Raw genomic sequence first — 57,671 nt, 5'->3', positions numbered from 1 at the left:
GGCGATGCTTGCCTACAGAGGTAGGCAAAATGTCTCGAAAAGCAGGAATGCGAAAAGAGAGCCGTTGCTGCCAGAAATGGCAGTTTTAGGCAACCGGGGCCGGCGGGACGGGTACTCGGGTAGGACTTCCATATCCGGCTAGTACAGCATAAGCTGGTAGCCGGGCTGATAGGGCCGCCAGAAGGCCCGCAATCAGCGCATGAATAACTGTCCTACACCCGTCGTCGCATCATTTCGGTTGAGTTTATTTCCGCCAGCTACCGAGCAGGTTAGGTGCACGGCGGAAAATTTTTGCAAACATAAACCCCGTAGAGGATATTGCAAGCGTTTACTGAAAATAGCCTTGCTTGGTTGTGGAATTAACCAATTCTTAATCAAGCCGTTGTCAGCGTTGCGAAAATCACATGGGGGTGAAAAAGATTGTGCAAGGAACGCGCCAAAGCGCTTGGCGGTATCGGCAGCCGCACGTAATCAAGACGTTAAGGGTACCTGCCGAATAGAACTATTCTAGTTCGGCTATATAACACGTGCCGGCCGTAGCAGTTCATTTTCTAGGACAAAATTTTGTTTGCGCATGCTGGTGTGTGAGAACGTCATTTCGACCAGCGGGAGAAATCGCGCGTGTTGACGTTAGGTAATAACCGTTATGCTGAGCTTGTTGAAGCATCGCTACTGTGAGCAATTCTCCGTTGACCGTAACGAAGCGGTAAAGATGCTTCGACAAGCTCAGCAGGGCAGTACTATCAAGCCAGATTTCGCTCGCTAATGGAAATGACGTTCTTTGCGTACTCCTTCCATTCGCGATGAAAGAACAACTGAAAATAGTCAAGATAGGCGGCGGTGTGCTCGACGATCCGGAGCAGTTGCACCAGTTTGTAGCCGAGTTTCACCGCCTCCCCGGCCACAAGGTACTAGTGCACGGCGGTGGTAAGGGCGCTAGTACCCTGCTGCAAAGCCTCGGTATTGAACCCCAAATGGTGAATGGCCGCCGTGTGACCGACGCCGCCACACTGGACGTGGTGACGATGTTTTACGCCGGCAAAACCAACAAGCTGCTGGTGGCCCTGCTGCAAGCGCACGGCACCGATGCCCTAGGCCTTTCCGGTGCCGACGGCAACGTGCTGCGCGCCACCCGTCGCCCGGTAGGCGCGGTAGACTACGGCTACGTGGGCGACCTAACCGACCAGAGCGTGAATACCGAGCTGCTGCAAACCCTACTCGGCGCGGGCCTCACGCCTGTGTTCTGCGCCATTACCCACGACGGCCAAGGTCAGCTGCTCAACACCAACGCTGATACCATTGCCAGTGTATTGGCCCGCGCCCTGGCGCCGCTCTACGAGGTAGCGCTGCACTTCTGCTTTGAGAAAGACGGCGTGCTGCGTGATGTGAACGATAATAGCTCCGTGATTCCGCAAATCACGCCCGTGCTTTTTCAGGAGTTGAAAGCCAGTGGCGCCATTGCGGCCGGAATGCTGCCCAAGCTGGAAAACGCCTTTGCCGCGCTGGATGCGGGGGTAGAGAAAGTCATCATCGAAAACGCACTGAAAATCAACGAACCTGTGAAAACCGTGCTATGCCGGAGCTAGTAGACCACTTGGCCGAGGAAGCGGTTCAACTGCTCATCCGATTGATTCGTGTGCCGTCCTACTCGCGGGAGGAGGCCGATACGGCCGCGCTGCTGGAGCAGTTTCTACAGGCACACAGCACCGAGGTGCACCGCGACGCCAACAACGTGTGGGCCGTGTCGCGCAACTGGCAGGACGGCCGCCCCACCGTGCTGCTCAACTCTCACCATGATACCGTGAAGCCCGGTGCTTCTTGGACGTATGACCCATTCGGGGCCACCGTGGAGGGTGATAAGCTCACGGGCCTGGGTAGTAATGATGCCGGTGCCTCAGCCGTGAGCCTGCTGGCAGCCTTTCTCTACTTCGAGGAAAACCCGCTGCCGTTCAACCTGATCTGCGCCATCACGGCCGAGGAGGAAGTGTCGGGTGCCAACGGCATCCGCCGCCTGCTGCCCCTGCTGCCCAAGATTGATCTGGGCATCGTAGGTGAGCCGACGCGGATGGACCTGGCCGTGGCTGAAAAGGGCTTGGTCGTGCTCGACTGCGTGGCGCACGGCCGCACCGGTCACGCCGCCCGCGAGGAAGGCGACAACGCGCTATACAAGGCGTTGGACGACGTGCAGCTACTACGCAACTACCAGTTTTCCCGCGTGTCGGAGCTGCTGGGGCCGGTGAAGCTCTCCGTAACGCAGATTCAGGCCGGCACCCAGCACAACGTGGTACCCGACCGCTGCACGTTTGTGGTAGACGTGCGGACCAACGAGCTGTATACCAACCAGGAAGTAGTGGAAATCATCCGCGGGATGGTAGGGGCCGAAGTCACGCCGCGCTCCACCCACCTCAACTCCTCGCGCATTGCGCTGGCGCACCCGCTGGTGCAGCGCGGGTTGGCGCTGGGTAGGCGCACGTTCGGCTCCGTTACGCTTTCTGACCAGTCGATGATGCCATTTACGACCGTTAAAATCGGCCCCGGCGACTCGGCCCGCTCGCACACGCCGGATGAGTTTATTTATTTAAGCGAGATTCGCGGTGGGGTGCAGGGCTACGTAGAACTGCTGCAAGGGCTAGAGCTGTAACGCGAAGCTCTGCTTCGCGACCGTTCGCGCCATAAGGCAAAAGCAGTGTATGTATGTCGTTCACACGGTCGCGAAGCAGAGCTTCGCATTACTTACTCAACGCTACATTTCAAAACATAAACCTATTCTTTCTCTCTTCGGAGAGGAGCTAGGGGTGAGGCTAATCGTATGAAAATCTGGGAAAAAGGCATTCCGGTAGATGCCAAAATCGAACAGTTCACCATCGGCCAAGACCGGGCGCTGGACTTGTATCTAGCCAAGTTCGACGTGCTGGCCTCTAAGGCGCAGGCCAACATGCTGGCCGGGGTAGGGCTGCTTTCGGCAGAGGAAAACCAGCAGCTGCAACAGGGCCTCACGGAGCTGGGCGAGCAGGTGGAAGCCGGTACGTTCACCATTGAAGAGGAGTTTGAGGACGTGCACTCCAAAATCGAATCCTACCTCACGGAGAAGTTCGGCGACGCGGGCAAGAAAATCCACACCGCCCGCTCCCGCAACGACCAAGTACTCACGGCTATTCAGCTGTTTCTGAAGGACTACACCGAACGTGCCGCCGCCAAAATCGTGCAGCTGGCCGAAGTGTTGCTGCAAAAGGCCGAGGCGCACAAAACCGATTTGCTACCCGGCTACACGCATTTTCAGGCGGCCATGCCGAGTAGCTTTGGGCTGTGGTTTTCGGCCTATGCCGAGCACCTGCTGCTGGACTTGGCCTTGTTTGAAGCTGCCCACACGGTGGCCGACCAGAACCCGCTAGGCTCCGGGGCGGGCTTCGGCAGCAGCTTCCCCATCAACCGCCAGCAGACCACGCAGGAGCTGGGGTTTGGCAACCTGGCCGTGAGCAGCGTGGGTGCCCAGATGCTACGCGGCAAGACGGAAAAAACGCTGGCTTTTGCCCTGGCCGGGTGCGCCGCTACCTTGGCCAAGATGAGCTACGACCTGGTGCTCTACAACTCCCAGGACCTAGCATTTGTGGAGCTGCCGGCCGCTTTCACCACGGGCAGCAGCATCATGCCGCACAAGAAAAACCCCGATGTGTTTGAGCTGATTCGGGCACGGTGCAATGCCTTGCAGGCGCTGCCCAACACCATCACGCTCACCATCAGCAACCTGCCCAGCGGCTACCACCGCGACTTCCAGATTCTGAAAGAGCTGCTCTTCGAGCCGATGACGCAGTTTCTGGACATTTTGGACATCGTGCTGTTTGCCCTACCTCAGTTGCGCATCAAGCCCAACCTGCTGGCTCAGGACAAGTACGATGGTGTGTTTTCGGTGGAGAATATCAACCAGCTCATCCAAACCGGCACACCCTTCCGCGAAGCCTACCAACAGGTAGGCCGCGCCGTGAATGACGGTACTTACGTGCCACACAAGGAATTCCAGACCACTCACTTGGGCAGCGTGCACAACCTGGGCTTGGCGGAAATCGAAGCCAAGCTGGCGCGGGTGCGGCAGGGAAGTAGGGTGCTGAAAGGGGAATAACACAAAAGTTTTGTCATCCTGACGCAGGAAGGACCTTACCACGTTAGCACAAATCATTGAACGTCCGTGTGCTGGCGTGATAAGGTCCTTCCTGCGTCAGGATGACAGATAAAATAATACGGCGGGGTAGGCGGCTACTTGCTGGCTTTCACCCGCTTCACCAGCGGCATAGTAAGCATCACGTTCACCGGCTTGCCGTTCTGCCGGCCCGGCCGAAACTGCCCCACGGTGCGGAAAGCCTCGGCTAGCGCCGGCGCCACCGCTTCTTCCGACTCGATGTAGGTGCCCCCCAACGCTGGCCGCCGAAGCTTGCCGGTTTTGTCGATGATGAAGGTGACGTAGGCCCGCGGTCCGCTGGTTGCGCCGCCAGCCACGTGGCTGGTCACGAAGGCTTGCAGGCCATCCTGTCCACCGTCGAGGTAGACGGGCATCTGCTCCACGTAGTTATAGATCTTGTCGCCATCCAGCAGGGACATATCCGGCTTTTGCGGTTTGACTGCGTTCGGCATGGGTGCCGGCGTGGCCGTTTGGGCGTGGGCGGTAGCGGTGAGCAGCAGCAGGAAACCAAGGAGGCGGAGGGAGTGGGGTAGGGAGGTGGGCATAGTGAGGATATTTTATCTTTTAGTTTTTCTTTTTTTGCGCAAGGGGGGCGGCAAATCCTTGGCAAAGCCAATCGGAACAGTAAAAGGAAAGCTGACCGGTTTACCGTTGTTTCTACCAGGATTCCAATTGGGCATCGATTTAATAACCCGTAACGCTTCCTCATCAAACGCTGGTGCTAGTCCTTTAGCAAGTCGTACGTTAGCAACTTGGCCCGTTTCTGTGATGACGAAGCTAACGAATACCCGGCCCGTTATCGTCGTGTCTGCTGGATAGCGGATGTTCTGTCCAATAAATTGAAGCAAAGCGTTGAATCCGCCGGGAAATTCCGGAGGTTCGCCGAAAAAGCATACAAGACGAGGAAACTCTACTGGTTTCGGCAGGTTGATGGGTAAATCATACTCTTTCATTGGTAGTGAACCAACGGAACCCACTACGCTGGCGTTGCCGGCTACAGCCATATTCTGTCTGGTTTCCTCACTCATCTGCGCAAAGCTGCATCTAGCCAACAGGCTCAACGTGCACACCAGCACAAGAAGAAACCACTGTTTCTTTGGGCACACCTGAAGCAGAGCGGTTAGCTGGTAAGACATAGATGAAATAGGCGGTGGAGACGACCCTAATATCAGGAGGTAGTAGTTTTATTTTGAAATAGGCAAAGAAGACGCCGGCAATTCAAACTTCACAGGCACTGTTGCACCTGCCCTAATGGGTTGATTATCCCGCCGGGCAGGAATCCAGCACGGCATTGAGCGAACTACTCGTAGAGCTTCCGCATCAAGCGCTGGCTCCACGCCTTTGATGACTCGAACATCCTCTATCTGACCAGTTCTTGTGACTGAAAAGGTGATGAAAACAATGCCCGGCTTTGTTGCCTTTGCCGGGTAATGGACATTCTGCCTGATAAATTCCAGAGCTGCTGTTACGCCACCTGGAAATTCAGGACTTTCTCCTACATAACTGTAGGGTTTGCCGATGACAATTTGATCTTCCGCTGTTTTCTCTTGGGTAGCATTGACCGGCAATTCAAGAGGTTTCGGCGGCTCGGGTAATGGTTTCAGATCGTCGGATAAGGTCGATTGCTTCGTAGTTTTAGAGAGCGAAACAGCTTTTGATGCCCCCGCCTGCACCTGCGCCCACGCCTCCCTGCCAGACAACCCCAACCCGCACACCAGCACCAGCGCCACCAGAAACCGCCGCAGCTTGGGGCGCAATTGCGGCTGCGGAACCGCGGCCAGCTGATCCTGCCGGAAACGCCCGCACAGGCGGCCACCGGGTGCGGCGGCGCGGGCGGCTTCCAAGTCGGCGGCGGTGCTGTTGGTGAAGTCTATTACCTCGCGGTTGCAGTGGGCGCAGTGGCGACCCTGGCTGGTGGGCGCCATTTGGTGCCAGTCTGCGGGGCAAGCGTGCAGGTGCACGTTGAGGATAGGTAGGAACAGCATAAAGACAATATAGATAGTTGTGTAGAGTACGTTACGTTGGGAGGGTGGAGCTTATTGCAGACGCACATGTTACGCCATAAGGGAACTTCTGTAAGGCTATTTATGGAGTGCGTGGGAGCTGTTCACGTCATCTTCACGCAGCGCAAACCAGCTTTATTGTAGCTTATTCGAAACAATCTCCGTTTTTTATGTTTTATGTCCGCATCTAACGGCTAGGATTGTGTGAGTATCTTTGCCGCCTACCCCGGAAGGGGTGTTGTTTCTACTTTGCCTTATGTCATCTCTTCAGAATTATCCCCGCTTCACTTTAGGTAATACGCTGACCACGGAGCAACTGGAGTTTTTTCGGCAGTATGGATTTCTGCATTTTCGACCTTTTCTAACCCCCGATACGGTGCAGGATTTGCTACGTGCGTCGGAAGACGTGCAGCGCAAGTGGCTGGCCGAGGGCGTAGAGAAAGTGAACGGCGTACCTATTAAATACGGGAAGGATGTAGATGGGCAGTCCATTGTGCAGCGGTTTGCTTTCGCCTCGCACCATAGCCCCGTGCTGCACGAATTCCTGAAAGACCCGCGCTTTGAGGCGCTGTTTCCGCTGCTGGAAGCACCCGGCGGACGCATCGGCGAAAACGAAAAGGACGGCCTCGTTATCAATCATTACGTGAACGTAACGGGCTCGGAGTTCTCGCAAATGGGCTGGCATACCGATTCCCTGCGCGACGTATTCTACGGCAAGCGCATCGGGCCGATGCTGAACGTGGGTGTGCACCTCGATGGCACGCCGGCTACAAACGGCGGCCTACGCCTGCTGGTAGGCACGCATACGCAAAGCCTACGGAAGATGCTGTTTCGCAAGAAATACTACAAAGACGTAGACTCAGACCCCAACGAAATAGCCGTAGAAACCGAGCCCGGCGACCTGACCGTGCACGACGGCCGCATGTGGCACCGCGTGGCCCGTTCGCCATTGGTAGGCGAGGTATCGCGCCGCCGCGTGATGTACATTCCCATCATCTCGGGCAAATACGAACCCAAAAACGAGGAAAGCCCTACACCCTTCTACCTACGCTTCCTACACTTGGTAAAGTAGCCTTAGGGCCAATTCGACCCTCATTTCGACCAGCGGGAGAAATCTTGCGTGCTATTGTAATTGTTACCTGATGTCAGCACGCAAGATTTCTCCCGCTGGTCGAAATGAGGGTCAAACCAAAAATAAACCCATGAAAACGGCACTTATCACCGGCGCTTCGCGGGGCATTGGGCAGGCCATTGCCACGGAGCTGGCGCGGCGCGGCTACCACGTGCTGCTCACAGCGCGCTCCGAAGCGGCTTTGGAAACGGTAGCCGCTACCCTGCGTCAGCAGTTCGGGGTAGAGGCGCACGTGCTGGCCGCTGATTTGGCTGCGGCTGATGGCCCGGCCCGCGTGGCGGAGTGGGCCCTTGCTACCGCGCCCGAGCTGACTGTGCTGGTAAACAATGCCGGGTACGGACTGTGGGGTAGGTTTGAAGAACTAGGCCTGGATGAGCAGCAACAAATGCTGCGCCTAAACATGCAAGTACCCGTGGAGCTGACGCACCGCCTGCTACCCGCGCTGCGCCGTCAGCCCAAAGCCTATATTCTGAACGTAGCCAGCACGGCGGCCTACCAAGCCGTGCCTACCCTGTCGCTCTACGCGGCCAGCAAGGCGTTTCTGCTCAGCTTCAGCCGCGGCTTGCGCTATGAACTGCGCAACTCGCCGGTGTCCGTCACCTGCCTCAGCCCCGGCTCTACTACCACCGACTTCGCCAATCGCGCCGGCATGAACGACGCGCTGCAAGCCACCGCCAACAAGGTCTCGATGACGCCAGAGCAGGTAGCCAAAGCCGCTGTAATAGCCCTACTGGCCGGCGAGGCCGAGCTGATTCCGGGTGCGCTCAACAAGATTTCAGCCACGCTCACCAGCTTCGTACCCAAGTCGCTGACAGAGAAGATTGCGGCTGGTATTTATGAGAAGCATTTGTAGGAAGTGGTGAGGTAGTGAATATTGAGTAATCACTCGCCTGTCATCCTGAGCTTGCGAAGGACCTTATACCCGAAGAACGATAGACGTAATAACGACTCGTTCACGCGTGAGAAGGTCCTTCGCAAGCTCAGGATGACAGGCGTTTTTACATTCACCTCCTCACCATTTTACTACCTCACTATTTCACCACTCTCCCCGCCAGCCAATTGCAGCCGAAAGCAAACGGCACGGCGGCCAGCACATCGTAGGTGTAATGCGCGTGTTGTACCAACACCAGCGTAGCTACTACCGCTGTCAGAACGGCCAGCACTTGACGCAGCCGGCTCCTACCCACTGCCAGGGCCAGGAGGGCCAGCGTGGCAGTGTGCCCCGAAAAGAACAGGTCTTTGGTGATGGGAGTGGCAGATGCATAGAAGAAGCGCTCCACTACTGGATCGTGTAGCACTAACAGATGGGTAGGGGCTTCCAGAGGGAGTAGCCACAGCGTGGCTACGCGCAGCAAATGTAGGAAGGCATAGGCCCACAGCGCCCGCAGCAATAGGGTAGGGCGAGGCAGCAGGTACACCAAAGCCACTGCAATACTCAGGTAGATAACCTCGAAGGTGGGTGCAGATACGTCGCGGGCGGGTAGGACGTCTAGGAGTGGGTCGGGTAGCACCGTACCCGGCCGCGCCTGAATGAAGGCAAAGAAGGCAGGCAGCACGCAGGAAATCCCCAGCAGGAGCAACAGCACAAGAAGCAACTGCCGACGAAAAACAGGAGAATTTCGGGTCGCAGCCCAGGTGAGTGGGCGTGCCGGTGGGGCCGCAGAGGAACTATGAACGAGCATGCGAGAAAGAACGCCGCACTAAAAAGGAGCGCATTCAATACAAAAATAACAGTCTGGCGGCAGGTATGCGAAAGTGGTGCCATCGGTGTACTTTAGGACGTTTTTTCATGCCCTCTATCCACTGCCTATGCCTCGTTCTTCTACTCTGCTCACTACCGCTCTGGCGCTGACTACCCTGCCGGCCCTGGCCCAAAACGCCGCCCTCAACGCCCGCATTGCCAAACTGGCGGCGCAAGAAGAAAGCAAGGTGATTGCCTGGCGGCGCGACATCCACGAGCACCCCGAGCTGGGCAATCAGGAAACCCGCACGGCCGGCATCATTGCCGACCACCTCAAAAAGCTGGGCATTGAGGTGCAAACCGGCGTGGCCCGCACTGGGGTAGTAGGCATTTTGCGCGGCGGCAAACCCGGCCCCGTGGTGGCTCTGCGCGCCGATATGGATGGCCTGCCCGTGACGGAAACCACCGGCCTACCCTTCGCCTCGCAGGTGAAGACCACCTACAACAACCAACCCGTGGGCGTGATGCACGCCTGCGGCCACGACACCCACGTGGCCATGCTACTGGGCGCAGCCGAGGTATTGAGCCAAGTGAAAAAGGACTTGCCCGGCACTGTGAAGTTCATTTTTCAACCAGCCGAAGAAGGCTCCCTGCCCGGCGAAACTGGCGGCGCCAAGCTAATGGTGCAGGAAGGCGTGATGATGAACCCCAAGGTAGATGCCGTGTTTGGTCTGCACATCAACGCCCAAACAGAGGTAGGCAACCTGCGCTACCGCCCCACCGGCGAAATGGCCGCCGCCGATGTGTTTACCATCAAAGTGAAAGGCAAGTCGGCGCACGGGGCCTACCCCTGGCTGAGCGTGGACCCGGTGGTAACGGCCGCGCAGATTATCCTGGGCTTGCAAACCATCATCAGCCGCCAAACAGAATTGACGAAAGACGCGGCCGTGCTGACGGTGGGCATGGTGCACGGCGGCGTGCGCAACAACATCATTCCCGAGCAAGTGGAGCTAACGGGCACCATTCGGACCCTAGACAAAGACATGCAGCAGAAGCTGTGGGCCGATGTGCGCCGCGTGGCTATCGGCATTGCCAGCAGCGCCGGCGCTACCGCCGAGGTGGAAATCGTGAATTATACGCCCGTGACTTACAACGCCCCAAAGTTGACGGCCCAAATGGCGCCTACCCTGCGCGCCGTGGCGGGTGCTGCCAACGTGCAGGAGCAGAAGGCCGTAACCGGCGCCGAGGACTTTGCCTACTTCCAGGAGAAAGTGCCCGGCTTGTTTGTGTTTGTGGGCGGCATGCCCAAGGGGAAAAACCCGGCAGATACGGCCCCGCATCATACCCCCAATTTTTTCGTAGACGAAAGCGGCCTGACGCTGGGCGTAACGACGCTAGCCACCCTCGCCGCCGACTACCTAGGCGCGAAACGGTAGGTACATAATAGAACGTCATTTCGACCAGCGGGAGAAATCTCGCGTGCCGACGTTAGATGATAGTATCTAGCATCAGCACGCGAGATTTCTCCCGCTGGTCGAAATGACGCTTTACGCCACTACCAGCACCTCGCGCCCTACCCGCAACCCTCCGCGAAATCCATTTAATCCGCACAATCTGCGATGAATATTGCCTTAGTTACTTGCGACATCCTGGCTCAGTATGCCGCGCCCAATGTAGAAGACGAAGACAGCTTACTCACGAATTACCTGCGCGCGCAGGGCCACCACGTGGAGCCGCGCGTGTGGACCAACCCAGCCGTGGAGTGGGAAAAATACGACGTGGTGCTCCTGAAATCACCCTGGGACTATTTCGACCGCATTGAGGAGTTCTACCTGTGGCTGGACCAGATGGAGCAGTTGCAAGTGCGCATGCTGAACCCCGCCGCTGTGGTGCGTTGGAACACCAACAAGCGCTATCTGCGCGATATGGAGCAGGCCGGCGTGCGCATTGTGCCTACCCAGTGGCTGCCCCGCGGCAGTCATTTTGATACCGAAGCCGCCCACGCCGCCTTGCAAACTGACCACTTGGTGGTGAAGCCAGCCGTGAGTGGCGGCGCCAAAAATACGTTTGCCCTACTGCGCGGCGAGTCCTCCATCCGCACGCCCGACCTGAACGAATTGCTCCAGCACGAAGACTTTCTGGTGCAGCCCTTCCTACCCCAGATTCAGGAGCAGGGCGAGTGGTCGTTGGTGTATTTGGGGGGTGAGTACAGCCACTGCGTGCTGAAAACCCCCAAGTCTGGCGACTTCCGGGTGCAGCACTACCTGGGTGGCGGCATTCAGGCACGGCCCGCGCCGGAGCACCTGCGCCGCACCGCCGATGCCATTGTGCAGCAGTTTGCCCCCGCCTGCCTCTACGCCCGCGTAGACGGGGTGGAAATCGACGGTGAGCTGGTGCTGATGGAATTGGAGTTGATAGAGCCCTTCCTCTACCTGGCCACCGAGCCCACAGCGCTGGCACAGTACGAAAAAGCGCTGTCGGCTTTAAATAGCTGAGAAGTTTCCCACTATCTGTCATCCTGAGTAGAGCGAAGGACCTTATCACGTGGGAACGACCATCGTGTCAACGACTCGTTCTAACGTGATAAGGTCCTTCGCTCTGCTCAGGATGACAAACGCTTCCAATTACTCCCGTCCACAAAATCCGACTAATCCGTCAAATCCGCTTCAATCCGTGATTATTGGAACCCATTCACCTCAAAGCCGCCATCTACGCTCAAGCACTGGCCGGTGATGTAGCTGGCGGCGGGAAGGCACAGAAAAGCCACCGCAGCACTGACCTCTTCCGGCTCGCCTACCCGGCGCATGGGCGTGCGGTCGAGCACGCTATGGAGGAAATCAGGGTTGCGGAGCACGGTTTCGGCCAGGGGCGTGCGGATGTACCACGGCGCTACCACGTTCACGCGGATGCGGTCGGCGGCCCACTCCACAGCCAGGTTGCGGGTGAGCTGTACCATGGCGGCCTTGGTCATGCCGTAGATGGAGCCCGTGCGTACGTGCCGCAGCCCCGCTACCGACGAGATATTTATAATGCTGCTCCCCTCAGCGGCTTGCAGCAGTGGGTAGGCGCCCTGGCATAGCGCAAACGTCGATTCGAGATTGGTAGCCAGCAGAAATTGAAACTCGCTGGCGCTGTAGTCTACGGTAGGCTTACGGATGTTGGTGCCCACGTTGTTAACCAGGATATGCAGTCGGCCCCATTGCTCGCGCACGGTATCCAGCACCCGCTGCCTACCCGCTTCTTGGCTGACATCGGCGGCCAGTGCGTGCGCATCCAGGCCAGCGGCTTGCCAGTCGGCTACTTGCTGCTCCAGCGCCGGAGCCGTGCGAGCTACGGCTAGCACCGTAGCACCTAGCCGCAGCAACTCCTCGGCAATGGCAGCCCCGATGCCCTTGGAAGCTCCTGTAACAATGGCAATCTGGTCTTGCAACGACCAGCGAGTCGCAGAGAAAGTAGGACTGGAATCTACCATAGTGAAATTATTGTATAATATTTTGGCTTTTTGTAAAAGAAACCAGACAGCAAAAAATTCCCGGATTTGTAAAATTAACAGGCTCATTGCACACTACGTACTAGAGGCCTAAGTAGGATAGTCTATAAATGGGATTTTCAGTTTTATAGAACGAGCTATCTTAGTAAGAAATTAAAAATACGTTTGCTCTAGTGGTATGCGTGGATATTGAAATATTCTTAATTTGGATAACCTGCTGCTAGCAGATCGTTCTATTTCCTTTCTTCCTTTCCAATTACCCTCCTCTGTATGGCAGAAAACTACTCTGCTGCCGCCTTGCTGTTGCTCGGCGGCCTAAGCATCGCTACGGCCCAAGCGCAGCAAAATGCGCCTGTAGTGACTGGAAAACCAATTAAAAATGCTGCACCAACGTTGGTAGAGCTTCGCGGTGCGAAAACCACTTACTCGTTAAGTGAAGCCTCCAAAGCCTTGCGCGAACAGCTGCAACTAGCTACCACCGACCAGCTGCTACGTAACAAAACGTCGGCCGACGCGCTGGGGTATGTCCACGAAAAGTACCAACAGTACTACCGGGGCATCAGGGTAGAGCACGGCGACTACACCGTGCACGCCAAACAGGGGCAGATTGAAAGCTTGAGCGGTCATCTTACCCGCATCGATAAGCTGGATGTGCAGCCTGCGCTGGCCGAAGAAGCTGCATTGCAGCGGGCCATGCGCTTTGTGGGCGCCCGGCAATATATGTGGCAGGATGCCGCTGAAGAAGCTTTCCTGAAAGAGCAGGAGCAAGACCCTGCGGCTACCTACAAGCCCAAAGGCGAGCTGGTGGTGATTGGGGTAGGCGAAGGCGAAGCCAAAACGGTGCTAGCCTGGAAGTTTAACGTGTATGCCAAGGCCCCCGTGAGCCGCGCCTACCTCTATGTAGATGCGCATTCGGGCGAGGTGGTGTATAAGGACGATATCATCAAGCACGCTGCCGCTACGGGCAGCTTTGCCACCGCCTACAGCGGCACCCGCTCGGTGGCTACCGATAGCTACAACGGCAGCTACCGCCTGCGCGAAACCACCCGCGGCAACGGCATCGAAACCTACAATTGCAGGAAAAGCAACAGCTACACCAGCGCCGTCGACTTCACCGACGCCGATAATAACTGGACCGCTGCCGAGTACAACAACGCCAACTTCGACAATGCCGCCGGCGACGCGCACTTCGGTGCCCAAGCCACCTACGACTATTGGAAGAACATCTTCGGCCGCAATAGCTACGATGGTGCCGGTGCCAAAATCAAGAGCTACGTACACTTCGACGACACGCCTGGCGATGGTAAAGGCTTCGAGAATGCCTACTGGAACGGCTCGGTGATGACGTATGGCGACGGCGGCACTCGCTTCCGCCCCCTCACGGCGCTAGACGTATGCGCGCACGAAATCGGCCACGCCGTATGCGAAAAAACCGCTAACCTGACGTATTCCTACGAGTCGGGCGCCATGAACGAGGGCTTCTCCGACATCTGGGGGGCCTGCGTGGAGCAGTACAACGCGGCCCGTTACGGCCTCACCAAAAGCACCTGGCTCATTGGCGAAGACATCGACAAACAACAGGCCGCCCTACGCTCTATGAGTGACCCTAAAGCCATGGGTCAGCCAGCTTACTACAAAGGTCAGTATTGGTATGCCGGCACCGCCGATAATGGGGGCGTGCATACCAACTCGGGCGTGCTCAACCACTGGTTCTACATCCTGACGCAGGGCAAGAGCGGTACCAACGAAGGTGGCAATAGCTACTCCGTGACGGGGGTAGGCATCACCGACGCGGCCAAAATTGCCTTCCGGACGGAGGACGTATACCTCACTTCGTCGAGCAACTATGCGGCGGCCCGTAGCTACTCCATTCAGGCAGCCGCCGACTTATTTGGGGCGGGTTCGGCGCAGGTAATTGCCACTACCAATGCATGGTACGCCGTGGGGGTAGGCGCCGCCTACTCCGGTGGTGGTACCACCACACCACCGCCTACTACGGTTGCTTACTGCACCTCGAAGGGTACTGATACCTCCTACGAGTGGATTGACTATGTGAAGCTGGGCAGCATTGCCCGCACCTCGGGCAAAGACGGCGGCTACTACGATGGCACAGCCCTGAGCACGTCTATTGCAGCTGGCTCGTCGCAGACCATCAGCTTCAGCGCGGGCTTTGCTTCCTCGACTTATACCGAAAACTGGGATGTGTATATCGACTACAACCAAGACGGTGACTTTGCGGACGCCGGCGAGAACGTGGTAGGTGGTAGCAGCGGCAGCAGCGGTACCTTAAGTGCCACCTTTACGGTGCCTGCCTCGGCCAAAACCGGCAAAACCCGCTTGCGCATCGTAATGAGTGATAACTCGGGCACCACCAGCTGCGGCACCTACAGCTACGGCGAAACTGAAGACTACTCTGTGAACATCACCGGTGGTACCCTGGCCGCCGACAACACGGGCATAGCCGGCCTCGCGGGCGCTACTACCCTCGATGCCAAAATGCCTACCCGCCAAGTGGCTGTTTACCCCAACCCCGCCACCGACCACGTAGTCATTGCCCTGCCCGACAACGGCACCGTAGCGGGCGTGGAAGTAATGGATATCCGCGGTGCGAAACTGGCGGTGCCGTATGCTGGCAAAGGCGAGCTGAACGTATCAGCCCTGGCCAAAGGCGTATACATCCTGCGCATCAGCGACGGACAAAAAACTTTCCACCAGCGGCTTGTGAAGGAGTAATAGCTTCTTTTGAAGCATAACGCAAAAAGGCCCGATGCACAGTGCATTGGGCCTTTTTGCTTACTCTAAACGCTTAGTTCGTGTGGTGGGCTAGCCTCGTAGCGGCCAGCCAAATTTTGCCTACCTGCTCCACGGCGAATACTCCAGCTTCAACTCAACCAACCCATACCCATCCTTGAGCGCGGAAGTAGAGCGGCCGAGGCCGGTGCTGATATCGTCGAGCTGGTCGGTGGTGGTGAAGTAGTAGGCGGCTTCGGCGGTGGCGTTGAGCTTGTGGGTAAGGCGCAGGGTCACGCCTGCGCCCACGGGCGCTACTATCGCCAGGGCGGGGTAGTCGCCGCGCTCGGGGCGCAGAAACGAGGTGGTAGCGTCGGGGCGGGTGGTGCCGTTGTAGGCTTTAGGGCTGTAGAGCGCCAGGCCTACCCCCAGCTTCAGGTAGGGTTTCACGAGGGCCGTGGGGGCCGGCCGCGGGGCAGCGTAATAGGCTCCGTCGCGTAGCGGCTCAAACCGCACGAACACCGTGCCCGTGCCATTGCGTCCCCGGAAAGCGAGGTTGCGCTCGGGCAGGTAGTCCGTAGAACCTATCTGGAAATACGTAGCCTCGCTGCCTACCGTCCAGTGCGGGTGCACAGGGTAGAGCACGCCCAGGCTGAAGCTGGGGCCAGGGAGCTGGTTGCTGAGCCCCTTCGTCAGGTCGCCATTATACAAGCCCACGCCGGCGCCGGCCGAAAAGCGCACTGGTCCCCGATAGTACGTGCGAGCTTGCGCGTCGTAATGCCGTTTGCGGCGCTCGGGGTGGTCCTGCGCACAAACGGAGAGAGACAAGGCAACGAGGGCCGCAGACAGAAGGTAGGATTTCACGGGAGAAACGAAAGAAGTGGGTAGGGTAGGTAGGGAAAAGACCGCCATGCGACGCATAACGTTCAAACAGGAATCTGGCTGTTACTTAAACGTACCCTGGGGGTCGGGCTGCTTGGCTATCAGCTCGCTGATAAAATTGAAATCAATACTGGCCACGCTGTATTTCTGGCCTTGGTGCACGGCGTTCCAGGCTTTGGCGTAGTCTTCCTGAATGTAGTATATGCGGGCCAGCTGCTGCCAGGCGGCGGCATTGGTAGAGTCAGCGGCCAGGGCTTTGTTGAGGAACTCGGTGCTGGTCGTCAGGTCTTTTTTCTTCTTGGTTTGCTCATACCGCATCAGGTAGAGGCTACCCAGGTCGCCGAGGGCCTGGTTGTCGTTGGGCGCTAGGGCCAGCGCCTGGTTGAGCAGGTCGATGGAGGCATCGGGGGTGGGCTGCTGGCTGGCAATCACGCCCAGGCCGCGGTAGGGTAGGGGGTTTTTGGGGTTGAGCACCCACGCCAGGTTGAGGCGGTAGGTAGCCGTATCAACTTGACCTTCGTTGAGGTACTCGAATCCTTTGGTGGTAAAAAAGTCGCTGGCCTCGGCGCGCGATGCAAAGCTTTTCTGGATGTTGCCCAGATAGGTAGCACCCAGGGCCTGCTCGGCCTGCGTCGCCGACAGCCCGCCAAACAACGGCTGCACCCGGCTGTCCGCCGTAATAGTAGCAGCAGCCGACTCAGTTTTACTCTTGGACTTGGACTTGGATTTGCGCTGCGCCTGCGCTGGTGTGGCAGCCAAAAAAGTGAGTAGCAGAGCGCACGGAATCAGAAAATTTTTCATCAAGCAAAAGAAGCAGGGAAACGAACGATAAAGTGGTAACGTGCAATGTTAGCTAACAAATATACAACGCCGCACCACGCAACTACAATGCTTCCCTGGTAGCTGGCAATCCGCCCGCCGCCGGGCCGAGTACGTATGGGCTACTTCCTGTATTCTCTCCTGCTTTCTATGCGTTTTCTTCGCTATGTGCTGCCGGCCGCGTTAGCCGGCGTGCTTTTGCTGCTGGGTGCCAACGAATATGCCGTGGCCCGGCCCAGTCGCCGCATTCAAGATGTAGCCTACGTGCCCCCTACCGACTCGGCCTACCTGGCCGGGCGCCAGGTGTTGGATGTGTACACGCCCCGCCGGCGCGGGCCACAGCCTTTGCCGGTAGTGGTCTTTATCCACGGCGGCAGCTGGAATAGCGGCAGCAAAAACCTGTATTCCTTTATTGGGCGGAGGCTGGCCAAGCAAGGCGTGGTGGCCGTCGTCATCAGCTACCGGCTGGCCCCGCAGGTGCGCGTGCCGCAAATGGCCGACGACTGTGCCCGCGCCGTGGTCTGGACCACTCGGCACGCGGCCGAGTACGGCGGCGACCCGCAACGTCTGTTCGTGATGGGCCACTCGGCCGGTGGTGGGCTGGCGGCGCTGCTCGCCACGAAAGACGAGCTATTCACGCGCTGGGGACTGGCCCACAACCCCGTCCGCGGCGCCATCCTCGACGACCCTGCCGGCCTGGACATGCTCGACTACCTCCAAAAGATGCAGTACCCCGGCGATGAGCAGTATTTGGTGCCTTTCGGCAAAGACCCCGCCGTGTGGCGCGCTACCTCCGCCATGTACTTTGTGTCGGCCAGTAGCCCGCCTTTTCTGTTGTTCGTGGGCGGCGAAACCTATCCTTCTATCCAGAGCAGCAGCGCCCGGTTTCGGGAGCGGCTGCAAACACTGGGGCAGCAGCCCGGCTACACGGTGCTACCAGGCAAAAAGCACGTCCCGATGGTGTTGCAGCTGTTTTGGCAGCACAACATCATCTATCAGCAACTACTGAAAATGGTAGGAGCGAAGGTAGGGTAGGGTAAAAGCAGAACGTCATGTTGAGCGCAGCGTAGCGGAGTCGAAGCACCTCTACCGTCAGTAATTAGTTTACTATCAGTAGAGATGTTTTGACTCCGCTACGCTGCGCTCAATATGACGTTCAAAAACAGCGGCAGCCTGCGAACTACACTACCGGCTCAATCTCGAAGCCGGCTTCCTGCACCGCCCGGATTACCTGCTCCGGCTGCACATGGTCGCCCTGCACGGTCAGGATTTTGTCGGGGTTGTCGGTGTCCACCTGCCAGCTGGAAATGGCGGTTTCGTCGTCTAGTGGGCCGGTTACGGCGCGCACGCAGCCGCCGCAGTTGATGGTGGTTTTAAATCTCAAGGTATTCATAGCGAGTAATATGTGAAGCCGCAAGGGAAGCCATTAAAGCTGCGTGGCGGCTGATTAGACAAGAATAGAACAAGAGAAGAGGTAGAAAGTGTCGTGCAAGGGCGTGTAAGCTTTGGGTAGCAGCGTATAGAATTCGGCTTGCTACGGTTTTTCGCCCTTATTCAGCTTTTTACATTCCGCACTCGCTCGGCTGTGCCGAGTGAGCTATACGCCCAGGCAGCTCTGGTGCGCACGTTTGCGTCACGTTAGCGCGGTGTTGCTCAAACGGCGCGGCCGGATTCGGGGCACAGCCCCTCACACGTAGTCCTCACTCGGCACAGCCGAGCGAGTGCGGAAGAGGGCAAATTTCTGACAAGCCAAAGAGTTACGCCGGCCGTTGCGGCCGTTTCTCCAGAATCAGCTGGGTGCGGTAGTCGTGCAGGGTAGCTTCCAGGCCCACGGGGTACACGTGTGGGTTCAGGAAACGACGAATACTCGGGTCGAGGCTTTGCACCTCGCGTAGGGCGCGGGTACGGCTTTCGGTCAGGGTAGGCAGCTGGTGCACCAGCTCGCCCCACCGGAAGATGGGCTCCAGCAGCTCCCGAAAGTTGGTAGAGCGAATAGAGCGCCGGCGTGTGAGGTCGGTGGGGTCTACAATGGTCAGCGACTCGGGTAGAGGCTCGGCGGTGTTGTAGAGCATGTCGGCGCGGGGCTGGCCTTTCTCATTCTCGTAGCGGCGCACTTGCAAAATACCAGGGATGCTGGTTTTGATGATTTGCTCCGATAGCTTCACGGTGTAGTCCCAGCCCGAATCGTCGGGTTTGCGCAGGGCCGCCAGCTTGTACACGCCTCCCAAAGCCGGTTGGTTGTAGGCCGTTACCAGCTGCGTGCCTACCCCCCAGGTGTCGATGCGGGCGCCCTGCTGCTTGAGGCTGGTGATGAGGTTTTCCTCCAAGTCATTGCTGGCCACAATGCGGGTGTTAGTAAAGCCCGCCTCATCCAGCAGGGCGCGAGCCTCACGGCTGAGGTAGGCCAAGTCGCCCGAGTCGAGGCGGATGCCGCCCAGCTCGTGGCCTTGCGCGCGCATCTGCCGTGCCACGTTGATGGCGTGGCGTACGCCCTCCAGCGTGTCGTAGGTGTCTACCAGAAACACCGAATCGTCAGGAAAAGCCTGCGCGTAGGCCGCAAAGGCAGTTTCTTCGTCATCGAATGCCATTACCCAGCTGTGGGCGTGAGTGCCGCGCACGGGAATACCAAACCGTTGACCAGCCAGCACATTGGAGGTGCCATCGCCCCCGCCCAGGTAGGCTGCCCGGCTCGCCGACAAGCCCCCATCAAAGCCCTGCGCCCGTCGCAAGCCAAATTCCAGGATCTGGTCGGAGCCGGCTACTTCCCGAATGCGGGCGGCCTTGGTGGCAATCAGCGTCTGAAAATTGACGAGCGTGAGCAAGGCCGTTTCCACCAGCTGGGCCTGCAACAGCGGCCCCCGCACCCGCACCAGTGGCTCGTTACCGAACACCACCGTGCCCTCGGGCACCGCGTCTACATCGCAGGTGAAACGTAGGTTGCGCAGGTAATCCAGAAATTTGGGGTCAAACAGCGCAGTACCCTTGCTGCCGCGCAGGCTGGCAAGGTAGGCCAGATCATCGGCCGAAAATTGTAGCTGCTCCAGCCAATCTACGGCGTAGGCCAGGCCCGCCGCCACCGCGTAGCCGCCCCCAAACGGCGGTTTGCGGAAATACAAATGGAACACCGCCTCACGGTCCTGCATACCTTGCTGCCAATAGCCATAGGCCATGGTGAGCTGGTAGAGGTCGGTGAGGAGGGAGAGGGAGGGGGCATAGAGCCCGGAGAGCGGAGCAGAGTTCATGCAGTAACGCTTGGAAGCTAACCGATGGATGGTACATCGGCTACCATCGGGCCATCAAGGTACGCGCTACCAGCGAAGAAATAGTGGCTTGGCTATCGAAAACTGCATTTACGACCAGCACGACCTGCTACTAAGCCTCTATTGCTTTCGTGCAAACACCCGTTGCGCGCTATCCTGTTGGCGAAGAAGCAGGCTGCCGAGTGCATAAACAAATGACAGAATACTGTGACGCTACTACCTGCTTATAAACGCCATAAGACACCAAAAACCGAAAGCCTGTGCCTTCGGTTTTTAGGGTCTGGATGTGGAAAGGAACGGAAAGGAAGTATGGAAAGGGTGAAACCGCTAGGCAGCGGTGGAAACGGAAACCGGTAGGATGCCTGGGGAAGACAGCATCATAACGGCAATTAAATGAAGCAGGCCTTGTTGCGAGGTCGGTGGCTGATGAGAGTGTTGCATAGCTCGGAGGTCGAAGAGTATGCCCAAAGGTCTTACTTCAAGAGCTCCCAAAAAAGGTAATTCCTGATCAAAATGCGACTAGGATATTTTTGATATTTAATATGGTAAAAGGCGATATTTTATATTATATGAGGCTCTTTATACTTCAAAAAGCGTTGGTGTAGACTTCAAATTGTGACAGAACCATTTTTTTGAAAATATTTTTAGAATTCAACTTTCCGCCTAAAACACAAAAAAGCGCGCCTAAAGAGCGCGCTTTCGTGGAAAACAGCATAATATTCGTAGTAGCCGCGACGGGAATCGAACCCATATCAAGCGTTTAGGAAACGCCTATTCTATCCGTTGAACTACGCAGCCAGCCTTGTTGGGTAACTCGGTAAAGATACGGGTATTTCAAGTCCTCTTCCAAGTTGTTAACGGGTCGGAGCGCCACCTGCTGCCTATCTTCGTATGAACGTTCTCCTTCCCTCCTTCACCTCTTCGCTCTATGGGCCTATTGGATGATTTGCGCGCCTCCCGCCGGGCGGCGGGTCGTCGACCGGCCGTGGCTACTGCCGAAACGGACCACCGTACGCCAGCCCTGCTGTGCATTCCCGACATCAGCGGTTTCACGCGTTTCATTCAGGAATCGGGTAGCCAACTTGCGCCGTTTCTGGTAGCTGATTTGCTCGAAATTCTGATTGAAGCCAACATCATTGGCATGCAGGTGAGTGAGATTCAGGGCGACGCTATATTGTTCTACCGTCTGGGGCCGCCGCCCTCCATCAGGCAAATGGTGGAGCAGTGCCGCCGTATCTTCCTCGATTTCCAGAACTACCTGCGCTTGGTAGAACGCGATGCCGACTCAGAGTTGGGCACTGCGCTACGGGGCTATGAACTGACGCTCAAGATTATTGTGCACTACGGCCCGGTGAGCGTGGCGCAGATCCGGCAGCACACCAAGCTCATGGGCAAAGAGGTGATTGTGGTGCATCGCCTGCTCAAAAACAACGTGATGGGTAGCGAGTACGCCCTGTTTTCGGACAGCTACCTGCGCACGCAACCAGCCACCGACATTGCGCAAAGCTTCACCTGGACGCGCCTGTTGCGGGGTTCTACGGCCTACGAGCATCTGGGGCGCGTCCGCTACCGCTATGCTCACCTCACACCCCTGCGCCAGTTTCTGACCACGCCCGACGGCAACGGCGGCGCTAGCAGCCAGAGCGGCGTGCTGAAAGTGCGCCGGGCGGTGCGGGTGCCAGCTGGGTACGCCCTGCGTGTGATCCGCAATTTTCGGCTGCGGCCTTCCTGGATGGAGAAAGCTACTGGCGTGCACTACGACGTGACCAAAGCCGGCCGCCTGGGCACCAGCTACAAAGTAGATGTAGGCAATGGGCAAATTGATTTTCAGACAGTGCAACTGTTCGAGGAAGAGGCCGACCGGTTGGAGTACGTCGAGAAGATTTCGCACTTCCGGCTTTTCCCCAACTCGCTGCTGTTCTTCTTTATTGAAGCCGTAGACGACCGCTCCTGTCTGATTACGCTGGAATTTCAGTACGGCCACGTAGCCAGCCAGCAACGGAGTATCCGCACGGGGCAGTTGCGCCGCATGCGCCGTTTTCTGGGATGCTCCATCCTACAGCTAGCCGCCCTCTGCGAGCGGATGTACGAGCGGCGGTAGAGGTGAGATGGTGAGATGGTGAGATGGTGAAGTTGTGAAAGGCGCCTGTCATCCTGAGCCTGCGAAGGACCTTATCATGTCAGAACAACAGGCGTAACAACGACTTGTTCTGCGGGCATAAGGTCCTTCGCACGCTCAGGATGACAGGCGCCTTTCACTACTCACCATTTCACCATCTCACAGCTTATACAGCAGCACAATACCAAACGACAAGGCCGTGAGAATTAAACCCACCATGAAAATGGTATAGCTGATGCGCAACAGGCGGTACTTGCGCGAGAGTACCTCACCAAGGTAGTACACGTCCGTTACCATGTTGGTGTAGAGCGAATCCTTCTGGCGCATTAGCTCGCGCATGCCACCCTGGAAATCGTCGAGGTTGAGCTTGGTGAAGTTGCCGAAGAACAGCAGGTTTACACGGCGGTTGGTGGCAATTTCGGGACTCTTTTTCAGCCACTTAAAGCTCGTGACATCGGGCTGGGCCGACAGGATGGCCGACACCACCGACCCCAACGAGGTGAGCAGCAAAATACCCATGGGGATAGACAGCACCGGGTTGTGCGTAATGGCCGGGCTAAGCACGGCCGTTTTGCCGCCTACCTTGGTACCCAGGTAGGTGATGATAACGGAGATAAGCACGGCATTCAGCGAAATCATCATGTTGGCCTTTTTATCGGCCATATCCGAAAGCTTCATGTGGTTGCCATACATGGTTCGAAACATCGTTTCGATGCCACGCTTAGGCTCAGCAAAAGTTTCGGTGCGGGCTTTATCCTTCTCCTTACGCTTCTTTTCGGTTTTCTTCAGCAGCTTGCGCTGGTCTTTAATGTTCTCCTTCAGCTGTTCTTTGTACCGGCTCTTGGCCACGGTGGTCAAGAACTTGAACGACATTAGAAAATCGAGCTGCGACTCGGCCCAGCCTACGCTGGAAAACGTGCGGCCCTGCGCTACTTCCCACTCGGCGCGCAACAGCTCGGCGCGGGCCGCAAAATCCTCGCGGCCGGTGTTGCTCATGTCGGCATCTACCAGCAAGCGCTGGAGCTGGGTGGTGCGCGGCTCGTCGCGGTGCGTGGCCCGAATCATATCCACTACTAGCGCAGTGCGGTCGGCGGGGTAGTGCTGCTCCTGCAACCACTGCTCGGCCAGGGCCATACTGCGATATTCATGGCCATCGTAGGACTCGGTGTAGCCTGCGTCATGAAACCAGGCGGCCAGCACCAGTGCCTCCTGGTCTTCCTCGCTCAGGCCGGCGTCTTGGCCCAACGCCCGCGCCTCCCGCACCGTATTCACGGTGTGGTCCAGATTATGATAGACAAGTTGCTTCGGCAGCTTTTCTTCGAAAAGCGTAGTAATGTAAGCCTTGGCTTTCTTAACTATCTCGGCCTTGGTAGACTGTAGCGTGGCGGTTGTTTCCATATAAAAGGAGAGGCTGAAGAAGCGCAGCAAGCCCGGCTGGTGCGCCCCATCGGTTTACAACGAGAATGCCGTCCGGAGGTTTTTGTGTAGCTCTATCCAAACTGTGAAGGCAGCATTTGCGTAGGGCTCTGCACCATGCAAATAAGGTGTCAACTCACCCGAACAGTGGAAATCCCTGAATAAGTTTACTGAAATTATCTAACTGAACAGCTGTAGAGCGGTTCACAGAGCATAAAGCGACACGTAGTGGTCAAAGTTCTGTTTATTTCCTTCGTATGAGAAGAAAGATTTTGCATTATTTCCTGTCGCTGGCTCTTGGAGGATCGAGCGTGCTGTCGGTTCAGGGCCAAGCTACCCAAACGCCCCATCCGGAGCGGCCAAACTACCGTGGCGAGGGTAAGAACTGGGAGTCCTTGACGCCGCCCGACAGCAGCCAGCTGCGCTACACCGTTTTTCTGATTGGCGACGTAGGCAAGCCCGCCGATGCTAAGGTAGGCGGGGAGCCGTCGTTGAATTTCCTGCGCCGCCAGATTCTGGCCGCTGGCTCCAAAAGCACCACCGTCTTTCTGGGCGACAACATCTACGAATACGGCCTACCCCCGGAGGATGCGTTTGACCGCAAGGTGTCGGAGGAGCGCATGGTGGCCCAGTTGAAGACGCTGGAAGGCTACCAGGGTGAGAAGTACATGATTCCGGGTAACCACGACTGGAAGCAGGGCCACGATGGCAGCGTAGAGCAGGTGAACCGCCAGCAGGATTTCGTGGAGCGGTATCTACAGAGCGACTCGGCGGCCTTTGCGTATACCGGCGATTTTTTCATCCCGCGCGATGCCTGCCCCGGCCCCTACGAGATTCAGCTCAACGATAACCTGGTAATGATTGCCATCAACTCGCAGTGGTTTTTGCAAACCAACGGCGAGCGTCCCTACGGCAGCAACAACGACTGCGGCGTGGCAAACGAGACGGACTTCTACACGCAGCTCGAAGACATCATTGCCCGCAACAAGAACAAGAACATCATGGTGGTGGCTCACCACCCGTTGTTTTCCGACGGCATCCACGGCGGCTACTTCACCTTCACGGACCACCTGTTTCCGCTATCTATCGTCTACAAATACGCCTACCTGCCGCTGCCCGTCATCGGCTCTATCTACCCACTGGCGCGCAAATACGGCGGTATTAGCCAAGACCTGCCCCACCCGCAGTACCAGGCCTACAAGAAGGGCCTGATGGAGATTTTTGCGAAGTATCCCAATATCATTTACGCCAACGGCCACGAACATAACCTGCAATTCTTCCGGGAGCAGAACATGACGTTTGTGACCAGCGGCTCGGGCTGCAAAACCCAGCATGTGAAGCCAGGTAGGGGTGGCGATGCCATCTTCTCTGATAAAGAGAAAGGCTTTGCCCGCGTGAATTACTACACCAACGGCGAGGTGTGGACCGAGTATTGGATTCCGAATGACCGGGGCGAAAACGGCCGCCTGGTATTCCGGGCGCCCAACTATGCGTTCCAGAAGGATGTGGCAACCAAGCAGGTAGGCGGCGCGCCGGGCCATACGCTGCCCGCAGCGCCCCAGCGCAATTTCCGCGACAGCACCGTGACGGTAGCCATCAACCCAGCGTATAACGACCACAACGGCTTCCACAACTTCATCTTCGGCAAGCACTACCGGAAGGAGTGGGCCACGCCCGTGAAATTTCCGGTGCTGGACCTGGCGCACGAGAAAGGTGGCCTGACACCGTATAAGGTAGGCGGTGGCAAACAAACGGCGTCGCTGAAGCTCCGCAACGACGAGAACCGCAACTACACCCTGCGCAGCCTCGACAAAGACCCCGCTGCCGTGCTGCCCGAAGCCCTGCGCGATGGGGCAGCCCGCGACCTGCTGCAAGACCAGATTTCGGCCCAGCACCCGTACGCGGCCTTTGCCCTACCCCCGCTGGCCTCGGCGGCGGGCATCTTGCACACCAACCCGGTGCCGCGCTTCATTCCGCAAGACCCCCGACTGGCGCAGTACTACAACCGCTTCGCCAACACCACGGCCATGCTGGAAGAAGACGCCAAGGACGACCAGAGCAACGTGGCCTCGCTGGACTATGCCACCAACTTGGTAGGCACCGACCGCGTGATGGAGCGCCTGGAGCAAGACAACGACAACCAGGTAGACAAGAAAGATTTTGCCCGCTCGCGCCTGTTTGATATGTGGATTGGCGACTGGGACCGGCACGAAGACCAATGGCGCTGGGCCGAGAAAAAGGACGAAGACGGCGACCGGAAGTTTACGGCTGTGCCGGAAGACCGCGACGTGGCCTTCTTTAAAGGTGACGGTCTGCTGCCCTACCTGGCCTCGCGGAAGTTTGCGGTGCGCAACTTCCAGAACTTCGGCAACGACTACGCCGACTGGCGCGGCCTGAACCTGACGGCCCTCAGCAACGACCGGCGCTTTCTGGGCGAGCTGACGCAGAAGCAGTGGGTGAAGATTGCCGAGGATATGAAGTCCCGCCTCACCGACGCCGAGATTGAGCAGGCGTTTAAGAAGCAGTGGCCCGCCGACATCTACGCCCTGCACGGCGCCGAGATTGTGGCCAAACTCAAAAACCGCCGCGACCTGCTGCCCCAGTTGGCCGCCGACTACTACGGCATGCTGAACAAGGTGATAGAGGTGAAGGGTAGCCAGAAGCGCGAGCTATTTGAGGTGGAGCGCCTACCCGACAGCAAAGTGCACGTCACGATGACCAAAATCAGCAAGAAGGGCAACACCAACAAGGTGCTGTTCGACAAGGTGATTGATGGCAACGTGACTAAAGATATACGCCTCTACGGCTTTGCCGGCAACGATATTTACAAAGTCACTGGCCAGTCGAACGGCGGGCCTACCCTGCGCATCATTGGGGGTATCGATAAGGACACCATCACCGACAACTCACGGGTGGGCGGCTTCCTGCGGCGCCACAAAACGCTGGTCTACGATAATGAGGTAGACACGGCCAACGTCATTAATGCCGGCCCCGAAACGCGCCTGCACCTGGAGCCCGGCAACGACGTGAGCCGCTACGACAACCCCAACCGCGCCGACCGCAAAGACTACCGCCTCAACTACTTTGGGCCGGCCGCCTACTTTGGCTACAACATTGATGATGGTCTGTTTGTGGGTGGCGGCGTGACGTACCGCACGTACGGCTTCCGGCGCAACCCGTTTGCCACGGAGCAAACGCTGGTGGCCAACTGGGCACCCTCGCGCAATGCCTACAACATTCGCTACACGGGTACTTTTGTAGATGTGCTGGGCAAGTTTGATCTGAAAATCAACAGCCAGCTCTATGGGCCGCAGCTGCTCTACAACTATTTCGGCAAGGGCAACGACTCGCGCAACATCCTAGCCGAACAGACTGACGACCGGGTGCGCAACCGCGAAATCAACGACAACTACCGCGTCCGCTTCTCGCGCCTGTATGTGGCACCTATGCTGGAAAAGGACGTGTTCAGCTTCCTGAAGGTAGGCTTCGGCCCACAATACGACCAGTTCCGGGTGTCGACGTTTGACGTGGGCAACCAGATTCAGCAAGGCATCAACAATGGCTACACAGGCGCGGCTCTGGGCATTCGGCCTTCCGATTTCCAGTTGAACCGTTATCTAGGCGCTAAGGCCTATATGAACATCGACGCCGTGAGCTCACCCAAAAACCCGCGTATTGGCTTGCGTTGGTACAACAGCGCCGAGTTCAACCACCAGTTGGGCGGCGAGATGCTAAACTATGGCCGCATTGCTTCGGAGTTCCGCGCCTACATCAGCCCCAACTTCCCCTTCCAGCTTACCTGGGCCGGCCGCGTGGGCGTGGCGCACAACATCGGCGACTACCGCTTCTACCAGGCCAATACCTTGGGCGGACAGTCTAATGCCACCATTGCGGCGGCCAACTTGCGCGGCTACCGCCGCACGCGCTACGCCGGCCGCAGCTCGCTCTACGGCAACCTGGAAGCCCGCTTGCAGCTCTTCACCTTCAACGCCTACCTGGTGCCCGGCAAGTTTGGCATCCTGGGCCACACCGATGCCGCCCGCGTGTACTCCGGCAACGATGTGCAGACGGGCCTCAAGGCCTTCCACACATCCTATGGCGGCGGCATCTGGATTGACGTGCTGAAGCAGGCAGTGTTGAATGCTACCTATTCGGTGGGCGAGGAGAAGCTGATTTTTGTGGGCTTCGACTTCCTGTTTTAAACAAATTGGCGGTTAAACACTGCTGAGCCTACCCTTTTTCCGGAAAAGACGTTAAGAGCAACACTTAACGTCTTTTCTTTTTTCGGAACACGCTCACTCTCGCGTATATGCCGCTACTCTATTCTTTGAAATGTCCCGTTAAAGCGGCGCTGTTAAGTGTTGGCCTGAGCCTTGGGTGCTACTCCGCTACGGCTCAGGAAGTGCCCCCTCGCACGCCCGTGTACCCGGTTCCGGCACCCGCGCCCTCCGATAGTATCGGGATAGGCGAGGTAGGCCAGGAAGCTGAAGCCCGCGAGTTTGCCGTGCCCTCGGTTATTGGCATGGGGCCCAGCAAAGGCATTGTGGCGCACATTGAGCGGTTGAGCGACTTTCGGATCGATACCAAGACCAAGAGCAACACGGAGGGGGTATCCGATGTGAACACCCGCACCACGGTCACCAAAAACAGTCGGGCGTTCATCAAAGCCTACGCGCCACTGCTAAACCACCCTCACCTGAAAGTGATTTTGGGCGTGAACTACGACCGGGAGGAGTTTCAGTTCAAGAACCCCGATGCCTCGCCCTTCTACCGCAACCTGGAAGATAAGGGCCTGAAAACCCTAGGCGCGCAGCTGGCCGCCATCCGCCCTATTGATGAGGTGCACTGGTACCTGGCCCGCGTGAAGGGCGAGCTGAATGGCGACTACACCTCGGAGAGCAGCAACCTGAGCTTCAACGACTACCTGAAGATGTCGGGTGAGTTTATCTACGGCTGGAAGCGTAGCGCGCGGTTTGCCTGGGGTATTGGGGCGCAGCTGAGCTACACATTTGGGCGGCAAAGCATCTACCCGGTTATTCTCTACAATCGCACCTGGAACGAGCACTGGGGTGTGGAATCGTTGTTTCCGGCCCGCGTCACGTTCCGCTACAACGTGAACGAGAAAACCCTGCTGCTGGGCGGCTACTCCGTGGACGGACTCAACTACAATATCAAACTGCGCGAGCCCCTCCCCAACAACAACCTCACTACCCTCATCATCCGCGAAACCGAATTTAGGCCTCGCTTGCGCTTGGAGCGCGAAATCTATGATTTCCTGTGGTTTGGTATAGAAGGCGGCTACCGCTACAACGCTTCCTTCAACGGCTTCGATTATGACGGCAACCGCGGTTTTAGCCTATTCCGGGCCGGCACCCGCCCCCGCATCATCGACAACACCCTGGGCGGTGCCCCCTACGCCAGCCTGGAAGTCTTCATCGTGCCCCCTCGCAAGCTGCTGAAGAAGACGATGGGGAAGTAAGAGTGGTGAGATGGTGAAGTGGAGAGATAATGAGTTGAAAAACCGCTTGTCATCCTGAACGCAGTGAAGGATCTTTTCACGCGTGAACGAGTCGTTGTTACGTCAGTCGTTCTAGCGTGAGAAGGTCCTTCACTGCGCTCAGGATGACACACTTTCTACCCTCCTACCCCCACACCCTCCTGCTTACTTCCTACCCTTCTTCTGCGCTAGTTTCTTCAGGTATTCATAGGTAGCGAGCTGGGCTCGCATGGGCGCAGCGCCTTCTTCGGCCTGGATGAAGTGGTTATGGTAGTCGCGGGACTTCACGTTGTCTTGGCGCTGGAAATCAAGGAGCAGGCGTACTTCGGCGCGTAGCTTGTCATCGAGGATGGGGAAGGCTACTTCTACGCGGCGGCTGAGGTTGCGGGCCATCCAGTCGGCGGAGGCCACGTACACCAGCTCCTCGCCGCCATTGCCAAACACGTACACGCGGGCGTGCTCCAGGTAGCGGTCCACAATGCCTTGCTGGCTGATATTGTCAGCTACGCCGGCCGCGTCGGGTATCAGGCAGCTAATGCCTCGGATAAGTAGCTCTACCCGCACGCCGGCCTGGCTGGCCTGGTAGAGCCGCTTAATCATGTCTTCGTCCTGTAAGGCATTTAACTTTAGAATAATATACGCTTCCTGACCACTCTGGGCGCGTTCAATTTCTGCGTCTACCAGCGCATCTAGGCGGGTGCGCAGGTCGAAGGGCGCGGCTAGGATGTGCTCCAAGTTGGTGGGCGGTTGCCGGTCGTGGAAGTAGCGGAACAGCGCGGCCACTTCCTGCGTCAGGCGCGGATCGGCCGTAAACAAGCCATGGTCGGCGTAGATGCGGCTGGTGGCCTCGTTGAAGTTGCCGGTGCTGAGGTAAGCATACTGGCGATTCTGCTCGTTTTCGGTGCGCGTAATCAACAGCAGCTTGGTGTGTACCTTCAGCTCGGGCATGCCCATAATCACGTCGGCACCGGCTTTCTGGAGCTTATCGGCCCAGAAGATGTTGGATTCCTCGTCAAAACGGGCTTTCAGCTCTACTACCACGGTCACCTGTTTGCCTTTTTTCAAGGCTTTCAGCAACGACTTTACCACCTCGCTCTTGCTGCCTGCCACCCGGTAGAGCGTGATGCTGATGCTATTGACTAGCGGATCGGTCGCGGCCTCGCGTAGCAGGTTCACCACGTAGCCGAACGACTGGTAGGGTAGGTGCAGCAGATGGTCTTGCCGGGCAATGGCGGCCAGCATCGTGCCCGGCCGCGCCGGCAGGGTCGGGTGGGGTAGGGGTGGCTGCGGCTCGTACTGCAAGTGCGTCAGCTCGAAATCCGGGAAGCCGAAAAAGTCGCGGAAGTTATGGTAGCGGCTACCCTCCACCAACTCGTCTTGCCCGATGCCGGTTTTCTGCATCACGGCGCGCAGCACTTCCTTGGGCATGGCGGGGTCGTAGAGCAGGCGGGCCGGAAAGCCGGTTTCGCGCTTTTGCAGGCTGCTTTTGATCTTGGTGAGCAAGTTGCTCGATACTTCTTCCTGAATATCCAGCTCGGCGTCGCGCGAGAGTTTGATGGCCTGCACCTGCACGCGCTCATAGTCAGGAAACAACTCATGTGCCCCTACCCTGATTACGTCGTCTAGGAACATCACATAGTGCTCCGTGCCCTCGTCGGGTAGGCGCACGAAGCGGCCACCGTGGCGCTTGGTGGGCAGCTCCATCACCAGCACGCGTTCTTCATCTGCCTGTTTTTTGCTGGCAGGGTGCGTCAGAAAAAAGGTGAGGTATACCGACTGGTCGCGCAGGAATAGGTGGTGCAGGTTGTCGTCCAGGAAGATGGGCGAGAGCAGGTCGCGCACGTGCTCGTGGAAGTACGTCAGCACCCACTCGCGCTGCGTAGGGCTCAGGTCGTGCTCCGAAATCAGGTGAATGTGCTCCTGCTGCAAGCCCGGCAAAATCTGCTGCCGAAACGTATCGCCGAACGCCTGCTGCTGCCGTCCTACCTCTTGCAGCACGGTTTGTAGCAGTTCGGCGGGGTCTTCGCCCAGCTTGGCGCGGGTTTTTTTCTTAAGCTTCACTAGGCGGCGCAGCGTGGCCACGCGCACTTTGAAATACTCGTCGAGGTTGCTGGAGAAAATAGCCAGAAACTTCAGGCGCTCCAGCAGCGGCACGCTGGGGTTCTGGGCTTCCTGCAACACGCGGTAGTTGAACGTCAGCCAACTCAGCTCGCGGTTGAGAAGGGGGAGGGCCGGAGGGGTAGGAGAGGACGTTGACATGAGGCGAAGCGGCTATTTCTGGTTCTTGGGCGTGTCGTAGAAGTAAAACTCTGCGTTGGCGCGGTCAATGGCCGCCCAGCTATCCACCCGAAAGTGCAGACACACTACAGCGCCCGTCGACATTTCATTGAGGGGGCTGGGCGAAAGCAAATTGGCAAAATCGGTGATGGTGTTGTTGTGGCCCACCAGCAGCACCGAGCCGGCCGTGTCGGGGCATTCGCGCACCACCCGCAACAGATCTTTCACCTCGGCCCGGTAAATAGACTCGTCCACCACAATCTGGTCGTGCGGATACTTGAGTTCGCGCGCCACCAGCACGGCTGTGCTTTGGGCGCGTACGGCCGAGGAAGTCAGCAGCAGGTCTACCTTGATGTTACGCTCGGCCAAGGCCTGGCCCATTAGCGGAGCATCGTCGCGGCCCCGGTCGTTGAGCGGGCGTTGGTGGTCGTTTAGCTCGTCGTAGCTCCAGCTGGATTTGGCGTGGCGCATCAGGTACAGAATCTTCATGGGTAGGGGCACGGTGGGTAGGCACGTCTCTTTACTACGGCCCAGCCGAAATGGTTATATGGGTCGGGTAAGGCTATGGCTAGGTCGTCTGCAAGAAGAGAGCCGATATAGGCAGCCGGGCACAAGTAAGGGCGAAAAGTAGGGACTACAGATGTGGTTCAATTCGAGAATGAACTCTCAATAGTGGGAATATTTATAAATCATATAAGATATATGTATTGGTTTATATTCAATGCAAAGGGAATTTTGCTGCCGAAAATTCAAGTAGTCAAATCGATGCGTAGATATTATACCTTTTTGAGTAATAAATTGCTTATTCTCGTTTTAGGATTATTGCTGCATACTGTTGTGTATGAGGCCAAGGCTGAAGGCTCTAAGAACCTAACGCCCGGTACGGCAGCTCGCACCGCAGCCAACACAGCCAACGACTACGTGGGTTATTTGCAGCAGAATGATGGCAGCAACACCCGGGAGTTTCTGAACGAGGGTAGCCCCGCCGCCGAGCGTATGTACGTGCACGTAGAACCCAATGAAACCGTGTATTACGGTGTGCACCGCATGAACTACAACACGGTACACGCATCTTTGCGCATTCAACTGCGCTTCACGCCAGCGGGAGCATCGACCATTAATACGGTCATGACTACGCAGATCAACCCGGCGACGGGTACTAACCCTAACAATGCGCTGTTGGCGGCAGGCCCCGGTGTTATCGACAACTACGCGCAGGCTAGTGTAGGGCCCAACTACAACGGCGCTGTTGCGGGTGGCTATAACCCACTGTCCTATACCAATAGTACGGGTAGCGCTCAGGAATTCTGGTTGGAGCTCATGGCTGTAAATACTGATGGTAGCCCCGCTGCCAAAGTGCGTACGGCCTATGATATCTGGGACGTAACGGTGCGGTCTGCAACTGGCGAGAAACCGGGCCGATTGTACTCGCAGAGCTGGGGCTTCACAGCTGGTTCCGACGTAGCCCGGCTGGCCAATTCCTTTTCGCTCTACCCCCTCATTCCGAATCCTAACTACGACGGCACTTACTTCATCAAGCGGGTAGACTACGCAGGAATGCAGCCCTGGGGCGTACTCCTAACGGCCAACTCGTACGGTGTCAGTAAAGCGTCTGGTACCTACAAGGACTGGCGCAAAAGCCGCAGCGGGTCTTTTAATACGGCCGAGTATAAGCTGTTTGTGAATGATCCGGATCCAGCTGTTTACCCCACCACCATTCGCCCTGCGGCCCCTACCATCAGCACGAGTTGCCGCTCTGATAATAAAGGAGCTATTTTTACGCTGCGCGTCGATCAGACTGGTTTCGGCACCATCTTCATCGATGGCAACAACAACAAAACCTACGAAGCCGCTACCGACCGGCTGCTGGAAGGCCTGACGCAGAAAGGCGACAACCAGTTCGACTGGGATGGTACTTCCGACACGGGCGCTTCCATGCCTTCCGGCAGCATCAACATCACCTACTCCAGCGGGGTAGGACCAGTCAACTTTCCCATCTTCGATGCGGAGAACAACACTGGTGGCATCATTATCCGGGAGGTGCGGCCCGGCAACACCGGCAACATCGACTACGCTTTCTGGGATGATGCTAATTTGGCCAATTTCCCTGCACCTCAGCAAAACCCGTATGGCATCAACTCGGCCGAGGGGGCGCACAAGTGGTCGGGCAACATCGGCGACGTAGTAACGGTGAACACCTATGCCGTGGGCCTGATTGCGCGTAATCAGTCCAACAACATCACCTACAACAACGGCAGCTGCCTGGTAATTGCTCCTATAGTATTGCCAGTAGAGCTAACCAGCTTCACGGCTACGGCGCAAAAACAGCAGGTAGCCCTGCGCTGGGCTACAGCTTCGGAGAAGAATAGTGCCCAGTTCGTAGTGGAGCGTAGCCTCGATGGGCGGTTGTTTGAGGCCGTGGGGCAGGTGGCGGCGCAGGGCAATAGCACCAGCGCCCGCAGCTACACCTTCCTCGACCCGACTTCCGATCTGGGTGGCCGCATCTACTACCGCCTGCGCCAGCTCGACCTCGACCAGACAGCCCACCTCAGCCCGGTGGTGGCCGTGCAGCTGGCCACAGCGGCTGGCATGCTCTACCCCAACCCCGCTACCAGCGAGGTGGCGGTGCGGTTTGCTACGTCCCTACCCAATGAAACCGCATACACAGTGCTGAACGCGGCTGGCCAGGTGGTGCAACGCGGAACAGCATTGCCGGGTGCCGAGCTACGTATTTCGGTGGCCAATCTGCCGGCAAATGGACTGTACCTGCTGCGCGTAGGTAACCACGTCTACCGCTTCTCGAAGTAAGTTGCTATAAAAACCGCCTGTCATCCTGAGCGCAGCGAAGGACCTTCTCACGGCAGAACGATAGACGTATCAAACGACTCGTTTTGCTTTGAGAAGGTCCTTCGCTGCGCTCAGGATGACAGGCGGTTTTTAAATTTACTCCGCCTCGTCGTAGTCCTGTTGGTTGGGGTAGCGCTGGCGGTGCAGCTCGCCTACCTTGCGCACCAGCAAAGCCCGCAGCTCGTCGATGTTTTCGCGCTCCTGGGCCGAGATGAAAATCACCGGGTCGTGCATTTTGGCCATGTAGGTGGCTTGCAGCTGCTCCAGGGTAGGGCGGATCAGGGTGCCTTCCTCCTCGTCGGGGTTCATGTCCTCGAAGCCGCCATCAGGGTCGAGGCCCGCCTCGGCGTCGGGGTTGTACTGGTCTATTTTGTTGAACACCAGCAGGATGGGCTTATCGGCAGCGCCGATGTCTTTTAGTGTGTCGTTCACTACCTCAATGTGCTCCTCAAACGACGGGTGCGAGATGTCGACCACGTGCATGAGCAGGTCGGCTTCGCGAATCTCATCCAGGGTGCTCTTGAAGCTCTCAATTAGGCGGGTAGGGAGCTTGCGGATAAATCCTACCGTATCGGAGAGCAGGAACGGTACCGTGTCCAGTACCACCTTGCGCACCGTGGAGTCGACGGTAGCGAAGAGCTTGTTTTCGGCAAACACATCGGAGCGGGACAGCAGGTTCATGATGGTGCTCTTGCCCACGTTGGTGTAGCCCACCAGCGCTACCCGCACCAAGCCGGTGCGCGACTTGCGCTGCGTAACGCTCTGCTTGTCGAAGTCCTTCAGCTTTTCTTTCAGGAAGGAAATCCGGTCGCGCACCACGCGGCGGTCGGTCTCGATTTCTGTTTCACCTGGTCCGCGTTGGCTTACTCCCCCGCCGCGCTGCTTGTCCAAGTGCGTCCAGAGGCCGGTAAGGCGGGGCAGCAGGTACTGGTACTGCGCCAGCTCTACCTGCGTGCGCGCCGTGGCCGACTTTGCCCGGCGGGCAAAGATGTCGATAATCAGCAGCGAGCGGTCCACAATTTTCACCTTCAGCTCGGCCTCCAAGTTGCGTAGCTGTGAGGGCGACAGGTCATCATCAAAAATGACCATGCTGGCGCCCGAGTGATTCACGTAGGCCTTAATTTCGGCCAACTTTCCCTCGCCCACAAACGTGCGGATGTCGGGCTTTTCTAGGCGCTGCACAAAGCGTTTTACCACTTGTGCACCGGCGGTTTCGGTCAAGAAAGCCAGCTCGTCGAGGTATTCTTGCGTGGTAGTATTGGGTTGGCGCTTATCGGGTACGGCTACCAGCACGGCAGTTTCCTGTTCCTGGCTCGTGTCGTAGGTAGCGTCTTTGTTGCCTTTGGCCAGAATGCGGCCCGCCCGGCCCTTCACCGTATCGGTGGCGCCAGGGTGGCGGGTGCTGTTTTGGCGGCGTTTAGATTCAGATTTAGAACTCAAAGTATGGATGGGTTAATAAGTTTATTGTTAAATGGTTGAGTGATTGGATGGTTGTTTTTCTGTCATCCTGAGCATTCCGCGTATCAAGCGGCGACGAAGGATGACAGAAAAACACTCAGTCACTCGTAAGCGTCAGCGAATACGCCACTACCTGCTCAATTTCAGCGTCGCTGAGCTGGTCTTTGAAACCAGGCATTTTGCCCAGGCCGTTTTTCACCATATATATACGGCCGGTGGTATTGAGGTTGCTCTTGGTGAGGTCGTGGGCACCGTTGGCTTGTTTGCGGCCGTCCTCGCCGTGGCATACGGCGCAGCGTTGCGTGTAAATAGCGTGGCCGGCCGCCAGGGCATCCTGGTTCAATGTGCTCACAATGGCCGTGGGCACACCCGCTGAGTCGGTGGCCGTAACAACCGTAGTGCCCGCCGGCGACACCGAAACCGCCGGCGCAGCCCGCGTGGTGTCGGCCGACTGGCAGCCTCCCAATCCGGCCAAACTGCCAAGCAACAGGCCGCCCCATACAGCGCGCGGTAGGAAAACATTCATAGCAGCCATAACAACAAAACAAAGCACAAAGTAACCAAACTGCTACCGGCTACGGCAGAAAAGCGCGCAAGTTGGCGCCGTACTTGCGCAGGGCCGCTACCTTTACGGGCCGAATCCTGAGCTTATGCGCGTTGCCATCGTACTCAATACTTCCTGGAATATCTGGAATTTCCGGCGTAGTCTGGTGAAAGCCCTGCAAGCCGCCGGCCACGAGGTGCTGGCCATTGCGCCCCCCGACGACTACTCCCAACGCCTGGAAACCGAGCTGGGCTGCCGGTTTGTGCCCATTCTGATGGAAAACAAAGGCACCAACCCCGCTAAGGATGCCCAGCTCACACAGCGCTTCTACCGCCTCTACCGCCGCGAGCGGCCCGATGTGGTGCTGCACTACACCATCAAGCCCAACATCTACGGCACGCTGGCCGCCAAGCTGGCGGGCATTCCCAGCGTCAATAACGTGTCGGGGCTGGGTACGGTGTTTATCGTGCGCAATTTGGTGAGCCGGGTGGCGCTGGGGCTCTACCGGTTCGCCTTTCGGTTTCCGAAGCGGGTGTTTTTCCAGAACGGCGACGACCGGCAGCTGTTCCTGCAGTACCGGTTGGTAGCACCCGGCATCACCGATTTGCTACCCGGCTCGGGCGTTGATGTCACGCGGTTTCAGCCCGCCACAACGTTCACGCGCAATACCCCCTTCACGTTTCTGATGATTGCGCGGGTGCTCTACGAGAAAGGTGTCGAGGAGTATTTTGAGGCTGCCCGACTGGTGCGCCAGGCCGTGCCCGGCACGCGCGTGCAACTGCTGGGCGGTATCGATGAAAGCGGGGGGGTAGGCGTGAAGCGTGCCATCTTCGAGCAGTGGCTGCAAGCCGGCAATATCGAGTACCTGGGCACTTCCGACGACGTGGCCGCCCTCATCCGGGAGGCCGATTGCGTGGTGCTGGCCAGCTACCGCGAGGGCACGCCCAAAACCCTGCTCGAAGCCGCCGCCATGGGCAAGCCCATTGTAACTACCGACGTGCCTGGCTGCCGCGAAACCGTAGTGCCTGGCTACAACGGCCTGCTCTGCCAAGTACGCGATGCTGCTGATCTGGCCGAAAAAATGCTGCAAGTACAACAGCTCTCCGATACCGACCTGGCCCAGATGGGTCACGCCAGCCGCCAGCTAGCCGTGGATAAATTTGATGAGCAACTGGTGCTGGATAAGTACCTGCGCATTGTGGACGAGATAACGCGCCCAGGCCGCCAGCCGGTGTAACTTTCACAGTCGAAAAAGCGGCTGTCTTTACTGCTTAATTAGTGATACATGGAATTCAAGTACTTTGATATTGCAGGTGTAGTAGAGGTGTTGCCCCGCGTATTTGGGGACGCCCGCGGTGCCTTTTTCGAGTCGTTCAGCGCTGAGAAAATGGCCGCCGCCGGCATTGTCGGCGACTGGGTGCAAGACAACCAGTCGCGCTCCGACCGGGGTGTGGTGCGAGGCCTGCACTTTCAGGCGCCGCCCTTTGCTCAAGCCAAGCTGGTGCGCGTAGCAGCCGGCCGCGCCCTCGACGTGATTGTGGACATCCGCAAAGATTCGCCTACCTACGGCCAGCACGTAACCGTGGAGCTGGATGCCAAACGGTATAATATGTTTTACGTGCCGGTCGGCTTCGCCCACGGCTTCACGGCGCTGGAAGACAACACGTTGTTTCTCTATAAGTGCACCAACTACTACGCCCCGCAAGCCGAAGGCGGCCTGCGCTGGAACGACCCCGCGCTGGGTATCGACTGGGGCGTGACGGACGCCACCGTGTCGGCAAAAGATCAGGTGCTGCCGTTGCTGAAAGATTTTGTGAGTCCGTTTTAGAAAACGTTGTCATCCTGAGCACAGCCAAGGACCTTCTCACGCTGGAACGATGAGCGTAGCAACGACTTGTTCACGCGTGAGAAGGTCCTTCGCAAGCGGACGCTAGATAAAGGATGACAGACAAAGTTACATCACCCACCCGTCGGCCCAAACCGCTCGGTTCTGATGTCCTCGGCGGGTAGGCCCAGATTCTGCAAGCCGGTAGCGACGCTTTCTACCAATCCCGTAGGCCCACACACGTAGCATTCGGGCGCGGCAGCAAACCGCTTTACTACCTCTGTTAGCAGCGCTGTATCGATGCGGCGGTGGTAGCCCGACCAGCCATCGGGGGCCTGACGGGTGTAGTCCAGCAGCAGAGTAAAGGTAGGATCGGAGGCGGTCATTGCTTCCAGCTCCTGCCGATAAATAACCTCTTCCGGCGTGCGGATGCTGAACAGCAGTACCGTGGGGTTGCGCAGCATCGCGCGCTGACGGTGGCGCAGCATGGCCATCAGCGGCACCACACCCGAGCCACCAGCTACCAGCAGTAACGGCCGGGCTGTTGCTGTTGCGCGCCACACGAAGTAGCCGCCTATCGGGCCACGTACTTCCAGCTCGTCGTCTACCTCCACGCCTTCAAACAGGTAGCCCGAAACCTCGCCTTCCTCCACGGCTTCTACTGTTAGCTCAATCTCGTCGGGTTGCTCGGGTGGGGAGGCTACGGAGTAGCTACGCTCGGCCTGGTAGCCGTCGGGGGCGGTGAGGCGCAGAGTATAGTGCTGGCCGGGTAAGTGGGGCGTCCAGTGGGGTAGGCTGAGTGTGAACGTTTTCACGCGGGGCGTTTCGGCGTGAATGGCCGTAACGGTGGCCCGCTGCCAGTCCAGCTTACTCATCATCGTCGGCGTAGCGCTGGGCCTTCCACGGGTCGCCGTACATGCTGTAGCCGGCGCGTTCCCAGAAGCCTGGCTCATCTTCGGCCATGAAACGCAGGCTGGTAATCCACTTGGCGCTTTTCCAGAAATAGAGGTGCGGCACCACCAGGCGGGCGGGGCCACCGTGCTCGGGCGTCAGAGGCTGGCCATCGTAGGTGAGGCCGATGAAGGCCTTGCCGTCCCGTAGATCAGCCAGAGGCAGATTGGTCGTATAGCCGCCGTACGAAGTGGCCATCACGTAGCGAGCTTCCGGCCGTAGCTGCACGTGTTCCAGCAGCGTGTCCAAACTCACGCCCCGCCACTTAGTGTCAAACTTCGACCACTGCGTCACGCAATGAATATCGGGGTTGAAGTCCTGCTGGGGTAGGGCGTTGAACTCCTGCCAGCTCCATTTTTTGGGTTCTTCCACTAGTCCTTCCAACGTGAACGTCCACTTGTCCAGCGCAATGCGTGGGGTAGGCCCGGCCGAGAGCACCGGAAAATCATGCGTTTCGTACTGGCCAGGCGGCAGCTTGTGGTTGCTGGGTCGCTTGCGCTGAAAGCCTTGGTTGAAGAAGGTAGGAGGCATGACGGTCTAAGAGGCTGTTTAGGTTAGCTAAAAGGTAGTTAGAATGCTGTAGAGACGCATACTTGCGTCTCGTCGTTGAACGATACGGGTAGTCGTTCAACGACGAGACGCAAGTATGCGTCTCTACATTGTGCAGTGGTTACTCTAACCAATTGCTTAGAAACCTAGCAGTTGCCGTCTACATCACAGGCCGCGCCATCCTGACCGGCTACCAGGGTAGGGGCGGGGTGGTTTTCCTCCCACACCTTCTCCAGCACTTCCTGGAACAGCTCAGCGGGCTGGGCGCCCGACACGGCGTACTTGTCATCGAAAACGAAGTAGGGCACGCCGCGCACGTTGATTTGCTGGGCCTGGTACTCGTCGTAGCGTACTTGCTGGGCGTAGGCGTCGGTTTGGAGGGTGGCTTTCACCTCGGCGGCATCCAGGCCGAGGTCGGCGCCGAGCTGAGCCAGCGTGTCGAGGTCGCCTACGTCTTTGCCTTCGGTGAAGTAGGCCGCAAAGACGCGCTCCTCGGCTTCGTTGCCTTTGCCCTGGGCGGCGGCCAGGTGCAGGAAGCGGTGGGCCAGAAACGTGTTGTTGGGAATAACGCGGTCAAAATCGTACTGCAGCCCTACCTCGGCGGCAATGCCGGCCATGTGGTCGTTCATCTGCTTGCCCTGTGCTACGGATACGCCCTTGCGCTCAGCCAGCAGCTCGTGAATAGTTTGGCCGGGCGTGTGCTGCATGTTGGGGTCCAGCTCGAAGCTGTGCCACTGCACTTCTACGGTATCGGCGTGGGCAAACTTGGCCAGGCCGGCTTCAAACTTCCGCTTGCCGATGTAGCAAAACGGACACATGATATCAGACCAGATTTCTACTTTCATCGTTAGAGAGTTTCTTTCGATGAATAAGTAGTTTGCAAGCGAAAAGTTTACTGCACCGGTCCGCCCGCGCCTACCCTACTTGCCTCTACTACCCATGACCTTGCCTGTTACCTTCCGCGCCGTAGTGCAACCCGGTGGCCCCAGCTTCATGCCCATGCAAGTGCTTGTTGTGCCCGTGAAGGTGGTAGAGGCGTTGGGCGGCAAGGCAATCAAGCGGGTGCTAGTGGAACTGCGGGGGCACGCGGTGCGCCTGGGCCTGCACCCGCTGAAATCGGGCGAGCGGTACCTGATGCTGAACCAGAATCTGCTGACGGAACTAGGGTTGCGCTCCGGCGACGAAGTAACCGTCGGCATCAGCCCCGATCCTACCCCCAACCAGGTAGACCTACCCGACGAGCTGGCCGAAGGCCTAAGCAGCTGGCCCGAAGCTGAAGCCGCCTTCGAGCGCCTGACACCCGGCACCAAGCGCGCCCTGGCCTACCATATCGAAAGCGCAAAACGCCCTGAAACCCGTAGTAAACGCGTAGTCAGCGTATTGCACCAACTGGCTACCGGCGGCCATCCGTTCAAGAAGTGGGAGGGGGAGTGAGGGCAGGAGGGTAAGAGGGTAGGAAGGGTGTCATCCTGAGCTTGCGAAGGACCTTCTCACGCGCGAACGAGGCGTTGCTAAGATGGTCGTTCACGCGTGAGAAGGTCCTTCGTCGCCGCTTGATGCGCGGAATGCTCAGATGACACCCTTCCTACCCTTCTATCCCTTTACGTCTCTCATATCTGAATATTGAACACCAACGGCGCAAAAGACGCTTGGCCGGTGCGTGGGTTGTACACAAAACGCGCACCCAACTCGAACGATGTGCGCAGGTGCAGCACGTTGAACAGCACCGCTCCATCGACGCCCACCGTGCGGTAGTTCTGCGGGGTGATGCCGCGGCTTTCGCCGTGGGCCACGTCCATGAAGGCCGTGGCGCGCAGGCGCTGCACATACAGTACCCGCCCCACCGACCAATGCACAAACGCCAGGGGTAGGGCATACTCGGCGGTGCCTACCCACAGGCGGTCGAAGCTTACGTAGCCAATGCCCCGCGGGAAGAAGATGCTCGGGCTAAACTGATATTCGCGCTGCTGCTGCCACTGGTAGCCGCCGCGCAGCCGGATAGCGTGGTGATGCCCAATGCCAGGCAAATACACGCTGGCCTGCGTGCCGAACTGCGCCGCATTCAAACCCGCACCAAATGGCGTGGTGCGCCACGTAGCCAGCAGCGTGCCGCCCCAGCGCGGTGCTACGTCGCGGGCCGAGAGCTTGAGCTGGCGGGCATAGCTGAGGGAGGTTTGCATGGCATTTATGGGCCGATCAGGGGCAGGGTCGGTGCGGTAGCGCAGGGGTAGGTCGTAGCCGTTCACTTGCTCGCGGAGGTAGTAGGCGCTGAGCGTGAGGGCTTGCAGGTATTTGGAGCGTGTGAGCGTGAGGGGTAGGCGCCCGCCCACCGTGAGGCGGGTGTAATTCCACCGGTCGCGCACGAGGCTGTCGAGGGGCGTGCGGCGGTCAACGTACACGCCGGTGTTGCGGCCACCGTGCTCCACGCTCAGGTCGAGCACGGGGTAGCGGCCCTGGTAGCTGAGGCCGCCGAACACGTTGGCCGTGCGCTCGGCCTGGTTGTAGCCTACCCCTACTTGGGCCTGCGTGGTATTCAGCAAGTCTTGGGAGCGCACGCCCACGTTCACGCTGTTGCCGGTAGGGCTTTGCACCACGCCCCAGCCAAACACATTAAACGCGTGCCGGAGCGGCGAATATGACCGCACCGGGTAGGGCGCCGTGGCCGAATCGGGCCGCACCAGCAGCGGCCGAACTAGCGCAGCAGCCGGCTCTTGGACGCTCAGCTGTTCAGCATACGGGTCCGACAACACGGCCGTGGTAGCCGGTGCGGGTAGGGCGCGCCAGGTTGTGGTATCCAGCGGCATTTCCAGCACGCGGCTGCCCGTAGCCCTAAATTCGTGGAAGGCCAACCGCCGGCCATCCAGCGACACGGCGGCGTGGTAGGCACCCACGGGCCGCGAGGTCACCTGCCAGGTCTGGCCCGTGCGTCGGCTCACAGCGTAGATATTATCAATGCCCGACTGCGGCGAATTATACAGCACGAATTCGCCCCAGGGTTGCGGGTTGGTAAGGTTGATATTGGCGACGGGTAGCAAATCCTGCTCCCGGCCGGTGGCGGGGTCAAGCACCGTGAGGGTTTTGCCGGCCCGGCGCAGGGCCACGGCCACCACGCGGCCATTGGGTAGCCAGCGGGGCTGTTGGTAAAAATCGTTGCGCGGATTGGGCAGGGTGCGCAATTCTTCGCCAGTGGTTACGTCTACAATTCGCAAGGAATGCTGGTAGGCCGAGTCGGTGAGCGTGACCACCAGCTGCCGGCCATCGGGCGAGAGGGCGGCGGCCGTGTAGCGGCGCTTGGTGAGATGCGTGAGCTGGCCGGTACGCAGGTCCAGGATGCGCAGCTCGGAATACACGCGCTGCCGCCAGCGCGGGTCGTAGCGGTACTCGGGCCACACCACTTTGCCGCCGCCCACCGACAGCATTTCCGGGATGTTGGTCAGGCCCTGCACAAACAGCTTTTGCTCGGGTGCGTGCGGGTGCAGCAGCACCAACTGGGCAATGGTGCCCAGGCCGGTTTTCATGGCCAGTACGGTGCTGTCGGTTACGTACTGCGGGTATTCGTACTGCGTAAACACACGCTCCTCAGCCTTCACCCGAAACTCCCTACCCGGCGTAATGGCCAGACTCTGCTGGCCAGCTTGCCAGGTGGAGTCCAACTCATGCATGGTGCGCTGGTAGAGGTCTTCCACGCGCAGGCCGGTGGTGCGGCGGATGCTGTTGGAAAACGAAAACGGGTAGAACGGAAACTGGTAGTACTTGTCCAGCACCGCGGCCCACACGTTGGGGCCGTAGTGCGTTTTCAGGTAGGAAGTCATGTAGTAGCCCAGCACATACCAGTTGGGCACGTTGTCGCGGAAGGAGCCATTCACCGCTTTTTGGTAGCCAAAGTGCCGGTCAGCCAGGCGGTTAGCGCGCATCCCTACCCCAAAATACGGCACGCGGCCCCGGCCGCTGCGGCTCAGGGCCGTTTCGTTTCCTACGGCGTCGCCCTCAAAAAACCACTGCGGCACGCCCACCGCGCCCACGCCCAGGCCCTGGTCGCCGAGCAGGGGCACCAGCAGGCGCCCTACCCCCTGGCGGGCCTTATCAAACTGCCCTACGTGGCGGTACTCATGCAGCACCAGGCCATCCAGCCAGTCCACGGTACCCAGGGCCTGACCCTGCTCGGGCGTGGTGAAAAACTCGGCGTGCCGGGGCAAAAACGTGACAAACGCATTGCTGATGGTTGTCTGGTTTTGCAGCACAAGGGGCAGGTGCCGGGGTACCACGCCCAGCGAGGCCGTGCCGGGACGCTGCACTTGCTCCAGCCGGCGGGCCGTGCGTTGGGCCGCCGAGTCGAGGCCGCGGGGGTAAAGCAGCCGGAAATGCGGCGTGCGCACTTCCTGCCAGCGCAAATCGGGCGGGTTTTGATCAAGCACGGGTAGGCTCTGACCTATACCGGGTAGGGCAGGTAGCAGGCAACACACCAGAAAACAGAGAAACAAACGCATGGGCAGCAGGTAGGATTCTGCAAGAAACTGGTTGCCCAAGCGAAAAGCAACGGCCATCGGAGCGGCCAAGGTATTTAAGACAGAAAATTGAAGCCCAACCGCAGCTTCACTAACACACAGATGCAGTGCGACTTTACCTACGTAAGTGCTTAATATATAAAAATATAGATGTTTATAGAGCCCAAATTATGTTCAGCCCCATAACCGGTTGGCGCGTAAGACCCTGAACACGAGATGAAAGTATCTCTATCATCCTTTCCCTAAAAACTGAATCTTATGAAACGCGTCATTCTTTTTGCAGCAGCTCTTCTTGGTGGTATCTCGGTAGCCTCGGCTCAAACAACCACTGGCGGTATGACCACCGGCACCATGACCACCGGCGGCACCACGGCGGGCACTACCACGGCTACCACAGGTACGACTACCTCGGCCACAACGGGCACCACTACCTACGGCACCACCGCTGGTACCACTAGCGGCACCATGGGCACTACGGCCGGCACTACCACGGGCCGTCGCTCAGGCACTACGGCTGGTACAATGAGCACCACCACGGGCACTACCACCACGGGCCGTCGTCGTACGGGCACCACGAGTGGCACGATGCGTACCACCTCGGGCACCACCAGCGGTACGCGTACCACGTCCGGTACTACCTCGGGTACCATGCGTACCACGTCGGGCACTACATCGGGCACTACCACCATGCGCTAATCGCGCTGGCTTACTTGCTTTTTTAATCAGCGCCGGGCTTCTGTCCGGCGCTGATTTTTTGTGAGGTAAGCCATTGATTTTTTGGGCGACGGGTGGAAACCAAGCAGTCCACAATCTAGTGGAGGCAGTGCCCGTCAGCCTTATACATAAAAATAACGATTGACTTCTTGAATATGGAATACCGGGAATTAGGTGACAGCGGCCTGCGCGTGTCGGCCATTACGTTTGGCAGCTGGGCTGCCGGAGGCTGGATGTGGGGTGGTACGGAGCAAAACGATGCCGTGGGCGCCATTCATGCTGCCTACGAGCATGGCGTTACCAGCATCGATACGGCCCCTATCTACGGGCAGGGCCTGAGCGAGCAGATTGTGGGCGAGGCCATCAAGAGCCTGCCCCGCGACAAGGTGCAGATTCTGACCAAGTTTGGTATGCGCTGGGACTTGCAAGAGCCCAAAGGCGACTTTGCCATGAAAACCAAGAACAACGAGGGCCAGGATATCGACGTGTACAAATACGCCGCGCCCGACAGCATCATCAAGGAGTGCGAGGACAGCCTTCGCCGTCTCGGCACCGACTACATCGACCTCTACCAGATTCACTGGCCCGACACTACCACACCCATCCACGACACCATGGAGGCCGTGGCCAAGCTAGTGGAGCAAGGGAAAGTGCGCGCTGTGGGCGTGAGCAACTACTCGGTGGAGCAGATGCGCGAAGCCGAAAAAACGATTAAGCTGGCTTCCAACCAGGTGCCCTACAGCATGTTGCGGCGCGGTATCGAGCAGGAACTGGTGCCCTACTGCCAGGAGCACAACAAGGCTATTCTGGCTTACAGCCCCATGCAACTGGGCCTGCTGACCGGCAAGTTCAAGCCGGGGCAGAAGTTCGAGGACAGCGACCTGCGCTCTACCAACAAACTATTCACCCCCGACAACATTGAGAAGGTAAACGCCTTCCTGCACCAGCTACAGCCCCTGGCCGACGACAAAAACGCCACCTTGGCGCAGCTTGTCATTGCCTGGACTATTGCGCAGCCGGGCATCACCGTAGCGCTGGTAGGCGCCCGCAACCCCAAACAAGCCACCCAAAACGCCCAAGCCGGCGACGTGCAGCTCTCTGCTGAAGATGTTTCCTTTATCAACGATGAGCTGGCGAAGGTGCAGGTAGGGTGAGTGGTGAAATGGTGAGTAGTGAGTTTGTGAAGTGGTTAGTAATAAAGAGAGGCTGTCATCCTGAGTGCAGCGAAGGACCTTATGCCAGTTGAACGAGTCGTTGTTACGCCTGTTGTTCTGGCGTGATAAGGTCCTTCGCTGCACTCAGGATGACAGCCCCTCTTTATTACTCACCACTTCACAAACTCACCACTCACCATTTCACCATTTCACCATTTCACCACTTCACCACTTCACTCTATTTTCCCTTCACTACCAGGGTGCCGTAGCCGGTGCCGGATAGGCCATTATTCGTCAGGCCTTCCAGCGAGAGGCGGTAGTCGCCGCCGATATCGGAGGTGTAGAAGGTGATGGTGGCTTGGCCGTTGGCGTCCGTCACGATTTGGGGTGCCCAGAATAGCGTGGCACTACGGGTATCATCGGGCGGAAGCTGGGCGCCGGGCTGCTGGTAGGGGGGCTGATAGAACTCGCGCGTGGGGTAGTAGCGCGGCAGTGCGTAGGTCGCCATGCCCATGGGTGCGGCCGCGTAGGGGTCGTTCGCAGGGTCGTAGTTGGGGTTGCCGCGCTTGGTGAAGATGGCAATGACTCCGTTGCCGCCCCGAGAGCCATAAATAGCTGCCGACGCCCCTTTCAGGATTTCGACGCTTTCCACATCCTGCACCGAAATGGAGTTGACAATGCTGGCGTCCGTTTGCACGCCATCAATGATAAACAAGGGCGAGTTGCTACCCGAGAAGGAGCTGATGCCCCGGATAGTAACGTTCATATTCGGTGGATTACCTGTTACCTGCACGCCTGCCACCCGGCCCTGAATAAGCTGGAGGATATTGGTGTAGCTGTTGGCCGCTGGAATATCGGCGGTGCGCACCACGGCATCGGCGCGGGAGTAAAGGCGGCGGCCATCCGAAACTTCCCGGCGGCCTCGTACATCCACGTTTTGGAGTAGGATGCGCTTGCCGTCGGGGCTGTACTGGCGCTCCATCACCTGCTGCTTCTTGCTGCTTTGCAGGTAGGCCACCTCCTCCGCCGATCCTACCTCCAACGGGATGGTAGGTAGGTTCTTAGCGCCCTCGGCCACCTTCCGGTCTAGCCTAACAATGGGGTTGCGCAGGCCTTTCTGGGGCTGCACGCGCACCAGCAGGCGGCTGGTATCCTGCTCCGCAAACCCACTGAAAAAGAAGCGGCCCGCCGAGTCGGTGGTGGCGGTCATGAGCTGGTTTTCGCCCCCAAAGCGTAGCAATAGCACGGTGGCGTTGGGAGCCGGGGTTTCTTTGCTGCCCAATAGCTGCCCGTTCATCACCTGTCCGCTCACGCTCAGGCTCTGCTCCAGGGGGTAGGGGTAGTTGCCGAGACGGTTGGCCAGCAGCTCCTTCCACACAAACCGCCGCCAGCCCTGGGTTAGCATCAGGTTGTCGAGGGCCAGGTTGGTGTCGTAGGTAGGGTTGGCGAAATAGTAGCCGGGGTCTTCCACGGTGCCGCGTAGCTCCGAGGTGAGCAGCAGGTAGGAGCGAATGGTGCGTTGCTCCATAGAAGCGGGCACCAGCTGGGCATTATTCACGGCCAGGGAAAACTGCCCGGCCACGGGCTTGCCCTCAACATCAGCCACTGCCACGCGCAGGGTCACTTTCTCGCGGGGAGCGTAGCGGGCTTTGTCGGGTTGCAAGGTAATGCGCAGGTCGGGCGTGGTGGCGCCCACGAAGGCCAGCCGCTCGCACCGGGCCTGGTTTTGACTATCAAACAAGGTGAAGTGCGCCACACCCGTCTGGAAACGGCTTTTAGGAATGCGGGCACTGAACGTAGCGCCCGCGCCTACCTGGCCCTGCCCGGCGTAGGCCACTTGTCCCCGCACGTGTGCCACCAGCGTAATGGCCTCGGCAGCAGCGGCACCTGTACCCGCTTGGCGCTGAATAAACACCTGTATCTGGTCTTTCAGCTCCATCACCTTCATGGTGAAGCCCGTAGGCAACGCAGCAGGTAGGGGCGTAGTGAGGAAAGCGCCGCCCGACTGCCGCACCGTGGCTTGGTACGTCTGCCCCGGCTCCGGCTTCAGTTGAAAGCGCCCCATGCCCGCATGCAGGCTTTTGAAGGTCACCACATCGCGCCCGCGGCTGTCTTTGATAGAGCCGGCTACGTCTACCCCGCGGCCGTTGGCATCTGTGGCCTTAAAGCCAATCGTGCTTTCCAGGCCGCTTACCAGGTTGCCGCCTTCCGGGAAAAATTGCACCGTGAGGCGCGCCGCCGCTGGTTTGTTGGGCACGCGCCCACGCCGCTCGCCAATGGCGGGCGCCACCGCATCCAGGGGCGTGTGCCACACCATAATCTGCTGATTATAAAAGTACTCGGGGCTGGTGTTGCGCATCCAGTTGGTGTAGGCGCGCACGGTGTAGCGTCCCTGCACCAGGGTGTCGGGCAGCAGGATGTCGCCGGAGGCGGTACCGTTTTGCAGGCGCAGGAGCTGCTGGCGCACCAGCACTTGGTCGGGCGTGAGCAGGTCTACGTACAGCACCCGGCTCAGGGTATCGGGGCGGTGGTTGCCGGCCTGCACCACGTAGGCTTTCAGCCACACGGTTTCGCCGGCGGCATACACGGTTTTATCGAGGTGCAGGTAGCTTTTCTCGGGAAAAGTGGCTGCGTAGAAGCGGTTGAGCTGGCGCACCAGCTGCTGAAGGAAGCCATCGGCCTGGGGCGCTATTTGGAAGCCCGCGAGCAGTAGCACCACGGCCAGCAAACCCGCTAACAGGCCCGCCCGCCGTTGTGAGAAAGGAGGTATCATAAGGAGTATAGTGAGTCAACAGAAGATACGGCCAACGCGGCCAGCTATTCTCTCAACGACGATTGTTACAGCATCCGTTCCTGTTCCTGCTTCACCTTCAGCGTGAGGTAGGTATGTAGCACCAGCAACACCCGCACCGCCAGTACAAACAGCACTAACCCGGCTACCAGGTAGAAAATGGGAATAAGAAATGCGAGTTGAAAGAACAGACCGTTGCCCATAATGCGAAACGAAATAGATAGAGGTGAATAAAGAAAATTAGCTGCTTCGAATATAGGTAAACGCACAAGTAGTCATCACGTTGACGACTTGTGCAGTAATTTCCGTTCTTTTTACTCAATTGCACCCCTGTTGGAGGTGGAGCTTTTCTGGGAAAGAACCTACAGGTATGACCAAACTGTATATCCTGCTGCTCAGCAGCCTGTTGCTGAGCGGGTGTAGCGCCCGCACCTACGCCACCCGCGACGTAAACCAACCGGTGCTGGCTACGCACCGCACGGTGGCTATTTTGCCTTTTGAGGTGGAGCTGGACCGCCTGCGTACACAGGACATTGTGTACCACGGCACCAGCGACCCTACCCCCGAGCAACGAGCGCAGCGCCAGCAACAGTGGACCGAGGGCCAGCGGCAGGCGCGGGAAGCCCTAGCCTACGAACTGCAACGCTGCTTGCACAACCAGGTGCAGACCATGCGCGGCCAAGGCAGCCGCCCTGTAACGTTTCAGCCAGTGCGCGAAACCAACCAGCGCCTCCGCGCCGCTGGCATCACATACAATACTCTGTTTGAGCACTCCATAGCGGAGTTGCAGCAGGTGCTGGGCGTCGATGCGGTACTATCGGGGGCGGCTATGCTCTACCAGCCCATGCCCAACGGGGTAGCCGTAGCTACGCATTTGCTCAGCAATACGCCCTTGCTATTGGGCGGTCCGCTTACCGGCAACGTCACCACGGCCAACCTCACGGTGCACGACTGCCGTAGCGGGGAGCTGGTCTGGCGCTTCAACTACGAGCGCACGGGCAGCACCACCATACCTACCGCCGAGGCACTGGTGAAGCAACTACTACGCCCTGCTGCCAAAACATTTCCCTACCGGCCGTGAGCTGGCACCAGCACCATAAAACAAACTTCTGGAGCCCTGCTACTGCACCGGGCCCGCCACCGAATTGGTGAGGGAGATGTGGCCACGCTCTTTGCGCACCAGGCGCGAGTAGAGACTGATTTCCTGATCAAACAGAAAGCGGAAAAACAGCCGGGTGTAGGAGGTGTGGTGCAGCAGGGGCTCGTAGAACTCGGGGGCTACCTGCTTCAGCTTGGGTAGGTTATTCCACGGAATACCGGGCAAATCGTGGTGCTCGTTGTGAAATCCTACGTTCAGGTTCACGCCGTTTAGGCGGCCGTAGTAGCTGTAGGTTTCCTGGTTGGCATCCAGCGTGAGGTAGTGCTCCTGAATCCAGCGCGCCCCCAGCGGGTGCAGCCCCACCGAAAACCAGAAGCTAAGGGCCAGGTACAGCAGCGCCGTCCACCCCAGAAAATACACTACCGCCACATCAAACGCCACCTGACACACCACGTTGGCCACTACGTAGCGGTCTACGGCCGCCACCTCGCGGCAGCGGAACGTGCGAATCACCTGAAAAACAGGGAAGAAAAACAGCCAGATAGCCTTTCCCAGGGCGTAATTGCGAATCAGCTTGGCCTCGTACCAGTCGGGGAGGTCGGCATCCAACTCATGCACGCCCTGAAACACATGGTGCTTGATGTGGAAGTTTTTGAAGGAAATAGCCGTGGGCACCACCGTTGGGAAGTTAGCCACAATGCCCACCGCCACATTTTGCCACAGCTTCCTGAACACCAGATTGTGCGCCGCCTCGTGAATGACGACAAACAGCGTATGCGAGAAAAAAGCCCCTACCAGGTAGGCCACCGGCACCACCCAGTACCACGGCTGCTGGCGCAGCAGGTAGGCCAGCGCCACCTGCGCCCCCACGCAGGCCAGCGCCACTAGTAGGGTAGTAGGCGTGCGGGTCATCAGTTGCTTCACCTCGGGATGAGCACGCACGATTTGTCGGCCCCGGCTCCGGTGCGGCTCGGGAGTAGTGGTAGTGGCGAAGGATGTGGCGCTCATAGGTATTAGGTATAAAGTCAGCAGGAAAGCTGTATGATAAATGGCATCCCTAGAGCAAGGTAGGGCCTTTAAATAAGGCTAAGATGAAGAAGCACACCTGAAAAAGCGAAAGCTATAAAAAATGCAAAATGCTTGTTTGAATCCAATTTAAACTTGGGGCTTGTTCGATCTGGCGGGGCTTTTGCATTCAGGCAATACCAATCGGCTTTTTCTGTGCGCGCATTCCTGCCAACTATGTTTTTTCCTGCCCCCAAGTTTAACTCTGGCGTCTGGCGTCGCTTTCTACTGCTAGCGGCCGGACTCTATTTACTCTGGTTTTTTGGCTACGAGCAGTGGCTGGGTCCCGATGGGCGCCTCGATGCCCTGCTCACGGCCAATATGGCTGGTAGTAGTGCCGTGCTGCTGCGCGTGGCGGGCTTTGCCGCCACGGTAGGCGCCAACCCCATGCTGGTGCTCATGGACACGCGGCCCTTTGTCTACATCGGTTCGCCCTACAATGGCTTGGCTATCTACGCGTTGTTTGCGGGCTTTATCTTGGCCTACCCTGGCCCCACCCGCACGCGGCTGTGGCTGATTCCGGTAGGCATTGCCGGTCTTTATCTGCTCAATTTGCTGCGCGTAGGTGTGTTGGTCGTCAATCAGTATTATGCCTACCACGCTGTAGCGTTCAGCTATTATTATGGTATCCTCACAGTGCTGGTATACGGCTGCATCTTCAGCCTGTGGCTGTATTGGGTTCGGCAGCAGCCCCAGCACCCACCCACGGTTGGGAGCTAGAGCGCTTGTTGCCGGCCACCCTACTGCTAAAACCAACGGCCCGCTGCGCAGTGCGCAGCGGGCCGTTGTGGTATCACACACTACGCAAAGCCGATATTATTTCGGCATCAGCACCTTGTCGATTACGTGAATCACGCCGTTGCTTTGCAGCACATCGTAGGTAGAGATGCTGGCCACGTTGCCGGCTTCATCTACCAGCACCACGTTTTTGGGGCCGTTCATCATGGCCATCAGCGTGCCGCCGCTCACGGTTTTCAGCGAGGCTTTGCCCTTGCCAGCCTTGATGGCCGCCATAATTTTATCGGCCGTCATGTTGCCGGCTACCACGTGGTAGGTCAGCACTTTGGTGAGGGTAGCCTTGTTCTCGGGCTTCAGCAGCGTTTCTACGGTGCCGGAGGGTAGGTTCTCAAAGGCGTCATTCACCGGGGCAAATACTGTGAAAGGACCTTTGCCTTGCAGCGTTTCTACCAGGCCGGCGGCCTTCACAGCGGCTACTAGGGTAGTGTGGTCGGCTGAGTTCACGGCGTTGGCCACAATGTTTTTGGAGGGGAGCATAGCCTGGCCGCCTACCATCACGCTGTTGGGTGAAAGCTGGGCTTGCTGGGCCAAAGCAGAGGTAGCGGAAGCAGTGCCCAACAGGGCCACGAAAGCAAGGGAAAACAACTGTTTTTTCATCACGAAGGGGGTAGGAAAATGAGGGTGAAGGGAAGAGGCTAAAATTGGAAGAGTACCACTTGCAAGTCTGGTCTCACCTACGACGCCTCTCTGCACTCCGGATTTAGCAGCCCACCCAATTTCTTCGTAAAAGCCCTGTATGTGTCGATCTGACAAGTGCTTACACAGCACAAAAAAGCCTCTTTCAACAAGTGAAAGAGGCTTTTATAGTGGAGGTTGGCCTTAGAAAATTATGATTTCTGCGCTGGGAATTTTTCCAGAATATCGCGGGCCGACTCAGAGAACTGCTTGCCGAAACTAGCCGGGTTGTTTACAGGATCGGCAATGGAGCCGCGCCATACCAGGTCGTTGGTGCTGGCGTCGATGATGTCTACAATCATCGTTCCTTCCTTGTACTGCTCGGTGCGGTAGCCGGTGTTGAAGTAGGCCGGCGAGTACCAAGCGCCATAGTTGATGGGCAGAAAGCCCCCGCGATACGACACGGCGTAGGGGTAGGCAAAGCCCGCGGCGGGCGGGTTGAAAACCGTGCGCTCAGCGTCTTCCACGTAGAGGTGGTAGGTGATGTAGAAATCTGGCTTGGCGTTGCCGCTCACTTGCCGGATGCCCCGATTATTTAGCTCCTGGCTAATGGCACCCTGAATCATCTCGTCGGCCAGGCTACTTTTGTAGATGGGGTTGGCATCGCCGGTGGTCTTTACATCGGTCTTGGCCCAATCGTAGGTACGGAAGCGGCTGAAGTTGACGCCCTGCTTTTCTTGCACGTTCACGGAAGAGCAACTGCTCAACCAGCCTATCAGCAGCAAGCATAAGGCACTTATGAAAAGTTTCATGATTTTAAGAGTAAATAGGATGAGAAACAGTTACTTGACCAATACTCTTTTCAGCACAGGAGGTTACGTTGAGCTACTGGGCCCGGATTCTATACTAACCCAGTGTTAGGCTATCTGCGTATGATAGGGCGCAAGGCAACCAAAACGACACCGTTGGTGAAAGAGGCTTACGGCGTCGCCAGTAGGTGACACGATTTTGCGATTGAGTGTCAAACGCTTACCGCTGCGCGCGCCTGGCCCTGCAACCATTGGTCTACTGCCGGCCTCTTCATCATGGAAAGCATTCAATCCTACTATTTATTTCTATGATTATACCATCGCGGCTGTTAGTGTGTGCTTGCTCCTTCTTGGGGGCGGGCCTTTTCTGGACGGGCGACCAAGTGGCCCCGGCAACTACGGGGGCCACTGCTCCGGTACAGTGGGAGCTGCGTATGCTGGACGGGCAACCCGTGGCCCGGCACCATCGCTACCTCGACAAAGCCCTGCTTCCTGCCCTACCCGTGAGCACCGCGCCTACCAAGGTTCGGCCTCGCGCCGGCACCTGCCTACCCTCGTTTGGTACGCAGCTAGCCGGCACCATGCGCCTGATTGTGACGATGCTGGAAGCCGATAACTCAACCCTGGACTTTGGCTTGCGCTACCTCAGTCTGCTTCACGATATCCGAACGTATGAGATGCATGGCAACCAACTGTGCCTGTACGATGCCGATAGCCCGGCGCCCCGGCTGGTTTTTGTAGCCGCCTCGCCTTCCTCTTAGTCAAAACCAACAAGCGGCGGAGTGCACTAGTGCGCTCCGCCGCTTGTTGGTTTTGGTACCTGCCGCTTAGTTGGTTTCGCCGGCCCAGCGCCGGGCGTCGTCCACGCTGGCAAAATGCTTCGTGTCGAAGGGTACGTGGGCCGAGGCGCGGGTCAAAATGTTGTCGATGCCCATTTGGTTGAGCGCATCGTTGGATACCACCACTGCTAAGCGGCTAACGCCCAGCTTGGTGAACTCCGGAAACCACTCCTGGTTCATCCAGTCCTGGTCGGTGGGTCGAATCGTCCGCATCCGGGTGTTGTTGCCAATCCAGCCCCGCACGCGGTGTTGCCGGCCCAGGCGGAGCGCCTCCATGAGGGCAGAGCGCAATTGCTGACTATTGGCAAAATCCAGCCACTCTGTTTCGAGCACCCGCGTCCGCTCATCCAGCAAAATATTGAGGTAGGGAACGGCAAATAACACTTTCATAAAAGCAAAGCAAGCAAAATGGATGCGAGAAACGGGGTAGGCGAGCAGCCGTTTACCATACGCCGAAAGATGTACAAAGATGCACAGGGCTTTGTTGGAAAAAAACGGTTGTGTCAAACCGGATATATACCGCGTATTCAGTTGCAGAATATGGGCTAAAGATCAGCAGGAATAACTTTCTAAGGGTATTGAAATAGCTGCTGGTAATGCAGGAGGAGCTAAAGCCGAATGCAGACAAATCAGATTGGGTTGCGTATCTGGTGTGGTCCGCAAAACGGCCTACCTTACCAGCATGAAATTTTCGTCGAAGCTGCCCGATGTGGGCACCAGTATTTTCTCGGTGATGACCCAATTGGCACAAGACCACGGCGCCATCAACCTGGCCCAGGGCTTCCCGGATTTCGACCCGCCCCAGAACCTGACCGATGCTTTGGTTCGCCACGCCGGCGCTGCCGGCCAGCAGCAGTATGCGCCCATGCCCGGCCTGTTGCGCCTGCGGGAGCTGATCAGCCAGAAAACCGCCGCCCTCTACCACGTACCCGCTCCCGATCCGGCCACCAACATCACCATCACCAGCGGAGCCACTGAGGGGCTCTACGCGGTGCTGGCCGCCACTGTGCGCCCCGGCGACGAAGTACTGGTGCTGGAACCGGCCTACGACCTCTACGGTCCTGCCATTCGGTTGCAGGGCGGCACGCCCGTGTACGTGCCCCTGTGCCTACCTAGCTTCCGCCCCGATTGGGACCAGGTAGCGGCCCGCCTCACGCCGCGCACGCGCCTCGTACTGCTCAACACGCCCCACAACCCCAGCGGCGCCGTGCTCACCACCCAGGATTTCGATACGCTGGCTGGGTTGCTGGAAAACACCGATACGCTGGTGCTGAGTGATGAAGTGTATGAGCACCTGGTGTTTGACGGGCAGGCGCACCGCAGCGTATTGCAGCACCCTGCTCTGGCGGCGCGGGCGTTTGTGCTGTCGTCGTTTGGCAAAACCTACCACGCCACGGGCTGGAAGGTAGGCTACTGCATAGCGCCGGCATTACTGACGGCGGAGGTGCGCCGGGTGCACCAATTCCTGACATTCAGCGTGAGCACGCCTACCCAGCACGCCCTGGCCGATGTGCTGGCCGACGCTGACCACTACCGCGAGCTACCGGCCTTCTACCAGCAAAAGCGCGACCTGTTTGCGGAGCTGCTGCGCGGTACGGGCTTCGAGCTGCTGCCCGCTGCCGGGGCGTATTTTCTGCTGGCCCGCTACGCCGCACTGGCCCCGCAAGAGCCTGATACTGAATTTGCCCAACGCCTCACGCGCGAAGCCGGCGTAGCTGTGGTGCCTGTGTCGGCTTTCTACCACGATGGGCGGGATGAGGGACTCATACGGTTTTGCTTTGCCAAAAGAAGCGAGACGTTGCAAGAAGCTGCCTTGCGACTACACGCTTTCAGTGAAAGATACGTATAGATAGGTGTTCTTGATTTTTGTATAATTTATCATAAATTAGTACCATAAAGATTCTGTATGGCTGATTTTACATTATCGTTTGTGCAAACGGCATTGCACTGGCACCAACCTGCTGCCAACCGGGTTTTGCTGGAGCGCCATATCGACACAATTTCCCTGCCCATTGACTTGGTTGTGCTACCGGAGATGTTTGCTACGGGATTCACGATGGAAGCAGCTGCCTTGGCCGAGGACATGGCCGGCCCTACTGTGCAATGGATGCAGCGCATGGCCGCGGCCCGCAATGCCGTTGTCACGGGTAGCCTCATCATCCGCGACAACGGCCAGCACTACAACCGCCTGCTCTGGGTGCGCCCCGACGGCACCATGAGCTACTACGACAAGCGCCACCGCTTTGGCATGGCCGGCGAAACCAACGTGTATGCTGCCGGCCAGGCGCGGCTGCTGGAGGAGTGGCGCGGCTGGCGCATCTGCCCGCTGGTATGCTACGATTTGCGCTTTCCGGTGTGGAGCCGCAATGCGGCAGCCGCTCCCTACGACCTGCTGCTGTACGTGGCCAACTGGCCCGCCGCCCGCCGCAATGCCTGGATGGCGCTGCTCCGCGCCCGTGCCATCGAAAACGTTGCGTATGTGCTGGGCGTCAACCGGGTAGGCACCGATGGTAACAACCTGGAATACGCCGGCGACTCAGCCCTATTAGACATGCGCGGTGACTACCTCGTGGAAGTTGGTAATCACGAAACCAGCATCACCCGCACCCTGCGCCGCACCGACCTAGACGCGTTCCGGGAGCAGTTCCCTACCCTGTACGACGCCGACACCTTCGAGGTGCGCCCCGACGACCCAGCGTCGCGCTGGTAGGGGTGGGGCGCAGTTTAGGGGGTATGTATAATAATAAGCGTCCTAGCATGACCAGTTCAGGAGCTTGTATTTTATCGGATATTATCGACTGTACATAGTGGCTTCGCTACCTGGATACTGGTTTACATAAAAAAGACTTATTGGACAGTAACAGCTATATCAATCTATTCTTTTTGCTGTCACCTTATTCGATTGCTTTGATTTTGTTTCCCTTCCGGCCAGTTACCGAGACTAGGTGCATCCCTACCAGCTCTTGCACTATAAACTGTGCTTTATTCGACCCGAGATGTCCGTATCCTGTCACTAGACTATCCTCATAGCGACCAATGGCGTCGATAACTAAATAGTGATTGTTATACTGCGCATGAACCATGACCAACTTGGCTTGAAAAGGCGCACTTACGGAGTCGGCTAGCGTTAGTTCGAGGAATAGGTATTTCTCGCATTCAGGCTCGGGAGAGGTAAAAGCCCAATATTCGTCCATGCCATTGTATACTCCCCGAACATATACTAGCTGATTTCGGTGTTGGGAGAGCTCGCAAAAGGGCACTGTAGTCATTCCTTTATATGGTAGCGGCGGTGGCACACGCGCTGCTGTAGCAGCGGGAGCAAGCAAATACTGTTGGCAACCGGTTAATAATAACAGCGCATAAAGAAGAAGCACCCTCATAGCCGTAGCCGCTTTGCACAGCGCTTGGAAAATGAACATAGAGAGGGGTTTTGGTAGCAGATCGAAGATTTTTTAAATCTAATAACTCAAACTATTATTGAATTATCTAAATAAAATAGAGGGGGATAAGTGACTGATTATTTCTCGAATTTGTCGCTTTACATAATGCGAGTGGCTGTTGCAAAAGTAGAGTAGGAGCCAACGAAATGGGTTAGGTGCTGGCAGCGCTACCACCTGATCGACTTGCT

At 57.9% G+C, this 57,671-nt stretch carries 47 protein-coding genes and 1 tRNA gene; 23 read left to right on the top strand and 25 right to left on the bottom strand.

The window, feature by feature from the left end; genetic code table 11:
* Nucleotides 1–803 precede the first annotated feature (803 nt).
* From argB to argH, 3 genes are all read left to right on the top strand, one after another.
* Complete coding sequence (argB, locus tag H8B15_RS08360) at nt 804–1,586, top strand: acetylglutamate kinase (protein ID WP_187319227.1); 783 nt, start codon at nt 804–806, stop codon at nt 1,584–1,586.
* On the top strand, nt 1,574–2,641 hold the full coding sequence (locus H8B15_RS08355) for a M20 family metallo-hydrolase (RefSeq protein ID WP_187319226.1): 1,068 nt from the start codon (nt 1,574–1,576) through the stop codon (nt 2,639–2,641). Before argB ends, H8B15_RS08355 begins: the two co-directional genes overlap by 13 nt.
* Nucleotides 2,642–2,809: 168 nt before the next feature.
* On the top strand, nt 2,810–4,117 hold the full coding sequence (argH, locus tag H8B15_RS08350; protein WP_187319225.1) for an argininosuccinate lyase: 1,308 nt from the start codon (nt 2,810–2,812) through the stop codon (nt 4,115–4,117).
* Nucleotides 4,118–4,251: 134 nt separating this feature from the next.
* Here argH and H8B15_RS08345 read toward each other — a convergent pair whose 3' ends face one another.
* Genes H8B15_RS08345 through H8B15_RS08335 form a run of 3 tightly spaced genes read right to left on the bottom strand, consistent with a single transcriptional unit; the run spans nt 4,252 to nt 6,159 of the window.
* Nucleotides 4,252–4,719: a hypothetical protein gene (locus tag H8B15_RS08345; RefSeq protein WP_187319224.1), complete on the bottom strand. Its 468-nt coding sequence runs from the start codon at nt 4,717–4,719 to the stop codon at nt 4,252–4,254.
* A gap of 12 nt (nt 4,720–4,731) precedes the next feature.
* Nucleotides 4,732–5,310, bottom strand: a complete 579-nt coding sequence (locus H8B15_RS08340; protein ID WP_187319223.1) for an energy transducer TonB — start codon at nt 5,308–5,310, stop codon at nt 4,732–4,734.
* A gap of 48 nt (nt 5,311–5,358) precedes the next feature.
* Nucleotides 5,359–6,159: an energy transducer TonB gene (locus H8B15_RS08335; protein WP_187319222.1), complete on the bottom strand. Its 801-nt coding sequence runs from the start codon at nt 6,157–6,159 to the stop codon at nt 5,359–5,361.
* Nucleotides 6,160–6,433: 274 nt separating this feature from the next.
* Between H8B15_RS08335 and H8B15_RS08330 the strand changes: the two genes are divergently transcribed.
* On the top strand, nt 6,434–7,249 hold the full coding sequence (locus H8B15_RS08330) for a phytanoyl-CoA dioxygenase family protein (protein WP_187319221.1): 816 nt from the start codon (nt 6,434–6,436) through the stop codon (nt 7,247–7,249).
* A 130-nt stretch (nt 7,250–7,379) separates the two neighbouring features.
* A complete protein-coding gene (locus tag H8B15_RS08325) occupies nt 7,380–8,162 on the top strand; it encodes an SDR family NAD(P)-dependent oxidoreductase (protein WP_187319220.1) in 783 nt (260 codons plus the stop codon).
* Between the two features lie 178 nt (nt 8,163–8,340).
* Here the strand turns inward: H8B15_RS08325 and H8B15_RS08320 are convergent, their stop codons facing one another.
* Nucleotides 8,341–8,895, bottom strand: coding sequence for a phosphatase PAP2-related protein (locus tag H8B15_RS08320; RefSeq protein WP_187319219.1), 555 nt, complete (start codon nt 8,893–8,895; stop codon nt 8,341–8,343).
* 223 nt (nt 8,896–9,118) lie between these two features.
* Between H8B15_RS08320 and H8B15_RS08315 the strand changes: the two genes are divergently transcribed.
* Both H8B15_RS08315 and H8B15_RS08310 read left to right on the top strand, forming a co-directional pair.
* A complete protein-coding gene (locus H8B15_RS08315; protein WP_187319218.1) occupies nt 9,119–10,426 on the top strand; it encodes an amidohydrolase in 1,308 nt (435 codons plus the stop codon).
* Nucleotides 10,427–10,609: 183 nt separating this feature from the next.
* Nucleotides 10,610–11,485 (top strand): ATP-grasp domain-containing protein, encoded by an 876-nt coding sequence (locus H8B15_RS08310; RefSeq protein WP_187319217.1) that lies wholly within the window; start codon nt 10,610–10,612, stop codon nt 11,483–11,485.
* Nucleotides 11,486–11,667: 182 nt separating this feature from the next.
* Here the strand turns inward: H8B15_RS08310 and H8B15_RS08305 are convergent, their stop codons facing one another.
* Nucleotides 11,668–12,462 (bottom strand): SDR family oxidoreductase, encoded by a 795-nt coding sequence (locus tag H8B15_RS08305; RefSeq protein WP_187319216.1) that lies wholly within the window; start codon nt 12,460–12,462, stop codon nt 11,668–11,670.
* 288 nt (nt 12,463–12,750) lie between these two features.
* Between H8B15_RS08305 and H8B15_RS08300 the strand changes: the two genes are divergently transcribed.
* Nucleotides 12,751–15,213, top strand: a complete 2,463-nt coding sequence (locus tag H8B15_RS08300) for a M4 family metallopeptidase (RefSeq protein ID WP_187319215.1) — start codon at nt 12,751–12,753, stop codon at nt 15,211–15,213.
* Nucleotides 15,214–15,333: 120 nt separating this feature from the next.
* Here the strand turns inward: H8B15_RS08300 and H8B15_RS08295 are convergent, their stop codons facing one another.
* Nucleotides 15,334–16,131 (bottom strand): hypothetical protein, encoded by a 798-nt coding sequence (locus tag H8B15_RS08295; protein WP_187319214.1) that lies wholly within the window; start codon nt 16,129–16,131, stop codon nt 15,334–15,336.
* Between the two features lie 24 nt (nt 16,132–16,155).
* Nucleotides 16,156–16,893 carry a tetratricopeptide repeat protein gene (locus tag H8B15_RS08290; protein ID WP_187319213.1) on the bottom strand — a complete coding sequence of 246 codons (738 nt, stop codon included), beginning with the start codon at nt 16,891–16,893 and terminating at the stop codon, nt 16,156–16,158.
* A 168-nt stretch (nt 16,894–17,061) separates the two neighbouring features.
* Here H8B15_RS08290 and H8B15_RS08285 point away from each other — a divergent pair, with 168 nt between their 5' ends.
* Nucleotides 17,062–17,946: an alpha/beta hydrolase gene (locus H8B15_RS08285; protein ID WP_187319212.1), complete on the top strand. Its 885-nt coding sequence runs from the start codon at nt 17,062–17,064 to the stop codon at nt 17,944–17,946.
* A 145-nt stretch (nt 17,947–18,091) separates the two neighbouring features.
* On the opposite strand, the gene H8B15_RS08280 is transcribed toward H8B15_RS08285, so the two are convergent.
* The 3 genes from H8B15_RS08280 to H8B15_RS08270 all read right to left on the bottom strand — a co-directional run bounded on the left by H8B15_RS08280 (nt 18,092) and on the right by H8B15_RS08270 (nt 20,969).
* Nucleotides 18,092–18,304 carry a heavy-metal-associated domain-containing protein gene (locus H8B15_RS08280; RefSeq protein WP_187319211.1) on the bottom strand — a complete coding sequence of 71 codons (213 nt, stop codon included), beginning with the start codon at nt 18,302–18,304 and terminating at the stop codon, nt 18,092–18,094.
* Nucleotides 18,305–18,668: 364 nt separating this feature from the next.
* Nucleotides 18,669–20,153, bottom strand: a complete 1,485-nt coding sequence (locus tag H8B15_RS08275; RefSeq protein ID WP_187319210.1) for a nicotinate phosphoribosyltransferase — start codon at nt 20,151–20,153, stop codon at nt 18,669–18,671.
* Between the two features lie 744 nt (nt 20,154–20,897).
* A tRNA-Arg gene (locus H8B15_RS08270) sits at nt 20,898–20,969 on the bottom strand.
* Between the two features lie 130 nt (nt 20,970–21,099).
* Here H8B15_RS08270 and H8B15_RS08265 point away from each other — a divergent pair.
* A complete protein-coding gene (locus H8B15_RS08265) occupies nt 21,100–22,272 on the top strand; it encodes a DUF2652 domain-containing protein (protein ID WP_187319209.1) in 1,173 nt (390 codons plus the stop codon).
* Between the two features lie 177 nt (nt 22,273–22,449).
* Here the strand turns inward: H8B15_RS08265 and H8B15_RS08260 are convergent, their stop codons facing one another.
* Nucleotides 22,450–23,688: a Pycsar system effector family protein gene (locus tag H8B15_RS08260; protein WP_187319208.1), complete on the bottom strand. Its 1,239-nt coding sequence runs from the start codon at nt 23,686–23,688 to the stop codon at nt 22,450–22,452.
* A 275-nt stretch (nt 23,689–23,963) separates the two neighbouring features.
* On the opposite strand from H8B15_RS08260, the gene H8B15_RS08255 reads away from it, so the two are divergent.
* Together H8B15_RS08255 and H8B15_RS08250 are read left to right on the top strand one after the other, a co-directional pair.
* Nucleotides 23,964–27,908, top strand: a complete 3,945-nt coding sequence (locus H8B15_RS08255) for a metallophosphoesterase (protein ID WP_187319207.1) — start codon at nt 23,964–23,966, stop codon at nt 27,906–27,908.
* Between the two features lie 125 nt (nt 27,909–28,033).
* Nucleotides 28,034–29,185 (top strand): DUF6268 family outer membrane beta-barrel protein, encoded by a 1,152-nt coding sequence (locus H8B15_RS08250; RefSeq protein WP_187319206.1) that lies wholly within the window; start codon nt 28,034–28,036, stop codon nt 29,183–29,185.
* 183 nt (nt 29,186–29,368) lie between these two features.
* Here H8B15_RS08250 and ppk1 read toward each other — a convergent pair whose 3' ends face one another.
* Together ppk1 and H8B15_RS08240 are read right to left on the bottom strand one after the other, a co-directional pair.
* Nucleotides 29,369–31,462: a polyphosphate kinase 1 gene (ppk1, locus tag H8B15_RS08245; RefSeq protein ID WP_187319205.1), complete on the bottom strand. Its 2,094-nt coding sequence runs from the start codon at nt 31,460–31,462 to the stop codon at nt 29,369–29,371.
* A gap of 12 nt (nt 31,463–31,474) precedes the next feature.
* Entirely contained in the window at nt 31,475–31,969 is a 495-nt protein-coding gene (locus H8B15_RS08240; protein WP_187319204.1) for a SixA phosphatase family protein, read from the bottom strand.
* Nucleotides 31,970–32,302: 333 nt separating this feature from the next.
* On the opposite strand from H8B15_RS08240, the gene H8B15_RS08235 reads away from it, so the two are divergent.
* Complete coding sequence (locus H8B15_RS08235) at nt 32,303–34,288, top strand: T9SS type A sorting domain-containing protein (RefSeq protein ID WP_187319203.1); 1,986 nt, start codon at nt 32,303–32,305, stop codon at nt 34,286–34,288.
* 135 nt (nt 34,289–34,423) lie between these two features.
* Here the strand turns inward: H8B15_RS08235 and hflX are convergent, their stop codons facing one another.
* Both hflX and H8B15_RS08225 read right to left on the bottom strand, forming a co-directional pair.
* Nucleotides 34,424–35,767 (bottom strand): GTPase HflX, encoded by a 1,344-nt coding sequence (hflX, locus tag H8B15_RS08230; protein WP_187319202.1) that lies wholly within the window; start codon nt 35,765–35,767, stop codon nt 34,424–34,426.
* Between the two features lie 115 nt (nt 35,768–35,882).
* A complete protein-coding gene (locus H8B15_RS08225; protein ID WP_187319201.1) occupies nt 35,883–36,320 on the bottom strand; it encodes a c-type cytochrome in 438 nt (145 codons plus the stop codon).
* Between the two features lie 115 nt (nt 36,321–36,435).
* On the opposite strand from H8B15_RS08225, the gene H8B15_RS08220 reads away from it, so the two are divergent.
* Nucleotides 36,436–37,566 (top strand): glycosyltransferase family 4 protein, encoded by a 1,131-nt coding sequence (locus H8B15_RS08220; RefSeq protein WP_187319200.1) that lies wholly within the window; start codon nt 36,436–36,438, stop codon nt 37,564–37,566.
* 48 nt (nt 37,567–37,614) lie between these two features.
* A complete protein-coding gene (gene rfbC / locus H8B15_RS08215) occupies nt 37,615–38,157 on the top strand; it encodes a dTDP-4-dehydrorhamnose 3,5-epimerase (RefSeq protein ID WP_187319199.1) in 543 nt (180 codons plus the stop codon).
* Between the two features lie 131 nt (nt 38,158–38,288).
* Here the strand turns inward: rfbC and H8B15_RS08210 are convergent, their stop codons facing one another.
* The 3 genes from H8B15_RS08210 to H8B15_RS08200 all read right to left on the bottom strand — a co-directional run bounded on the left by H8B15_RS08210 (nt 38,289) and on the right by H8B15_RS08200 (nt 40,499).
* Nucleotides 38,289–39,032 (bottom strand): ferredoxin reductase, encoded by a 744-nt coding sequence (locus H8B15_RS08210; protein ID WP_246455364.1) that lies wholly within the window; start codon nt 39,030–39,032, stop codon nt 38,289–38,291.
* A complete protein-coding gene (locus H8B15_RS08205) occupies nt 39,022–39,636 on the bottom strand; it encodes a sulfite oxidase-like oxidoreductase (RefSeq protein ID WP_187319198.1) in 615 nt (204 codons plus the stop codon). Before H8B15_RS08205 ends, H8B15_RS08210 begins: the two co-directional genes overlap by 11 nt.
* A 164-nt stretch (nt 39,637–39,800) precedes the next feature.
* On the bottom strand, nt 39,801–40,499 hold the full coding sequence (locus tag H8B15_RS08200) for a DsbA family oxidoreductase (protein ID WP_187319197.1): 699 nt from the start codon (nt 40,497–40,499) through the stop codon (nt 39,801–39,803).
* Between the two features lie 94 nt (nt 40,500–40,593).
* Here H8B15_RS08200 and H8B15_RS08195 point away from each other — a divergent pair, with 94 nt between their 5' ends.
* Entirely contained in the window at nt 40,594–41,088 is a 495-nt protein-coding gene (locus H8B15_RS08195) for a YdeI/OmpD-associated family protein (protein ID WP_187319196.1), read from the top strand.
* Between the two features lie 176 nt (nt 41,089–41,264).
* On the opposite strand, the gene H8B15_RS08190 is transcribed toward H8B15_RS08195, so the two are convergent.
* Nucleotides 41,265–44,198: a TolB-like translocation protein gene (locus tag H8B15_RS08190; RefSeq protein ID WP_246455363.1), complete on the bottom strand. Its 2,934-nt coding sequence runs from the start codon at nt 44,196–44,198 to the stop codon at nt 41,265–41,267.
* Nucleotides 44,199–44,417: 219 nt separating this feature from the next.
* Between H8B15_RS08190 and H8B15_RS08185 the strand changes: the two genes are divergently transcribed.
* Together H8B15_RS08185 and H8B15_RS08180 are read left to right on the top strand one after the other, a co-directional pair.
* Nucleotides 44,418–44,855 carry a hypothetical protein gene (locus tag H8B15_RS08185; protein ID WP_187319195.1) on the top strand — a complete coding sequence of 146 codons (438 nt, stop codon included), beginning with the start codon at nt 44,418–44,420 and terminating at the stop codon, nt 44,853–44,855.
* 173 nt (nt 44,856–45,028) lie between these two features.
* Entirely contained in the window at nt 45,029–46,027 is a 999-nt protein-coding gene (locus H8B15_RS08180; RefSeq protein WP_187319194.1) for an aldo/keto reductase, read from the top strand.
* A 238-nt stretch (nt 46,028–46,265) separates the two neighbouring features.
* On the opposite strand, the gene H8B15_RS08175 is transcribed toward H8B15_RS08180, so the two are convergent.
* Nucleotides 46,266–48,800, bottom strand: coding sequence for a TonB-dependent receptor plug domain-containing protein (locus tag H8B15_RS08175; RefSeq protein WP_187319193.1), 2,535 nt, complete (start codon nt 48,798–48,800; stop codon nt 46,266–46,268).
* Nucleotides 48,801–48,865: 65 nt separating this feature from the next.
* Nucleotides 48,866–49,021, bottom strand: a complete 156-nt coding sequence (locus H8B15_RS08170) for a hypothetical protein (RefSeq protein WP_187319192.1) — start codon at nt 49,019–49,021, stop codon at nt 48,866–48,868.
* Between the two features lie 167 nt (nt 49,022–49,188).
* Here H8B15_RS08170 and H8B15_RS08165 point away from each other — a divergent pair, with 167 nt between their 5' ends.
* The gene (locus H8B15_RS08165) at nt 49,189–49,899 is read left to right on the top strand and encodes a hypothetical protein (RefSeq protein ID WP_187319191.1); all 711 of its coding nucleotides are present in this window, start codon (nt 49,189–49,191) and stop codon (nt 49,897–49,899) included.
* Between the two features lie 39 nt (nt 49,900–49,938).
* Here the strand turns inward: H8B15_RS08165 and H8B15_RS08160 are convergent, their stop codons facing one another.
* A complete protein-coding gene (locus H8B15_RS08160; protein ID WP_187319190.1) occupies nt 49,939–50,925 on the bottom strand; it encodes a fatty acid desaturase in 987 nt (328 codons plus the stop codon).
* Between the two features lie 234 nt (nt 50,926–51,159).
* On the opposite strand from H8B15_RS08160, the gene xrtX reads away from it, so the two are divergent.
* Nucleotides 51,160–51,702: an exosortase X gene (gene xrtX / locus H8B15_RS08155; protein WP_187319189.1), complete on the top strand. Its 543-nt coding sequence runs from the start codon at nt 51,160–51,162 to the stop codon at nt 51,700–51,702.
* 96 nt (nt 51,703–51,798) lie between these two features.
* Here xrtX and H8B15_RS08150 read toward each other — a convergent pair whose 3' ends face one another.
* On the bottom strand, nt 51,799–52,377 hold the full coding sequence (locus H8B15_RS08150; RefSeq protein ID WP_187319188.1) for a fasciclin domain-containing protein: 579 nt from the start codon (nt 52,375–52,377) through the stop codon (nt 51,799–51,801).
* A 230-nt stretch (nt 52,378–52,607) separates the two neighbouring features.
* Nucleotides 52,608–53,207, bottom strand: coding sequence for a DUF4136 domain-containing protein (locus tag H8B15_RS08145; protein ID WP_187319187.1), 600 nt, complete (start codon nt 53,205–53,207; stop codon nt 52,608–52,610).
* Nucleotides 53,208–53,512: 305 nt separating this feature from the next.
* Between H8B15_RS08145 and H8B15_RS08140 the strand changes: the two genes are divergently transcribed.
* Nucleotides 53,513–53,965, top strand: a complete 453-nt coding sequence (locus H8B15_RS08140; RefSeq protein ID WP_187319186.1) for a hypothetical protein — start codon at nt 53,513–53,515, stop codon at nt 53,963–53,965.
* A 66-nt stretch (nt 53,966–54,031) separates the two neighbouring features.
* Here the strand turns inward: H8B15_RS08140 and H8B15_RS08135 are convergent, their stop codons facing one another.
* Nucleotides 54,032–54,433 (bottom strand): hypothetical protein, encoded by a 402-nt coding sequence (locus tag H8B15_RS08135; RefSeq protein WP_187319185.1) that lies wholly within the window; start codon nt 54,431–54,433, stop codon nt 54,032–54,034.
* Nucleotides 54,434–54,725: 292 nt separating this feature from the next.
* On the opposite strand from H8B15_RS08135, the gene H8B15_RS08130 reads away from it, so the two are divergent.
* Nucleotides 54,726–55,892: a methionine aminotransferase gene (locus tag H8B15_RS08130; protein WP_187319184.1), complete on the top strand. Its 1,167-nt coding sequence runs from the start codon at nt 54,726–54,728 to the stop codon at nt 55,890–55,892.
* Between the two features lie 57 nt (nt 55,893–55,949).
* Nucleotides 55,950–56,753, top strand: a complete 804-nt coding sequence (locus H8B15_RS08125) for an amidohydrolase (protein WP_187319183.1) — start codon at nt 55,950–55,952, stop codon at nt 56,751–56,753.
* Nucleotides 56,754–57,671 lie beyond the last annotated feature (918 nt).

This window comes from Hymenobacter citatus, assembly GCF_014333615.1.
Taxonomy (GTDB): domain Bacteria; phylum Bacteroidota; class Bacteroidia; order Cytophagales; family Hymenobacteraceae; genus Hymenobacter; species Hymenobacter citatus.
This window is presented reverse-complemented; position numbering and strand designations above follow the sequence as displayed.

Excerpts from the sequence above, each read along its gene's own strand:
- H8B15_RS08325 (WP_187319220.1), top strand. The coding sequence starts at position 7,380 with ATGAAAACGGCACTTATCACCGGCGCTTCGCGGGGCATTGGGCAGGCC.
- H8B15_RS08305 (WP_187319216.1), bottom strand. The coding sequence starts at position 12,462 with ATGGTAGATTCCAGTCCTACTTTCTCTGCGACTCGCTGGTCGTTGCAA.
- H8B15_RS08205 (WP_187319198.1), bottom strand. The coding sequence starts at position 39,636 with ATGCCTCCTACCTTCTTCAACCAAGGCTTTCAGCGCAAGCGACCCAGC.
- H8B15_RS08335 (WP_187319222.1), bottom strand. The coding sequence starts at position 6,159 with ATGCTGTTCCTACCTATCCTCAACGTGCACCTGCACGCTTGCCCCGCA.
- H8B15_RS08330 (WP_187319221.1), top strand. The coding sequence starts at position 6,434 with ATGTCATCTCTTCAGAATTATCCCCGCTTCACTTTAGGTAATACGCTG.
- H8B15_RS08195 (WP_187319196.1), top strand. The coding sequence starts at position 40,594 with ATGACCTTGCCTGTTACCTTCCGCGCCGTAGTGCAACCCGGTGGCCCC.
- H8B15_RS08145 (WP_187319187.1), bottom strand. The coding sequence starts at position 53,207 with ATGAAACTTTTCATAAGTGCCTTATGCTTGCTGCTGATAGGCTGGTTG.
- argB (WP_187319227.1), top strand. The coding sequence starts at position 804 with ATGAAAGAACAACTGAAAATAGTCAAGATAGGCGGCGGTGTGCTCGAC.
- H8B15_RS08210 (WP_246455364.1), bottom strand. The coding sequence starts at position 39,032 with ATGATGAGTAAGCTGGACTGGCAGCGGGCCACCGTTACGGCCATTCAC.
- H8B15_RS08240 (WP_187319204.1), bottom strand. The coding sequence starts at position 31,969 with ATGAAGATTCTGTACCTGATGCGCCACGCCAAATCCAGCTGGAGCTAC.
- H8B15_RS08225 (WP_187319201.1), bottom strand. The coding sequence starts at position 36,320 with ATGGCTGCTATGAATGTTTTCCTACCGCGCGCTGTATGGGGCGGCCTG.
- H8B15_RS08165 (WP_187319191.1), top strand. The coding sequence starts at position 49,189 with ATGACCAAACTGTATATCCTGCTGCTCAGCAGCCTGTTGCTGAGCGGG.
- H8B15_RS08290 (WP_187319213.1), bottom strand. The coding sequence starts at position 16,893 with ATGAAAAATTTTCTGATTCCGTGCGCTCTGCTACTCACTTTTTTGGCT.
- H8B15_RS08130 (WP_187319184.1), top strand. The coding sequence starts at position 54,726 with ATGAAATTTTCGTCGAAGCTGCCCGATGTGGGCACCAGTATTTTCTCG.
- H8B15_RS08280 (WP_187319211.1), bottom strand. The coding sequence starts at position 18,304 with ATGAATACCTTGAGATTTAAAACCACCATCAACTGCGGCGGCTGCGTG.
- H8B15_RS08190 (WP_246455363.1), bottom strand. The coding sequence starts at position 44,198 with ATGGCCGTTGCTTTTCGCTTGGGCAACCAGTTTCTTGCAGAATCCTAC.
- H8B15_RS08220 (WP_187319200.1), top strand. The coding sequence starts at position 36,436 with ATGCGCGTTGCCATCGTACTCAATACTTCCTGGAATATCTGGAATTTC.
- H8B15_RS08310 (WP_187319217.1), top strand. The coding sequence starts at position 10,610 with ATGAATATTGCCTTAGTTACTTGCGACATCCTGGCTCAGTATGCCGCG.
- H8B15_RS08260 (WP_187319208.1), bottom strand. The coding sequence starts at position 23,688 with ATGGAAACAACCGCCACGCTACAGTCTACCAAGGCCGAGATAGTTAAG.
- H8B15_RS08200 (WP_187319197.1), bottom strand. The coding sequence starts at position 40,499 with ATGAAAGTAGAAATCTGGTCTGATATCATGTGTCCGTTTTGCTACATC.
- H8B15_RS08295 (WP_187319214.1), bottom strand. The coding sequence starts at position 16,131 with ATGCGTCGCATGGCGGTCTTTTCCCTACCTACCCTACCCACTTCTTTC.
- H8B15_RS08180 (WP_187319194.1), top strand. The coding sequence starts at position 45,029 with ATGGAATACCGGGAATTAGGTGACAGCGGCCTGCGCGTGTCGGCCATT.
- H8B15_RS08340 (WP_187319223.1), bottom strand. The coding sequence starts at position 5,310 with ATGTCTTACCAGCTAACCGCTCTGCTTCAGGTGTGCCCAAAGAAACAG.
- H8B15_RS08140 (WP_187319186.1), top strand. The coding sequence starts at position 53,513 with ATGATTATACCATCGCGGCTGTTAGTGTGTGCTTGCTCCTTCTTGGGG.
- rfbC (WP_187319199.1), top strand. The coding sequence starts at position 37,615 with ATGGAATTCAAGTACTTTGATATTGCAGGTGTAGTAGAGGTGTTGCCC.
- H8B15_RS08315 (WP_187319218.1), top strand. The coding sequence starts at position 9,119 with ATGCCTCGTTCTTCTACTCTGCTCACTACCGCTCTGGCGCTGACTACC.
- H8B15_RS08255 (WP_187319207.1), top strand. The coding sequence starts at position 23,964 with ATGAGAAGAAAGATTTTGCATTATTTCCTGTCGCTGGCTCTTGGAGGA.
- H8B15_RS08125 (WP_187319183.1), top strand. The coding sequence starts at position 55,950 with ATGGCTGATTTTACATTATCGTTTGTGCAAACGGCATTGCACTGGCAC.
- H8B15_RS08355 (WP_187319226.1), top strand. The coding sequence starts at position 1,574 with ATGCCGGAGCTAGTAGACCACTTGGCCGAGGAAGCGGTTCAACTGCTC.
- H8B15_RS08265 (WP_187319209.1), top strand. The coding sequence starts at position 21,100 with ATGGGCCTATTGGATGATTTGCGCGCCTCCCGCCGGGCGGCGGGTCGT.
- H8B15_RS08170 (WP_187319192.1), bottom strand. The coding sequence starts at position 49,021 with ATGGGCAACGGTCTGTTCTTTCAACTCGCATTTCTTATTCCCATTTTC.
- H8B15_RS08175 (WP_187319193.1), bottom strand. The coding sequence starts at position 48,800 with ATGATACCTCCTTTCTCACAACGGCGGGCGGGCCTGTTAGCGGGTTTG.
- ppk1 (WP_187319205.1), bottom strand. The coding sequence starts at position 31,462 with ATGTCAACGTCCTCTCCTACCCCTCCGGCCCTCCCCCTTCTCAACCGC.
- H8B15_RS08150 (WP_187319188.1), bottom strand. The coding sequence starts at position 52,377 with ATGAAAAAACAGTTGTTTTCCCTTGCTTTCGTGGCCCTGTTGGGCACT.
- xrtX (WP_187319189.1), top strand. The coding sequence starts at position 51,160 with ATGTTTTTTCCTGCCCCCAAGTTTAACTCTGGCGTCTGGCGTCGCTTT.
- argH (WP_187319225.1), top strand. The coding sequence starts at position 2,810 with ATGAAAATCTGGGAAAAAGGCATTCCGGTAGATGCCAAAATCGAACAG.
- H8B15_RS08345 (WP_187319224.1), bottom strand. The coding sequence starts at position 4,719 with ATGCCCACCTCCCTACCCCACTCCCTCCGCCTCCTTGGTTTCCTGCTG.
- H8B15_RS08285 (WP_187319212.1), top strand. The coding sequence starts at position 17,062 with ATGCGTTTTCTTCGCTATGTGCTGCCGGCCGCGTTAGCCGGCGTGCTT.
- H8B15_RS08135 (WP_187319185.1), bottom strand. The coding sequence starts at position 54,433 with ATGAAAGTGTTATTTGCCGTTCCCTACCTCAATATTTTGCTGGATGAG.
- H8B15_RS08275 (WP_187319210.1), bottom strand. The coding sequence starts at position 20,153 with ATGAACTCTGCTCCGCTCTCCGGGCTCTATGCCCCCTCCCTCTCCCTC.
- H8B15_RS08160 (WP_187319190.1), bottom strand. The coding sequence starts at position 50,925 with ATGAGCGCCACATCCTTCGCCACTACCACTACTCCCGAGCCGCACCGG.
- H8B15_RS08300 (WP_187319215.1), top strand. The coding sequence starts at position 12,751 with ATGGCAGAAAACTACTCTGCTGCCGCCTTGCTGTTGCTCGGCGGCCTA.
- H8B15_RS08185 (WP_187319195.1), top strand. The coding sequence starts at position 44,418 with ATGAAACGCGTCATTCTTTTTGCAGCAGCTCTTCTTGGTGGTATCTCG.